The sequence below is a fragment of the Amycolatopsis sp. lyj-90 genome (genome assembly GCF_046549035.1).
GTDB lineage: Bacteria > Actinomycetota > Actinomycetes > Mycobacteriales > Pseudonocardiaceae > Amycolatopsis.
Map to the genome: position 1 here is coordinate 56380 of NZ_JAJPWP010000002.1, position 57230 is coordinate 113609.

A 57230-nucleotide genomic window follows, 5' to 3' on the forward strand; every position below is an offset into this window, starting at 1 on the left:
GCGCCCGGGTGGCCTCTGGGAAAGCTGGTCCGCGGCGAACAGCACGGACCTGCCGTTCCACAAGTGGTACTTCGACCTGCTGTGCTCGCACGTCCAGCGGGCCGTGCACGCGACAGCCGTCAGGCGCTGACCTTCTCGTCGTAGACGACGCGGGACGCGGCGATCGAGTCGCGGTGGCGCTCGGCCCAGCTCAGCAAGCCGCTCAGCGACGCGTACAGCTCCTTCGCCATCGCCGTGGCCTCGTACTCCACCTTCGGCGGCACTGTCGGGTACACGGTGCGGACGAGCAGGCCGTCGCGTTCGAGGTTCCGCAGGGTCAGCGTGAGCATCCGGCGGCTGATCCCCTCCACCGACCGCTCCAGTTCGGTGAACCGCACCGGACCGCGCGTGGCCTCCAGCAGGATGCCGATCGCCCACTTGCCGCTGATCCGGTTGATCACCTCGAGCACGGTGCACACCTCGAGTTTTTCCGGGTCGACCACCCTGGCCTGCGCGGTCACATCGGTGTTCCCCTGGGACATGGAAGTGCCTCCTTCCGGCAGGGAACAGAGTCACACAAGATGGGCGCTGTTACAAGTGATGCACCAAGGCATCACCTGGGGAAACTCCAAAGGATTCACCATGCCCAACCGCGCTCTCGCTCTCGCTGTGCTCTGCGCCGTCTCGCTGATGGTCGTCCTCGACGGCTCGATCGTCGCCGTCGCGCTGCCCGCGATCCAGAACGACCTCGGCTTCACCCCGTCCACCCTGGCCTGGGTGGTCAACGCCTACCTGATCGCCTTCGCCGGGCTGCTGCTGTTGTCCGGCAGGCTCGGCGACCTGATCGGCCGGAAGCGGGTCTTCCTTGCCGGGCTCGGCGTCTTCACTCTCGCGTCCTTGCTGTGCGGGATCGCGCAGGACCAGACGCAGCTCGTCGTGTTCCGCTTCCTGCAGGGCGCGGGCGGCGCGCTCGCGTCGGCCGTCGTGCTCGGCATGATCACCACCCTCTACCCGGAACCGCGGGCGCGGGCGAAGGCCATCGGCGTCTACAGCTTCACTCAGGCCGCGGGGGCGTCGCTCGGGCTCATCGCGGGCGGCATGCTCACCCAGCTGCTCGACTGGCACTGGACGTTCTTCGTCAACCTGCCGATCGGCGCCCTCGCCCTGGTGATGGCCGCCCGGCTGCTCGCGGACGACCGGGGGCCGGGGGCGCGCGGCGGCACCGACCTCGCCGGCGCCGCACTGGTCACCGGCGGGCTGATGCTGCTGGTCTACACGATCGTCAAGGCCGAGGAGTACACCTGGGCCGACACGCGCACACACGGGTTGCTAGCGGTGTCGCTGCTGCTGCTCGCCGGTTTCGTGCTCCGGCAGGCCAAAGCGCGGAACCCGTTGCTGCCGCTGAGGATCTTCCGCGGCCGGGCGGTGTCCGGAGCGAACGCGGCGATGGTCCTGATGGTCGCCGGGCTGTTCGGCTTCCAGTTCGTCACCGCGCTCTACCTGCAGCGGGTCCTCCTGCTCGACGCGCTGAGCACCGGGTTCGCCTTCCTGCCCGCCCCGGTCTCGATCGCGGTGATGTCGCTGGTCTTCGCCGAGCGGCTGAACCACCGCTTCGGCGCGCGAACGGTGCTCGTGACCGGGCTTTCGATGGTCGCGCTGGCGCTCGGTCTCCTCGCCATGGTCGAGGCGGACGGGAACTACGCGACGGACGTCCTGCCCGCGCTCGTCCTGATGGGCATCGGGTTCGGCGCGGCGATGCCCGCGCTGATGGGGCAGGCGATGTCCGGCGTCGTCCCGGCCGACGCCGGGGTCGCTTCCGGCCTGATCAACACGACCCAGCAGATCGGCGCGGCGATCGGTACCGCGGTGCTCGCGACCGCCGCCGCGTCCCGCACCGGCTCTCTGCTGACCGAAGGCGTCGCAGTGCCCGAAGCACTCGCTGGCGGTTACCGGACCGCGTACGCGTTGAGCGCGGGACTGCTCGCTCTCGCCGTCTTCGTCGCCGCCGTGGTCTTGCGTGACCGGAAGGCTCAGGAGGCGATCGTCGCGTAAGCCCATTCGGAGACTTCGCCGCCGAGCCGCACCTCGGCGGCGCCTCCGGGTTTCCAGACGCCGCTGCCGCCGAACGCGGCCATCCCGCCGGTCTTGCCGGAATACTGGGAAAGCACCACCCACATCCCGTGCCCGGCCGCGACGCCGACCTGGTCGAGAAGCCGCTGCTCCTGGCCCTCGCCGAAAAGCGCGCTGAGGACGTAGACCTCGGCGCCGGCTTCGGCGAGTTCCCTGGAGTGGTCCGGGTCGGCGGCGTCGAGACAGATCGCGAGGCCGAGTCGCCTGCCGCCGACGTCGACGATCACCTGGCGCTCACCGGCGTCGAACAGCTCTTCCTCGCTGTTGTGCAGGTTGCGTTTCGCGTACGTGGCAACGGTTTCGCCGTCCGGCCCGAGCACGAGGGAACTGATGTACCGGCGGCCGTCCTCCACGAGCGGAAGGCCGATGACTGCGTGCACATCACTGGCGCGGCAAGCTTCCCGAAGCGGTTCGAGGCGCGGGTCGTCCTGTGCCAGCCAGAGTCCCGGATCGGCGGCGAGCTCCTCGAACTCCAAGCCGGTCAGCGAAAGTTCGGGGAAGACACAGAGGTCCGCTTCCGCGATCCGGAGGAGCCTCGCGTGTTCGGCGATGTTCGCGGAAAGGTCCGCGGGGACGGTGAACGGCTGCACGGTGGCGACACGCATGGCCGGACTCTAACCCGAACCGGCCCCCAGATACCCCTGCAATCCGTGTTGCCCCCGTCGCATCATGAGCGCGTGGTTGATCCGGAAAATCGGCCTGGCGACCCGATCGAGCTTGCGCAGCAACGGTTTCCGCGCCTCGACCTCCTGCGTGATCTCCAGCCTGGTGCCGTTGTCCACCGGGGTCAGGGAACCGGCCAGCATCCCTTCCAGGTCGCCGCTGAGCAGGACCCGGACCCGGCCCTCGTGCTCGTCCTGCCGGTCGCGGTGCATCCGCACGGTCAACGCGTACGGCAGCCTGGACCGGCAGACGAGTTCGGCGGTGTCCTCGTCGACCTGGCTGACCGAACGGACGTCACGCCACCACAAGGGATACGCGGCCAGGTCGACGACGGCGTCGAAGACCGCCTTGGGCGAGGCGGGAAGCACCCACGTGTCGCGGAAGCGGTACCGACCGCCTCCGGGACCCGCGAGCGAACCCGTCATACCCGCGCCGACACCAGGTTCCGGCCGTCCATGGTCACGACGTCGACCGAGGCCACGTCGTCGGGAGCGACCAAAGCGGAACCGTCGATACCGGTGCCTTCCTTCTCGCCCTTCGCCGAGACCAGCCAGCTGCCCGCGTTGACGCGTTCACCGCTCTTGGTCACCACGACGAGCTGACACTTCTCGCCTTCCCGGACGCCTTCCGCCTTCGCGTGGAGCCGGACCCAGCCCGCCGCCGGGACGACCCGGACTGCCAGCTGCGTCCCCGTGTCGCGGTCGGTGGCCGCGAGATCGCGGGTGCCGGGCACCTGGGCGGTCGCCGTCGGCACCGGCAAGGCCACCGTCGACGGTTCGGGCGACGTCTGCCGTCCGACCAGCACGCCCGCGCCCAGCGCCACGACGACCAGCACGGCCGCACCGGCGACGGCGAGGAGCCGCCTCGGCTTGCGCTCCTGGGCACCTTCTTCGTCGCGGACCTGACGCAACGTGCGCTGCAGGAGCAGATCGCCCCCGTCGGGAGGTCCTTCGAGGAACGCTTCCGGCGGCACCTCGTCGAGGTGATACCGCAGCTCCCCCAGCTCACGCACCTCACGACGGCACGTGGGGCAGTTCGCCAGATGTGTTTCGAACGTGGCCGCTTCCGCCGGGGTCAGCCCGCCGAGGACGTAGGCGGCGAGCTGGCCCTGGTCGTGTCCCACCGCACTCATCGCGCTACCTCCTTCCCGGTTCCCGACATCACGGCTCTGAGCGCCCGTAACGCGTAATAAGATCTCGACTTAACGGTACCCGGGGCCACGCCCAGGGATCTCGCCGCTTCGGCCACCGTCCGGCCCCGGTAGTAGATCTCCACCAGGACCTCACGATGTTCCGTGGACAGGCCGTCCATCGCCCCGAGCACCGCCATGGAATCGACGACGCCCTGCGCGTGGTCCTTCGACACCGCGGGGGTCGGCATGCCGTCCTCGGGCTCCGCCACTTCCGGCGGCCGTGCCGCCCTGGCGCGGGCGCGGTCGGTGATGATGTTCCGGGCGACCGTGAGCAGCCAGCCCCGCACCGATCCCTTCGCGTCGTTCTCCAGGTCTTCGGCATGTTTCCAGGCCCGGACCAAGGTCTCCTGCACGACGTCCTCCGCGGCCGCGCGATCCCCGGTCAGCCTCGTCGCGTACGCCAGCAGGCTTCGCCCGTGTTCGGCGTACAAGTGCCGGACCAAGTCCTCGCCTTTGGCCTTTTTGGGCCGCCAGCCTCCGATCGCCACTCGTGTCCTCCCGACGGTCTTCTGGGTCGGCGAGGACAGTACTGCAACCCGCAGGGGCAGAGTGGATCGTTCGGCGCGCGCCGCGATCGAACTGTGCATCGGCACCGGCCTCTCCTCGGTTCTCCATGGCCGCCTCCTCTTGCCTCTCACACGGACGCCACGGCGATGCGGTTCAACCGGGTCTTGTCGATCACTCGAGGCGCTCGTATGCTGACGCCTCCGGACTCCGCCGCCGCCTGATTCCCGGGAGGGACGAGGCGTGCCAAGGAAACTCGCGGCCGTGCTGCTGGCGGTGGCCTTCGCGGCGGGATGCGCTGCGGAACCCGGTTTCACCGCGACGCTGACGGATCCGGTGAACGTCGACCTGAGCTGGCCCGACGACGATCCGGACGTCGCGGGCCGGATCGTCGAGTACACCACCGACCCGCACGGCGAGTACACGATCCTGCAGTTCGTGCCGCCGAGGCAGACCACCTACCGGCATCCGGACCTGATGCCGGAAACACGGTTCTACTACCGGATCCGGCCGTTCTACGGCGCCGCTTCGGAGGCTGTCACGGTTTCCGGGCCTTCGGCTTCCGGCTCGGGACCGGCGGTCTCGCTCCGCACCGGCGGCCAGGCGGCCGCTCCGGCGGCTTTCCGCGCGGAACCCGCCGCAGAGGAGATGGTGCGGTTCAGCTGGGCCGACCGCTCCAGCGACGAGGACGGTTTCCTCGTGGAGATCAAGAAACCCGGCGCTCCCGACTTCGTGCCGATCGAGATGTCGGATCCGGGGACGACGTCGGCCGGTCTCGCTTCGATGCCGGGCGAAGAAGGCGCCTCGTACCGGCTGCGCGCCTTCTACTACGGGCCCGCCTCGCCGGTTCTGGACCGGACCACGGGGAAGGGCTAGTTCCCGCTCCCGGATGCTATGAAAGGCCCGTTACTTGCAAATTTTGCAAGTAACGGGCCTTTCATAGCGCCTTACGCGACTCAGGCGAGAACGGTCTTCAGGAACTCGCCGGTGTAGCTTTCCTCCACCGAAGCGACATGCTCCGGGGTGCCCTCGGCGATGACCGTGCCACCACCGGAACCACCCTCGGGCCCCATGTCGATGACCCAGTCCGAGGTCTTGATGACGTCGAGGTTGTGCTCGATGACGATCACCGTGTTGCCCTTGTCCACCAGGCCGTTGATCACGCCGATCAGCTTGCTGATGTCCTCGAAGTGCAGACCGGTGGTCGGCTCGTCGAGGATGTAGACCGTCTTGCCGGTGGACCGCTTCTGCAGCTCGCTGGCGAGCTTGACGCGCTGCGCCTCACCGCCCGACAGCGTCGGCGCGGGCTGCCCGAGCCGGACGTAGCCGAGGCCGACGTCGACGAGGGTGGCCAGGTGCCGGTGGATCGCCTTGATCGGCTCGAAGAACTCGGCCGCCTCTTCGATCGGCATGTTCAGCACGTCGGAGACGGTCTTGCCCTTGTAGTGCACTTCCAGGGTCTCCCGGTTGTACCGGTCGCCCTTGCACACCTCACACGGGACGTAGACGTCCGGCAGGAAGTTCATCTCGATTTTGATCGTGCCGTCACCGGCGCAGGCCTCGCACCGGCCGCCCTTGACGTTGAAGGAGAACCGGCCCTGCTGGTAGCCGCGCACCTTCGCCTCGGTGGTCGCGGCGAACAGCTTGCGCACGTGGTCCCAGACGCCGGTGTACGTCGCCGGGTTGGACCGCGGGGTGCGGCCGATCGGCGACTGGTCGACGCGGACCAGTTTGTCGACGCCGGCGAGGCCGTTCACGCGCGTGTGCCGCCCCGGCACCTGGCGGGCGCCGTTGAGCTTGTTCGCCAGCACGGTCGCGAGGATGTCGTTGACCAGCGTCGATTTCCCGGAGCCCGAGACACCGGTGACCGACACGAGGCAGCCGAGCGGGAACGACACGTCGAGGCCGCGCAGGTTGTGCTCGCGGGCGCCGACGACGGTCAGCTGACGCTTCTTGTCGATCGGCCGCCGGATCGCCGGCACCTCGATCTTGCTGCGGCCCGAAAGGTACGCGCCGGTGATGGATTCCTTGTTCTTCAGGATCTTCTTGTACGGTCCACTGTGGACGATGTGGCCACCGTGCTCACCCGCGCCGGGGCCGATGTCGACCACCCAGTCGCTGGAGCGGATGGTGTCCTCGTCGTGCTCGACGACGATCAGCGTGTTGCCGAGGTCGCGCAGCCGGACCAGCGTCTCGATCAGCCGGTGGTTGTCCCGCTGGTGCAGCCCGATCGACGGCTCGTCCAGCACGTACAGGACGCCGACCAGACCGGAACCGATCTGCGTGGCGAGCCGGATGCGCTGCGCCTCGCCGCCGGACAACGTCCCGGAAGCGCGGTCGAGCGAGAGGTAGTTGAGCCCGACGTCGAGGAGGAAGCGCAGCCGCGCCTGGATCTCCTTGAGCACCGCCCCGGCGATCACCGTCTCGCGCTTGCCGAGTTCCAACTCGTCGAGGAACTGCGACGCCTCGGCGATCGAGAGCGCGCAGACCTCCGCGATCGACCGGTCACCCTGCGTCTTGTGCTCGAGGGTGACCGCGAGGATCTCCGGCTTGAGCCGCGTGCCCTGACAGGCCGGGCACGGCACCTCGCGCATGTAGCCCTCGTACCGCTCACGCATGTACTCGGATTCCGTCTGCTCCTGGCGCCTCTCGAGGAACGGGATGACACCCTCGAAGGCCGCGTAGTACGAACGCTGACGGCCGTAGCGGTTCTTGTAGCGGACGTGGACCTGCTCGTCGACGCCGTGGAGAACGGCTTTCTGGACCTTCGCCGTCAGCCTGCGCCACGGGGTGTCCATCCGGAAGCCGACGGTCTCCGCGAGCGACTCCAGCAGGCGGATGAAGTAGTCCGCGCTCTGGCCGCCCGCCCACGGCGCGATGGCGCCCTCGCCGAGCGACAGCTCGTCGTCCGGGACCACGAGTTCCGGGTCGACCTCCTTGCGGACGCCGATACCGGAGCACTCGGGGCAGGCGCCGTAGGGCGCGTTGAACGAGAACGACCGCGGCTCGAGGTCCTCGATCGCCAGCGGGTGGCCGTTGGGGCAAGCCAGGTTCTCGGAGAACCCGCGCACGCGATGCGGGTCGTTCTCCGGCAGGTCGACGAACTCCAGCTCGATCAGGCCGTCGGCCAGCCGGAGCGCCGTCTCGACCGAGTCGGTGAGCCGCTGCCGCGAGCTCGTCTTCACCGAGAGCCTGTCGATGATGACGGCGATCTGGTGCTTTTCCTGCTTCTTCAGTTTCGGCGGCTCGGTGAGCGGGTGGATCGTCCCGTCGACCACGACACGCGCGTAGCCCTGCTGCTGCAGGTTCTCGAAGAGGTCGAGGTACTCGCCCTTGCGCCCGCGCACGACCGGCGCGAGCACCTGGAAGCGGGTGCCCTCCTCCATGGCGAGCACCTGGTCGACGATCTGCTGCGGGGTCTGCTTGCTGATCGCCTCGCCGCACTTCGGGCAGTGCGCCTTGCCGGCGCGGGCGTAGAGCAGGCGCAGGTAGTCGTAGACCTCGGTGATGGTGCCGACGGTCGAACGCGGGTTGCGCGAGGTGGACTTCTGGTCGATCGACACTGCGGGCGAAAGGCCCTCGATGAAGTCGACGTCCGGCTTGTCCATCTGGCCGAGGAACTGGCGCGCGTACGCCGACAGCGACTCGACGTAACGACGCTGCCCCTCCGCGAAGATGGTGTCGAAGGCGAGGCTCGACTTTCCGGACCCGGACAGACCGGTGAACACGATCAGGCTGTCGCGGGGCAGGTCGAGATCCACACCGCGGAGGTTGTGCTCGCGGGCGCCGCGAACAACGAGGCGATCAGCCACGCCAGGGTCCCTTCAGGTTTCATTCTCAGCTGCGGTCGCCGGCCCGGTCGATAGCTGCACGGGCGGCCGCGTCCATGCTACGAGGCACCACCGACAGAAACCGGCTTCGAGTCCTTGACCTGCGGTTTTCCAGGCTTTTCGCGTCGATCCCGGCGAGCGGTGAGCCACCGGTGGACCGGCCGTTCCACGCCCGCGGTGATCGCCCAGCCCCCGAGTACGGCGGCGGCCAGCACGATCGGGAGACGCAGCCAGCCGGGGACGCCGACGTTCAGCAGGGCACGGGCCAGGATGTAACCGAGTTCCTGGTGCACCAGATAAAGACCATACGAGATGCCCGCGAGCCAGGTGACAGCCGGGGCGACCCGGGCGAGCCCGGGCAACCGCCAGTCCGGCCCCCGTGCCGCGAGACAGACGGCCAGCAGCATGATCGCGAAACCGGCGAGCGACGGCCAGCGCTCGGGATCGGTGGGCAGGGCCTGGTGGAACGGGAAGACCTGCAGGTCCTGCGCGGCACAGGCGGCGAGCAGGAAGAGCACGAGATGCCAGTGCGCCAGCCGTCCTTTCGCCCACAGCCAGATCGCGATCCCGATGGCGAAGACGTGGACGCGGTGCAGGCCCAGGCCGTAGAAGAAGGTCTCCACGAGCTTCGGAGTGGAAACCGGGTCGAACACGACGAACCGGAGGAAGAGCGGGACCAGGATCAGGGCCCAGAGCAGTCCGACGGTCGATCGGTGGGTGCGCCACCGGCGTGGCCACAGCAGGGCCGCGGCGGTGAACGCGATGAGCTGGACCGGAAGCGTCCAGTAGGCGCCGTCGAGGTAGTAGAAGAGTTCGTATCGCCAGCCCCACTCCTGGACCATGCCCAGGTTGGCGAGCAGATCGGAGCCGGTGGGGACGTACCAGGGGGACGGATCCGACGGCGGCCCCTGCGGGATCCCGAAGAGGAATCCGGTGAGACCGGGTGGGAACGGCAGGCCGCTGAACCGGATCGTCGCGTACCGGGCGACGACGTAGGTGACGGCCACCGCGACCAGGTACGCGGGCACCAGCCGCGCCACCCGGTTCCACAGCCACCGCCGAGGTTCACCCTTTCGAAGGCTCGCGCACACGAAGAAGGCGGAAATCACCAAAAGGATGGCGGCACCGAACTGTGCGGTGACCCTGAAGGGGTAACCCACCAGTTCCGGGTGAAGCAGAGCACCCTGATGGGTGACATGCCCGAGGATCACCGCGAAGACTGCGACAACGCGAAGGACGTCCCAGCTGATCTTGCGCGAAGCGCGCGGTGAGGCGTCGGGCACGGGCGTCCTGTGGTTCGGCTGGCAGGGCGACGCGAGCCTACGGGCCACGCCTGTGCGTCGCCTGTGCGGGTGGAACCGATTGCGGGGTAAGGACTACCGTGTGCGGTGTGAACATCGTCGAGACCTACACCGGGCACGTCGAGCCCGGCGGTGACGCCGCCCGTCGCACCTTGGACGCGCTGACCATCACGAAGCTGTCGGTCGGTCCGATGGACAACAACGCGTATCTGCTCGTCTGCCGCGCCGAGAACGAGGCGCTGCTGATCGACGCCGCGAACGACCCGGAACGGATCTCCGACCTCATCGGCCACGGACCAGACCGGCCCGCGCTGAAGACCGTCGTGACCACCCACCAGCACCAGGACCACTGGCAGGCCCTCGGCGCCGTCGCCGGCGCGAACGGCTCGAACACCGCCGCCCACCCGCTGGACGCCGAGCCGCTGCCGATCCCGCCGGACTTCCTCGTCGAACACGGCGACACGGTCAAGGTCGGGCAGATCACTCTCGAGGTGATCCACCTGCGCGGCCACACCCCGGGCTCGATCGCGCTGCTGTACCGCGACCCGGCCGGGCACCCGCACCTGTTCACCGGCGACTCGCTGTTCCCAGGCGGTCCTGGGCGGACAACAAGTCCGGAGGAGTTCGCCAGCCTGTTGGACGACCTGGAAGCACGCATCTTCGGCGAACTGCCGGACGAGACGTGGTTCTATCCGGGACACGGCGACGACTCCACGCTTGGCGAGGAGCGTCCGAAGATCTCGGAGTGGCGCGAACGCGGCTGGTGAGCTGACGACGTTCCCGAACGGGGCTGCCCTACCTAGTAGGCGGCCCCGTTTGCTGTTGGAGCAGCGAAAACGGGGCCTGGACGGACACTGGAGGTCCGCATGGCACCGAATACTGCCAGTCCCGGTGACGCTGAGGAACGCGTCCCCCACGACTTCACCCATATTCCGCACCAGTCGCTTGGCGCACTGGTAGAGCACTGGTCCGCCGCCCGTACGCGGACGTTCATGGCCAAGGACGGCGAAGCCGATCCCAAGGATTTGCTCACCGAACTCGCTTACGGTGCCCGGATCGCACAACAGATCACCGCGGGCCGATGGTGCGTAGTCGCCGAGTTGCTGCGAACAGGCGCGGTCGACTCCTGGGCGCAGGTCGGCACCATGATCGAGGTGACCGAAACCGAGGCTCGGGACGAGTTCCACGGTTGGGTTGCTGGTCAGGTCGCTCTTCGACTTCGGACCGGCACGATTGGTCTCACCGAGGCCGACGCGGCTGAGCTGTTCTCGTTGTCCTCGGCGGTGTCCTGGTGAGCATTGAGGTAATTCACTGGGCGCTCAACACCGCCCCGATTCCCCGCGAGCGCCGCGACGCGTCGAGCCTGGCCGCGGTTCTGGTCGGGTTGGCGAACCACGCCGATCCGGATGGCCGCAACGCGTTCCCTTCGCTGGCGAGGCTGGCGCGGTACACACGGCTGTCCGAGCGATCGGTTCGCTACGCCTTACGAGGGTTGCAGGATCTCGGCCTGATCCGCCCCTCTGACCCGAACATCGTGGCCGCGTACGTGAAACGTGCAGACCGGCGGCCCAACGGGTACGACCTCGCAATCGATCGGGCCGAAGTGCTTGTGGACAACTCGGTCGACGAGGGGCAGAGTCTGCCGCCCGCTGAGCGGCACGAGGGGCAAACTCGGTCGGCACGAGGGGCAAACAGCGACACAACGGGGGGCAATGCTTGCCCCCGAACCGTCCTTAACCGTCCTGGGAACCGTCCGGTGCGCGAGCGCGCGCCCGAGGCGCGCTCGCCAATCCCGCCGCCGTGCGGGCAGTGTGATGCCCGGCCCAGTGATCCGGTCTCGGCTCGCGTGGTGTGGCTGGATGCCGATCACGCTCGCTCGGTCCGTTGCCCGCGCTGTCACCCAGCTGCCGATGGCTCGGCGGGAGGTGCCCGATGACGGTGACCAACGGAAACCTGGTGGCCCAAATCCGGCAGGCGCTCGACACGGCGCGCGAGACCGGCCAGCCGTCGCCAGGGCGGCCGACGCTGGTGAAGTTGACAGGGGCGACAGATCACGCGGTCCGCAAGGTGCTGGCGGAGCTGGCGACCGAGAACGCCAATCTCGATAAGCCTGGCGGGCAACCGCCGAACGAGGGCGTCGGGTGGCCTGTCTCCGATCCCGGCGCCGCTGCCGACCGGCAAAGCGACTCTGGCCGGTCGCCCATGATCACCAGCCCTGGCGACAAGATGGCGCCAACCGCTGACCGGCCCGTCAGCGCTGGAGACGACGTGTCGACTCCGGCCGCGACGGGCGGCCGGCTCGTCGCATGGGCGGGGTTCGTGTTCGGCTCGGTGATGTCGATCGCGGCGAACGTGCTGCACGTCTGGCTGCCCGCTCCGCATGAGCCGCCTGGTTGGGTGCCGGGGATCGCGCCCCAGGTCGGGGCGGCCGTGTGGCCGGTCGGGCTGATGCTGGCAGTGGAGGCATTGTCCCGTATCCCGTGGCCCAAAGGGGTGTTGTGGGGCCTGGCCCGTTACGGCGGAGCCGGTGCCGTCGCGGTCGGCTCGGCGGTCATCTCCTACGGACATCTGCGAGGCCTCCTTCTGGCCTGGCAGTACGACCCTGTGGCAGCCGCTGTCGGCCCACTGGTGCTCGACGGCTTGATGGTGGTGTGCGGCTTCGCCCTGTTGGCGATGAGCCGCACCAGCACCGGCGAGAACGAGGGTGATCGCCGATGACCGTCGAGCAGACAGCAGTGGAGGCGCAGGTCGCTGGCGACGAGAAAACGCCAACAGTCGCCAGCGCTGGCGCCGTGGTGGAGGCCGGTCCTCTCTTGGAGGGCGAGTTGCTCACCGATGAGGAATACCGCCGGGCGCGGCCGCTGACAGCGTTGGCCATGTCGCGGCTACCCGCTCGATGGCACGACCGTAGCCACGTCACTCGACTACGCACGGAACTCGTCCGCCACGTAGTCCTCGCTCCGGTCCGGTATCCCGCCGCGGTGACCCGAGGGGTGCCGATCGCGGTACGCGCGTGGTGGTCATGGGTGTCAGTGAAGGACTTCTACGACGCAGCCAAGCAAGCACAGCAACTCGCGAACCGGTACGAAGAGATCCACCGCTTCCGGGTGCGACGCCGCTGGTGGACGCTCGCCACCACGGCAGGCGGAGGCGGCGGTCTCACGATCACGAGTCTGGTGGAGGGGCCAGTCGTCTGGTGGATCGCTGGCGCCGTCGTCACCGTCGGACTGGCGGTCACCGGACGCCGTAAGGACAAGTCCGGCCGGTCGGCGGTGATCCGGCCGCGCAGCATCGCGTGGGCAATGGACGGGAACAACCTCGTCACCGCCTTCCGCGAAGCCAAGCTCATCGGCAAGGACGAAGGACTCGCCTTCGTCCAGCTGCCGAAGCGCGACAGCGCCGGCTGGGCCGTCGTCGTGGACCTGCCCGCCAGTCGCAAAGCCAGCACCGCGATCGCGAAGCGCGAAGACCTCGCCTCCGCGTTGGCCGTCGACGAAGTCCAGCTCATCGCTGAGCGTGTCCGGGGTAAGGGCGGGCACGCGGGTCGGCTCTCGCTGTGGATCGCCGATGACGACCCGTACGAGGCGAAGCCGGTCGACTCTCCCCTGGGCGATGTCGAGAACTGGGACTTCTGGCAGCCCACCCCATTTGGCACGACCGCCCGCGGGCAGCTCGTGCACCTGCCTCTGGTGTGGACGTCGTTGCTGGTCGGCGCGATCCCGCGCATGGGCAAGACCTATGCGGCCCGGATCCCAGTCACGTCCGCTGCCTTGGACCCACACGTCCGGCTGATCGTGGCCGACGGGAAGGGCGGCAAGGACTGGAAGGCGTTCGAGCTGGTGGCCCACCGGTTCATCCCCAACGCCCGCGCCGAGTCGATCGTGCGGCTGATCGCCGTGCTCGAAGAGGTCGCGGCCGATGTCGAGAACAGGTTCGGACAGCTCGCCGAGATGGACGACGAACTCTGCCCGGAGTCGAAGGTCACCCCGGAAATCACACGCAACCCGATCTACGGCATGCCGCTGACGGTGATCGCCGTCGACGAAATCCAGAACTACTTGGAGGACGAAACCCCTCTCGACCTGGACCAGCCCAAGGGCAAGAAGCGCGGCCAGCGGGTCTTGGAGCTGCTGACATTCATCGCCAAGACCGGTCCCGCTGCCGGGTTTGTGCTGATCCTGGCCACGCAGAAGCCGGACTCGCAGGTCATCCCCGACAAGCTGCGTGGCCAGCTCGGCACCCGATTCGCACTCAAGGTCATGACCTACCAGGCCAGCGAGACCATCCTCGGCGCCGGAACATACAAGGCCGGAATGGACGCTTCCAAGCTGCTCAAGTCGCACCGAGGGGTCGGGCTCCTGCTCGGCGCGGACGGCGAAACCGACCTCGACGCCGGCGAGGCGCTCACCGTGCGAACCCATCTGCTGCACATCAAGACCATCCGGGCGGCCTGCCATCGTGGCCGTGCGTTGCGTGAGCTGGCCGGGACGTTGACTGGTGACGCGGTCGGCGAGCGGCAGATCCGGGAGCTCCCGGACGAGGTAGCGCAGCGCATCCAGCAGTCTGCGGCCGTCAACGTACCGTCCGTTTCGCCGGAGGACTCGGAGGATCCCGAGCTTCCTGAGGTGCTGGGCCTCCTGGTCGACGCCATCGATGACGCTGAGACTGGCCTGGTGGCGACAGCAGATCTTGCGGCTCGTATCAGCTGGGAGGCCAAACCACTGGGCGAAGCACTGCGCAGGCACGGTGTGCCACCACCAACGCCATCACGTCAGCGGATCAACGGGTCGCTCCATCCCGTGTCGGTCGTCGACTTGAGCACCATTCGCGCGGTGATCGGCAACATCGCCCGATGAGCGTCGGTTGGGTCCGCACAGCAATGTGCGGACCCAACCTGCCCGTTCGTGCGGACCTGAAGCACCGCCTTAGCGCGTTCAACCAGGCTCAATAGTCGGTCGTGCTAGCAGAGCTGACCTAAGCTGCCGAGCTCAAAAGGTCCGCACAGACCGTCTTACTGGCCGCCGAGTCCGTGAGTACACCTCAAAATGGTCACGTCGCTATGACTGCCAACAGACTCGATGTCAGACAGGTCGACCCGCACGACCACGTGCTGGTCGTAGAACAACAGACTCCAGTCACCGTTCTTGAGCTGGTCCGCCCGGTATTCCATATCCTGGAGGTTGGGAAGCTCCAGGCCCAACCTGACGAACTCGCTCACCAGAGCGTGCCCGCCGATCAGGATCGCGTCTTCCCGTGATAGTTCAGACCTTGCTGCTACTCGCACCCGTCGCGCCAACCACTTAAGGCCGTCCCAGGTGGCATTGCCTCCAACACCAAGTAGAAACGCAGCAACATCACCCCAGCTGTTTTGAATCCGAGGCCATTCGGGGTGCCGATTCCGCTCCTCCAGGTAGGCGAGCATGGCATCGGTATCTGTCCAGTCGTCGAGCGGAGCCCGTGCTGGTTTCTCAGCATTCGAGGGATCTGGATCGACCCAGCAGTCTGTAACCGGCAGGCCGTCGAGGCGGCGGCAGATCGCGCTGGCAACTCGAAGATCGTCAGCACCGCCAGCACAGCCTGAGGCATGCCGTCCGTCCTCGCCGACGCCGATTAACCAGAAACCTCGCGGCACTTCGACACCGAGCTCCGCAGCAGCGTGTCCCACGCGGTCCAAGTCCGTCCCCTGCTGCGCGAGCTCGGACTGACTGGTCTTCATGTCACTCATGGCGGCCAGTATCCGCCCTAGCCATGGCCGGATAGCGGCCTCGGCCAGCCAGGCAGGTCGACGCGGCCAGTTCCCGGGTTGACGGGGCTACGTACACGCAACACGATCGAGTGAATCCTCGGGGGCTTCAGTCAGCAGAACATCACAGGAAGCGGCCTAGGCCGAGCAGTAAGCACTCCCTGACCTGCAGAAACATACTTTTGAAACCAAAAACGCGCTAGGCGTAGACACACCTAGCGCGTTGCGGTACCTTTGAGAGCGGAACTCTCTTCCGAGAGCTCTAGTGACTCTACCGGTAGCTTCATGCTTGACAACTACGAAGTTACTCCCCAGACCTGGGGGTGTCAATGGCCAAACAGGACTGTTCCCTCGTTCGAGGGCCTGTTGACCTGGTGATATGGGACACGAGCCGCTTCGGACAACCGAAGGGCTTTCCTTGGCTTACGCACAGCGCGTGGTGTCGATCGGCGGACTTCAGTGGTTGGACTACGTCCAGGCTGGGCCACGTCGTGCCATGACGATGGTGACTACACAAAAGAAGACCTATCTCGACCCTGGCCCAGGTGCACCGGCCTACTACGGCCCCTTGCATGCTGGGTTTCGTCGTGCGCTGAACTCGGTGGATCCGGCTGCCGAGCTCGATCGGGTCGTTGGCCGCGCGGTCGCCTCAAACCTGGGTAAGGCGAAGGTATACCGACAGGCAGCTGACGGCTTCTTGCGGCTACTGCCGCGTGGGGCCACTGGCATCAAGGTCGCCGAGAGCGCCTGGTCAGAAGCGGAGCTGCAGGTGCGGATGCACCAAATGCTCGGTGTCCGCCTGCTCACCGGCGAGCAGCTTCTGGTGGCTCCGTATTGCAAAGAGCCTGTGCTCGACCAGGAGTCAGCAGACGTGTTGCTGTATCTGATGGAAAGTCAGGTGGAGCATATGTTGCCCGAAGCGACGCCGGTCGTGTTCGACACACGACGCGGCCGCCGTTTCAAGCTGCACCACCGAGCCAACCGCCGCCAGCTGGATGCCTTTGCGCGCGGGATGGCCGTTGGCTACGTCCGGCAATGGGAGCTCGCCGCGTAGCCCGCAGCTGACACCGTCGCTTCACCGGCCGGCCGGTCCCTGCCTCACAGTGGGACCTGCCGGGTTTCCACGCGCATTTCTCTTTCTCAGTCACGTTTCCGTTCTCGTAGACGAGCGGGTTCGTGATCGCGTTCCCCTTGCGTACTCTTGGAGACCCGCACATATGGCTAAGCACACCGTCCACGCCTACACCAGATCCGATGGCACTCGCGTTCGCTCCCACTCTCGCAAGAACCCTGTCCGCAAGAGCTCGCCTAACAGCAGCCCACCCAGCATCGGTGTGATTGCGCTGGTTGTGGCGGTTCTGTGCGGGATCGGCGGTATCAGCAAGTTCGCCTCAGAGGGGGCAGAGGAGCCAGTGGGCAACAGCTCGCCCGCCTGGATGAGCGGTGGGCTGACCTACACTCTGGTCGATTCTTCAAACGCCATGCCCTGCAGCGCACACGCCTACGGCGCCGTACTCGACTTCCTGGCTAGCCAACCTTGCAATGCGTTGAACAGGGCGCTTTTCGAAGCGTCCGACGATGGCGGGCACCAGATGTTGGTGGCGGTGTCTTGGACCGATATGCCCACCGTCGAGACTGCGGTCCAGCTACAGCAAAAGATCGACAGGTCAGGGAACGGCAACATCACCGAGCTGTCGAAGGAGAGCAACAAGTATCCGGGCGTGCCGTTCACCGGTAAGCACTACGCCTCGACCGTAAATGACCGCACCACCGTCGTAGCTCAAGCCGAACCCCTGCTGAAGGCACCATCGGCTGACTTGCTCAAGAACACCGCGAAGCTCGCGCTGAGCGCTGCGCGACCGTAAGGCTGGACAAGATCTCAGCAGTGCGTGAAGTCAGGAAGGGGGCTCGCCACCGGTGGCGAGCCCCCTTCCTGATGCCGGTAGCCGTGTCTACCCGCGTTGGCTCCGGCAGGAGAGGTCACTCCGAAGGCAGCTTAGTCACGAGCCCAACCCAGCGGGGACGGACACCACCAGACGACTGTGGCGTTTGTCCACGATGTGCGCGGAGTCAAGCTCCTCATCAGGAGTGTCGGCCGGGTACGCGGTAATGACAGGGTCCGTCGCCCGCGCGGAACCCCAGGCACGGATCTGGTCGGACAGCCGCTCAGCCAGATCGGCCCCAGCAGGCCCGTGGCCGATCGCGCCCAGCTCCGACCGCCGCCCACCGGCGTCGTCAAGACGGCGGAAGGTGAAGTACGCCAGCGAGTCCTTTTCGACAAGGGCAGGGCTACGAGACGGGATGGCGGGAGTCGCGAGTCCGGCCTCGACAGCGGCCGGATCGGCTGCGATGCGGCAAGTTCCCGGCTCAGTGCCGGTCATCCGCAGCCAGACTCCGTCGAACGGCTCGGTGTTGCCGACGGTCACCCCAGACCACACCGCGATCTTCGGAGTGGTGAGGATCCCGTGGAGCCGATCGAGGGTGATGTCCTGGTCGCCGTCCCAATAGAGGGTGACCAAGCCGTCGGGGTCGAGGTGGCCGGATAGTTCGCTGTCCTGGCCGATCATTGGGACGAAGCCACACAGCTGGACCGAGTCCGACCGGAGTCGGTCGCCTTCCTGGACGAACGCGACGCTGCGCGTCTGCCCTCGCCAGCGCAGCGGCACTACCAGGCGGCCACTGGGCGCGAGCTGGCTCCACCAGGCCGGCGGGAGATCGAACGCGCCGACGGTCAGGATGATGCGGTCGTAGGGGGCGCGCTCCTGTGCTCCGAGCGAGCCGTCGCGTGTGATGACCCGTACTTCAGGGAAGCCGTTGGCGTCCAACGCTTCCCGCGCACCGGAGGTCACCTCGTCGTCGATATCGACGGTAGTGACCTCTCCCCTTGGCCCGGCCAGTCGAGCCAAGAGGGCGGCGTTGTAGCCGGTTCCGGCGCCGATCTCCAGGACACGGTTGCCTGGTTGGACGTCGAGTTGGTCAAGCTGCATCGCGACCACGGTGGGCACGGACGCGCAGCTGAGTGCGGAGCCGTCCTCGGCGCGTTTGGTGATGACCGCCTTATTGGCGTAGGCGTCTTCGGCGGTGGCGGCGGGCACGAAACGATGGCGCGGAATCTCGCTCAAAGCTTCTTCGACGGCCTGATTGCGGGCGTGACCGGCCTGTTTGACATGGGCGACCATGGACGCGCGCAGCGCCTCGGGCGAGGTGCCGGTGGTGGTGTTGTTCATCGTGTCCTTCCATGCGGGCGGTGCGGATGGTATCCGGTGCGGTCAGGGACTTTCGGGAGTTCGGCGGGTGTCAGGCCTCCAATAGCAGGCAGGCATCCCATCGAGTGATAGGCGCGGCGTTCGTGGCCAGTTGCACCAGCTGTATCCCGGTCCGGCCTTCGAGCAGTCCGTTCCCCACGAGTGGTCCGTGCTGGTGTAGGTGGTCGATCAGACGGGCTTCGAGACCAGGCAGTAGCTGAGCGAGGCCGCCGCCCGGCGAGGCATCAGCGGCGACCCGCCTGGTGGTGTGGATCAATCCAGCCCAGCCGTGACAGACCGACGCATCCCTTAGCAAGGTGAGCTGATGCTCATCGCGAAGGCATCCAGTGAGTGCGTCTTCGGCAGTCTGCTGACGTCGGGTGTCGGCCAAGGCCAGCGCGGCGAGCTGCTGAGCGCGGACAAGGCCCGGAGTGCCGTAACACCATGACGGCCGCTGCGGGCCGGATTGGCGAACTGTCGCGGTGCGCCATTCCACGCGGGAGATGACGCCCGGCCACCACACACGGCCATCGCTGCCATGACGCCACTCGTCCAGCCACGCGGTAATCCGCTCGATGGCCTCGACCTGACCCGGCACGGTGATGCCACGTCTCAACGCTGTCGCGAGCAGTGCCAGCGGTCCGCTGATGCCGTGGGCAATCCCCAGATTCGCGTGCCCTCCCCGCCACGCGTTCGTGGTCTGGCCGCGGGGGCCGGTATGGCACCACCAGCCAGGAAGCAGGTCGCCGTCATGGCGCACGGAATCGGTCAACCGCACGAGGTAGCCGAGGACCTGCACCAGCAGCATGCTGTGACCGTGGCGGCGCAGCAGCCCGGCACCGATGCCGGTCAATCCACTGATCAGATCGAATTCGCGGAGCACAGGTAGTTCGGCCCGACCTATCCGTTCATGGGCCTTGGCCAACCGTGTCTGGGCGAGTACGGCGATATGCTCGTCAAAGTTGCGCAGCGCAGCGCCATAGCCAGGATGATCAGCCGCATGCAACGCGAATCCGACGGCCGGAACTCCGCGGTAGAGACCGGCCGCGTCGGGGCGTGCGGTCACGGGGCCGCTGGTCATCGCAGCGGACCATTGGCGGGCGAGTTCTTCAGATCCAATCCCGGTGCGAGCGTTTTCCCAGTGCAGCAGCGCGATGCCGGGCGCACCGTCTGCCAGCGACTGGCTCCATCCTGGTGCGGGCTCCACTGCTGGCGGGATCGTCGCTTCGAAGACGGTCATTGGCTGTTGTCCTGGTAGCGGGCGTGCCAGGCTAATGCGGCGTGGCGGGCCAGACGGCGGCAGACGTTCTCGCCGTCGCGGTCGATGCCGATTGCCCGGTTGTGATGCATGTGGAGCAGCGCTTCCAGCACCGCATCGGTGTCGGCAGCGGGATCGAGTCGCGCACGATAGGTCGCCAGGGCGGCGGCGCGGGCTCGCCAAGGCTCGCCGACGTGGTCAGCCCAGCCTGGCACGCCTTCCAGTCCGCCGGTCCGGGCGAGCCCGATCACTTCGTTAAGTACGGCCCGATCGACAGCGGCAGATTCCGGTGCGGGGTGGTTGCGTAGCCAGTTCATTGCCGCAGCACGAGTGCCGAGGAACCCTGCGGTGGTGTCCACCATGCCCAGTGCAACGAACCCTGCCGACCCGGCGATCCCGGTGGACAGGTGACGGAGCTGAGCCGCAACGACGGCGGAGTCTGCGGCGAACACTGCCTCGGCCGCGTCCATCGCCGTGCCGTGGCCGTACCGGCCGGTTTCCGGCAGGTACGTACCGATGGTCAGTTGCCGGACGGCGCCGTCGCGGCGCAGCCCAGCCGCCCAGTCGCCGAGCGCAGCCAGGATTCGCGCGTAGGACGCGCTGTCCGGCGTGCGCAGCCGGAGGCGGAGGTGATCCGTCTCGTTCGGGCTGCGGTAGCGCACGAACCAGAACTCCGGTGACGGGTCGAGCTCATCGAGCAATTGGGGAAGCTGATCGGCGATGATCTCGTCGATCCGTTCGGGGTGAGTGAAAACGCTGGCATGCAGCCACTTGGCGCCGTCGGAACCCGGCAGCTGCCCGTGGACGCTGTTAGTTACTACCGGGCTCCCGGCGACGCGCGGGGATGGTGCCGGCGGTCGAGTGGTGAACAGCGGTACGGCGATCTCATGGACATGACCGTCCGTCCAGCCGAGGGCGGCCTCGTCGGGTGTCTCGCCAAGGACTGCGTGACCGTGACGGGTCAGGTGAGCGTGCAGGATCGCTCGATGCGCGGCCTCGGCTAGATCGAGTGGCAGAGACCGGTCTGCGTCGCGCAGTTCCACTATGGACGGACACTGCCATCGGTCTGCCCAGGCCGACAGCGCCGCGGTCCATGCGCGGTCGTTGCATCCTGCAGCCGGGAGATCGGTGGCATCGAGGCACCAGCGCGCCGAGCACAGGATCGCGCGGCGGTAGCGCACGCGCGGCAGGAACGGCAGTCTCTGCGCGGCCGGGCCCCAGTCGAACTGGTGCCAGGTGGCACCCAGGGCGCGGGAGAGGTGGGCGAGAAACCGGGCCAGCGGTGGTGGTTGCTTCTCCAATGCGAGTGCGTGCACTACCTGCGGTTCAAGCACCTGCGCTCGGGAGAGGCTGACCAGATGCAATCCGCTGCGGGTTGCGGTGACCGCCAGATCGTCCAGCTCGATGACAGCACCTTCGGCACCAGGCTGGCCGGCCATGAGCGCTAAGCCGCGATGTTCGCCAAGGGGTAGTAGGTTTGGCAGGTACTGCGGGACGCGGCAGACGTTCTCGCCGTTCGGGTAGACCGGCGGGAACGACAGCTGCACCGGCACTCCCCCTTCGACCGTCGTGGGCAGGTCCGCGAACACCCGTTCCAGCCCGGCGTCGGGCGCGAGCGTGGTGAACCGGGAGGTGAACGTGCCTGCCGACCGTCCCGGCGCCACAGTGACCGTGAAGTCACCGCGGTTCAGCCGTTCGACGCTGCCGCACTGGATGCGGCCGGCGAGCTCCACGTGTGGCGGGAGGTTTCGCTCGATGGCCGGGTCGCCGACGGTCAGCGAGCTGATCGTGTCCTCTGTCAGGACGATCTCGCCGCTGCGATCGGCCAGAGCTGTGAACGCCAGCGCGAGCAAGATCTCGTCCCGCTCCGAAACACCCGCACGCGAAGCGGGCAGAACACTGCCGGGATAGCCGTTGGGCAGTCCCACCCCGCTGTCGGGGTCGACCACGTCGGCTAAGGGCACCAGGGTGCCAGTTCCGTAGCGTTCGCAGAACGCCACGTAGAAGTCCCGCCAGTGGGCGTGCCCGGTCGGCTGCCGAGTCAGGCGTATCAGCGCCGTCGCGGCCCACTCCATTTCCCGGACCACCGTCCCAGGCAGCACCACGTCAACGTCCAGCCGCAGATCTAGTGCCAGCGGGGTTCGCCCGGCTGCCGACAGCGTCCGCATCCGCCTGGTCAGCACGTCCCGCAGACGGCGCTGCTCCGCGCGGCCGATGCCGGGCCGGTTGTGGCGACGCAAAGCCGCCACGATGGCCTCTAGCGCCGCGAGCGTCGTCGCGGCCGCTGCGACGGTGTCCACGCCAGCGGCGTGCAACCGGGCGATCACGTACGCCAGCGGATCGGTGACGGTACAGGGGGCTCGCAGGCTTGTGACCAGGAATCCCTTTTTGACAAGGGATGTGAGCATGGCGCTAATGGTTCCTGACGCCACGCTCGGAAAGCTCTCGGCGAGCGCGGCGGCCAAGTCGGCGAAGCAGATCGGCGAAACAGCGACGGCCCGAACCGCACGCACCGCGCTGGTGTGTCGGACGCTCACTCGATTCGGGCCGTGCGGTACTTCCAGGCGCTGGCCTCGGACGGTGACCAGGTTGGAGAACACCACCTGCAGCCGCTCCAGCAAATCCGGGTCCGATTCCAAGCGGTCTACGACATCGGCAACCCACTGCGTATCGGCGCGGGCGACGGGGTGATGCTCACTGCCCCACCGTGACTTCGCGGCCGATCCGATCGACGCTGGGGCGACCCCGGCGAACAGCCCGAACGGGGTGTGACGGCCGAAGGCGCGCACGAGATATCGCATGGTCGCGACGATCGCTCGGCGTACTTGCTTCGCAGATATCGCGGCGTCGCCAAGCACGGTCTCGATGCGCCGGGCGAGACCAGAGCTGGCGATGCTGATGGCGTCGGCGACCTCGGGTCGTGCCCACGCCGTAGCCAACCAGGCGCGAGACGCCTCGATGTCGTCGAGGTCGGGCCACGTCTCGGGGCTTGAGCTCACGGGAGCGGCCGCCGCGCGGAGCAACGCGGCGCCACGATGGCGGAAGAGCGGGGCAGGCATTAGTCCTCCAGCACAGCCGTCGGGGTGGGGCCGAGCAACAAAGCGCTGCCCGGCCCCGCTGTCACCGTTCAGGTCATGCGTTGCTGGCGCACGACGACGCACAGGTGGGGTCACACCCGTCATCGGTGCCACAAGGTGCGGCCACGCCGGGGTCGACGTCGGTGAGGATGGTGAAATCCAGGTCGAACTCCGCGTCGATAGCGGCGGCCGGGACTGCTGTGGCGGTCATGAATTACTCCTAAGTGGACAGTTGTTACGAAGGATTGATGCAGAAGACGGTTGAGCTGGTCAGGCTGATCGATGCACGACACGGCGGGGATCGACCTCGCACATCGCTACCAGCCGTACCAACGTGTGCGCGCAACGTCTCCTCCTCTCCCGCAGGTGAACGGTCATCGGCACGGGCTCGGTGAGTTCTAGGAAGCGGTGAGCAGATGGCGGTGCGCGATGTTCCATACCGAGCAGGGATGGCGCCGAAGGCGCAGCCACCCCGAGCACTGTTTGCAGCGGCCTCGCTCGTCGGTTGAGTGCTCAGTCAGCAGCGCGCGGAACGCATAGGTCAGCCGGACGATCTCTGTGTCCGCGAGCGCAGCCTTGCTGTGCTGGTCACTCTCACCAGCGAGCCGGTCGAGATAATCGAGCCGATCGAACACGGCATCCCGCAGTGCGGCAGTCAGCACTTCGTCCATGGTCACGTTCCTCACTCGAAAGCCGGACCGGACGGCCACACAGGCGAGACCGGCCGCGCGGACGACGGCCAGAGGCGGGGATGCAGCTCCAGGGGGACGACGTCGCCGACCCGCAGCCGGGCGGTGTGTACGCGGGAGGCCGCGTCGTCGAAGACCGCGCACGGCCAGAACCGGCCCGCACACGTCGGGCAGTAGTCCGGCTCACCAGGATCGGGCAGGTGCCTGGTCAGATCATTGATGGCTTCGGCGGCTCGTCCTGTCGGGCTGCTCGCCGCGATCAGGATGACCTCCATCGGCCGGATTACTGCCTCCGCCACTGGTTACACCGTCCCGTCCGGGCCCGTGGCGTCTGCAACGCGGGAAGCCGACGACGCCCGAGCCGCAGATCCGTGACCAGGTCGTCGTAGGCGGCGCCTAACTCGCCGAGCTGCGCCGAGGCGAGCCGAACTCGTGGATCACTCGCGCCGACGCGGGAATCGGCGAGTGCCTGACCGCGCATCCAGACCGTCGCCATCCGCTCGATCAGTTGCCCGAGCGATTCGGTGTGCAGAACCCCTGCCCGGCCTTCAGCGAACTCGATTGCGGCCCACCGATCGATGCGCTCGATGAGGACGGCGCAGGCAGCGTCCCGCGCACATACAGTCCGGGCCGCGGCCGCCACCACGGGATCATCGGCCCGAGGATCGCCGACGATGGCGTCGACGCCGACGCGCAGCCGGTGCTCGATGGCCAGCGCTGCCGCCACGACCAGCACAGGATGGAGGTCGTCGTCAGGAGAGGCGGTGAACGCGCGGACCACCGCCGCGGCGCGCGGCAGTTGTGGGCCGACCGCCGACGCGGTCATCGGAGCAGGGATCAGGATAGTCACGAGGCCAACCCATTCGGCCGGTCAAGAACTGGCACAGGACGTCCGGACATCTCCCACCAAGTGAAGTGGACAGCGATGCGGTCCCATAGGCCCGAGGCACCGATTTCCGCACAGTGCATCCGGATGCGGTGGCTGCCGTCGTCCCAGCAGGCCAAGATCCGCACACCAGTCCGGGCCGGAACGTCAAGGAAGAGATGCTCGTCGATGCGGCGTTGCAGAGTGCAGCGCTGGTACTCCACAGTCGGAAGAGCAGCCTGCACGATCGCGGCGGCGGCCTGATGCTCGATGCCTGGCACGACCACGGCTGGCACTAGCCGGGTTGTCTGAAGCGCAGCGATCAAGTCGGCACGCCGCTCTTCGCGGCTGCCTACTTGCACTGACGCATCGACGAGGTCGGACAAGGTCGTCTTCAAAGAGACCGAGGTCGTGGCCATCAAGCGAACGCTCCTTCGCAAGTGAGCGGCGGTTACCTGACCTGACGGGGAAGCAACGCCAGGACCAGCCTCAGGCAGGAGAACCGGCAGGACAGCCCTACAGCAGGGAACGCTGAAGCACCGCCGCACGGAGAAGGCGCGCGCCCCCGGTACCGTGTCAACAATCGGAGTGACGCGGGTCATGATGACGACAGTACATCTGACGATCGTCAAAATGGATACTCCGATCGTGTGCGCTCGCGCATGCGAAACTTCGACAAGCGCGAGGGCGCTACCGGCAAGAGAGGAGCAGTGCGTGGCCACGAGTAGCCCGACTGCGCTGAGGTGGTGGTTCGCCGTCGCGATGCGGCGCCTGCGCGAAGCAGCCGGCATCAGCCGCGAGGCCGCCGCCCGAGAAATCCAGGGCAGCGTCTCGGCGATCGCGCACATCGAGAACGGTCGATCGCTGCCGAAACCCCTGGAGTTGAAGAGCCTGCTGGCGCTCTACGGCGTCGCCGAGCAGAACGAGAAGTTCCAGAGCCTGCGAGAGCGCGCCCGGAAGGGCAAGGACTGGTTCATCGGCTTCGACCAGAACGAGGTTCCCGCCGACTTCGGCCTGTTCCTCGGCATGGAATCCTCCGCCAGCCAGCTCGAAAGCTGGGACGCCCAGGTCATCCCGGGCCTGCTGCAAACCCGCGCCTACGCCGAGGCGATTATCCGCGGCAGCGACGCCGAACTACCTGACGACGAGGTTGCCAGCCGCGTAGAGCTGCGCATGGCACGTCAGCGCATGGTCTTCGAGGAAGGCGAACGCCCACTCGTCTGGCGGGTGATCGCCAGACCGGCGCTGGACTGGCTCGTCGGCGGAGTCGAGGTCATGCGCGAGCAGCTGGAACACCTGGCCGTCCTCGCCGCACGACCCGGGATCAAATTGCAGGTACTCCCCACGTCGGTCGGCGCGCACACTGGTGTCGAAGGAACCTTCACTATCCTGTCCGCGCCGCCGGAACTCGAGGATTACCACGGCTGCGTGTACGTGGAGACACTGGTCGAGCCCTACTACTACGAGGAGTTGAGGAAGATCAGGGCCTATCGCAATGCCTTGGCCGAACTCCGGGTCAAGGCCAGCAAGCCGGAGACGACACCGGCGCTGTTCCGCCAGCTAGCAAAGGAACTGTGAGCACGATGAACAACGAGGACGCCGTTGCCGCCCTCGCCACCGCGACCAACTGGCACAAGGCCTCTTACAGCAAGGAGAACGGCGGCTGCGTCGAGGTAGGGTCGATCCCCGGAGCAGTCGGGGTCCGTGACACCAAACTCGGCGCCGCAAGCCCGATCCTGGCGTTCGACCCCGCCGAGTGGGAGGCGTTCATCCGGGGCGTCAAGGACGGCGAGTTCGACATCTGACCAGCACCAACTGACGGCGTGAGACTGTCCTGGTCGTCTGACGCGACCGGGGCAATCTCCGTTTGACGGGGTTCCCGCACTGACGCCAACTCGGCGAGCAGGCACGTCATCCGCTCGGTTCCGGTCATAGCTGAGCCACCCTCGCCACTTCAAGGGCGGGTGCCTTTTAGCACATTCGTTGCGGATCCTTACCACGATTGTTGCGTTGTTTCGACTTCACCGCAACCTCCCCTCGCGGCTGGGCGCGGGCACGGCTGGCCACAACACCGGATCGATTCGTTATTGGTTCACTGCGAATGTGCTACCTGGGCCTGTTCGCCGTCTTCTGCAGCAAGCGCGAGGATGTACGAGCTCGATTGAGCCGCAGCTGTAGCAGTGCTTGGTTCCGCACAGTCTCGGTCCGGGGCCTAATGATGCGCAGCAACACACCGGGCGATCAACGCGTTGGTAGATATCGGACATCGTCTGTAGGCCACAACGTCGTCTCCCGCAGCGGTGTGGTCAGCCCGACTGTGCAACAGGACCCCGCCAGCTGCAACTCTGGCAGATGTGTCGTGCTCGCAGTGCTGCTCTTACGTCGATGGCTGTTCCTGTTGATTTAGCCGTTCGATGGGCATCTACGCCGATGGCACCCCAGAAGATGGTCCATGTGGTGTAACGATCGTCCAGGACGGAAGACTATTGGGAGTAACTAGCTCTGGGCCGTTGGCCTGCAAGCGAGAACAAACAGGGGGCGACATGGGCATCGCGACGTCAAGGGTGTGGGCCAGGCCTCTGGTAATTGAAGGCAACGCTGTTCGTCAGCTGCTCGTCGAGAAGGACCTGCTGGAAGTCGTCGAAGATGCCGGCAACCTGCGGGTCGTGGGCAAGTTCGGCGTGCGTCCCGCAACGCGTCTTGGCCACAGTGCAGACGATGGGCCGCTCACCGCTGTGGTACCCGCAGTGCATGGCACCCACAGCAGGGTGCAGTGGAACGGTTCCAATGCTCTCGCAGCGCCGGCTGAAGTCCTTCGGTCATGCGTGGGCGCGATCGGCTTCCGGGAACCGGGGGAACGCGGCAGCTTGCGGCGGCCGCAGGTTGGTGCGCTGCACTCCGTGATCGGGTACTGGTCATCCGGGTTAACCGAACCCGGGATCGTGGTGATGCCGACCGGGACGGGCAAGACCGAGACGATGCTGGCCTTGTTCGTGGCGACCCGCCCGGACCGCCTGCTGGTCATCGTTCCCACCAGCGCGCTTCGGGATCAAATCGCCGACAAATTCATCACGCTCGGGATCCTGCAGAAGGAGGGGATTGTCGCGCCCACGGCGCTGCGACCGTGCGTTGCAAAGCTCGAACACGGGATCGAGGACCCAGCCGCCGCGTCCCAGCTAGCCGCTGCCGCCAACGTGGTCGTGGCGACCCCCCAGGTACTTGGAAAGTTCTCCGTTAACGCACGAGAGGCGTTCCTGGCCGCATTCTCAGACCTGATCGTCGACGAGGCGCACCACGCTCCAGCGCCGAGTTGGACAGCGATCATCGACGCGTTCGCTGGACAACGGGTGCTGCTGTTCACCGCTACCCCGTTCCGAGAGGACGGCAAATCGCTGCCCGGCAAAATGATCTATCGATTCCCTCTCCGGGAAGCACAAAAGGACGGCTACTTCACACCTATCGACTACAAGACCGTTGTCAGCCTGGAGGACACCGACGCGGTACTGGCAGAGGTCGCGATCACGCGGTTGCGCGCTGATCTAGAGCGAGGTTATGACCACGTCATCATGGCCCGTGCCGCCAGCGTCACCCGAGCTAAGTCGATCCTCAAGATCTATCAGGCGAAGGCACCTGATCTGGCACCTGCGCTGATCTACGACAAGTTGGCCAAGTCAAAGCGCGACGCTGTGATCACGGCACTGAAGACCAGTGAGTGCCGGGTGGTGGTGTGCGTCGACATGCTGGGTGAAGGATTCGATCTGCCCACTCTCAAGATCGCAGCTTTGCACGATGCCAAGAAGAGTCTAAGTCCGATGATCCAGTTTATCGGGCGGTTTACCCGCGCAGCCTCGACCACGAATGCGCGCATCGGCACCGCGGCCGCGTTCGTGCGCAACGACCCGGGCACCGCACTGTCGCCACTGCGAGATCTGCTGCGCGAGGACGCCGACTGGAATCTTCTCCTTCGCGACATCACCGAGCGTGCCACCGAGGCCGCGGAGGAGATCACCACCTTCGACACCTCGTTCAGTGGCGGCCCGGACGACGTCAGCACTCCGTCGCTGGAGCCGAAGATGAGTGCCATTGCGCATCGCGCGCCCATCTCAGCGTGGGATCCTGAGAGGGCCTTGGACTTCTACGGGCCAGACCAGGTGCTTGACGGCAGGATCGCAGTTGGGGTGGATGGCACGCTGGCCTGGTTCGTCGTCGAGCACCGCGGCGAAGTGCCGTGGGGAGACATCCAAACCCTCGACGAATGCACCTACGAACTCATCGTCATGTACTTCGCCCAGCGCAAGCGGCTGCTCTACATTCACAGTTCAGACAACAATGGCGACTACGCCGACCTGGCCGAGGCCGTCCTCGGCGAAGGCGCCACCGCGATCACCGGGCCCGTGGTCTTCCGCGTGCTGGCCAATCTCGACCGTCTCACACCCTCGAACATCGGCCTGCTCGACGCGCGAGACCACTTCAACCGTTACACCATGTATGTCGGCAGCGATGTCCTCGAAGCGCTCGCAGAGCACGACAAACAGGGCAAGACTCAGACTCATATCGCGACCTCCGGCTTCAACCAGGGAGAGAAGGTCACCATCAGTGCCGCGCTGTCCGGACGGTTTTGGTCCATGACCACCGCGCCCAACCTCCGCGCGTGGAAACAATGGTGCGACACCCAGGGCGAAAAGCTGCTCAACGACGACATAGACCTCGTGAAGATCTTCAACGGCTTGATCGTGCCGAAAGAGGTACAGGAGCGACCCGAACACGTGCTGTTGGCCGCCGAGTGGGCGTGGGAATTCTTTGCCGGGAACGGCACGACCCTAACCATTGCCGTCGGCGAAAAGGGTTATCTCGTCACGGACGTCGAGTTCGTCGTTGACGATCACGGCACTACAGGACCGTTCGAGCTGACCTTGACCACACCTGCTTGGAAGATCTCTTACCAAGCCAAATTCACCAGCCATGGACTGCACTACGCTCCATTGGGCGATGACGCCCTCGTCTCAAATAGGCGCACCACCGTGCCTTTGCAATCATGGATCAACAAGAACAAGCCCAACCTCTTCCTGGCCGGCGACCGCCTACTGCTACCCGACGACCGCCTCCTCGAACCACAACTCGACCTCGCGCCCTTCCCCACTGACTGTATGGTCACACCTGACTGGAAGGACGTTGACCTCAAGGTCGAGTCACAAGGGAAGGACCGCCGCGTCGACTCCATCCAGGCCTACATGTCGAACCTGCTGCGCACCTCGATCACCTTCGACGTCATGGTTGACGACGATCGCGCGAACGAAGCCGCCGACCTCGTCGGGCTGCGCATCGCCGGGGACGAGCTTCAAGTGGTCCTCGTACACTGCAAGTTCTCCAGCGAGAGCAAAGTCGGCGCACGACTCAAAGATCTGTACGAGGTCTGCGGGCAGGCAGTCCGCGGAGCTAAGTGGCGTCAGCAAGGCGCGCTACCACTGCTACGACACCTGGAACGTCGCGCGAAGGCGTATCACTCCCGTACAGGAGTATCTCCGTTCGAGACTGGTGACATGACGCAGCTGCACAAGATCATGGGAATCGGGCCCCAACTCCGCCCCCGATTCCAGACCATCATCGCCCAGCCAGGCTTCTCCCGACGACAAGCCACCGCCGAACACCTGCGCGTCATCGCAGGTGCAGAGAGCTACGTCCGCGCCGTCACCGGCGGATCCTTCGACTTCTACTGCCAGGAGTAACCTAGTGCCGATCCAAGAATAGCCGTGAGGACCGGAGACTTGCGCGAAGTAGTTCTACCTGGAAAGAAGACGACTATATACCATCACAGGGCCACGAATGAGATCGTTGAGCCGACCAGCTATCCGCTCTGGCAAAGTTTCACCGTACACGCCAGGAAGGCGTCCGGCAGCCTCAGAGATGACCTCTTCGTCATCAAAGTGAGCATGACAGTCAAACTTCGCATTACGAACGCAGCCACCCCCATCAAAGGATGCCAAAACGAAAGACACATCCCCTCTGAAGACAGAAAAATCAAAAGATGTATGCCCGCCGAAAGATGCCCCATCGAAATGAACGCCGCCTGCAAACTCTACTCGATCAAAATATGCGATATCATCGAAGGATACGCACGCAAATGACGTGCTTAGAGTAAAGTTCGCCTCAGCGAATCCCGCGACCCCATAGAATTTCGCCTTCCAGAAGCTGGAACTACCGAAACTTGTCGCAGTAAATCCGGCAACACCACCAAACTCAGCCTCTTCGTAGAAGACAGCACCATTAAAGGTCGCTTCGCCGAACGTGGAGACACCACCGAAATACGCCTTATCAAAACTGGCAACACCGGAGAAATTGCATTCCTTGAAGTTTGCATTCTTTGCAAACTTTGTTTCATTGAACGCGACCTCCCCCTCGAAAGATGCACCCGAGAAGTTAACATCCTCGGTGAAGGTCGCCTCGTCAAAGGAGGCGGCATCAATGAACGTCGCTTGCTTAAAGTTGGCGACCCCTACACGAGCGCCACGCAGTGTAAAGTCCGTCAGCTGAGCGCCTGCCAGATCGATGTTGACAGCACCCCAGTATGACTCACGATCGGGCAACAAGTGAGCCACGAGTAAGCGTTGAGCGGCGAGGTGGACCTCACGCTCTTCGATCTGCGCGCGATGCTGCTCGTATCGATCACCATCCGGGTCAGCCAACGGCGGTGGACCTGGGTTTCGGAAGGACATGCGAAGGTACGCGCAGAGGACGTTGACGATGGTTTGACGTTGACTCTCGTTGTTCTGAGCCAATCGTTCAAGTGCGTAAAGCCCTGCATGCCGAAGTTGCACTTTCTCAGAGCCGAACTGCTCAACCGCTTTCAGATAGAGCTCAATGATTCGACGTTCTGTAACATCGAACCGGGCGTCCTCGGCGACTCGCTCCTGATGCGCCTGCATGGCGGCGGCAACTGCCTGTTGATGCGCGAGAACCTCATATTGGTGGTCGAGAGTTCGTTCCCGGTTATCCAGATCGGCCTCCGTGGAGCGTTGGCGGCGCCACGCGAGATAGAGCGCGAGTACGCCACCACCTGCCGCGCCGATACTCAAACCGACCTTCGCAGCGTCCAAGCGCGCTTTTACCAAGTCTGGTCCGTTCAATCCAGCGGTGGCTAGCCACCAGAGGGCGATCACGGCGCCGGCTGTCAGCGCTATGATCACGGCGGACACAACCCATATCGCTGCACTCGTCAGTCCGTTAAGCGGTTTCACTCGGACCGGAGGGCTGGTCGTAGTTGCAGGCCGTGGATCATCGGTCATGGCCTAATCTTCGCCGAGACTGACGCGAATGCTGCAGCGACAGGCCGTGCGTGCCGACCTTCACGGAGTAGTCGCCAATCCGACACTCAGCTAGATGATCACCTCAGCAGAGCTGCAGAAGCAACCAAAGACAACCGCAGAACGCTCGACACCGACCAATGACCTGCGATGGCGTGAACGGCCCAACTATCGAGAACGACCTGGTGATACCGCAGCCGGGGCAGGGTTGTGAGCAGTTGCACGGCGTAGACGTTTGGTTTCTCTCAGAGCTGGTTCATTTGCTGAGCGCGCATCCACAACCGTGTTGTTGGCCTTTCGTCCGACCTCGGCTTCGACAGCGGGATGACCATCCAGTTCGTTCCATGCGTCGGCGATCTGCCTCCGAGCCACTGTCCGAACGTGATGCTGCTCGGCGAAATGGTCCAACGCCTTGAGGATTCCGTAGAGCAGCAGTACGACGGCGGCCAGCATCAGCGGGGCGGGGGTGTTGCACTTGGCCGCCACCCGAGCAGCTTCGAGGAGCATCGGTGCAACGACACTCGGCTGCCGATGGCCGCGTGCACGTTGGGCGGCACGAGTGAGTTGGTCGTGTACGCGGTGCAGTTGTGCCGGCGGGCTTTCGAAACGGATCAGCACCGCGGTGAGGTCCGCGGTGTGTTCGACGGCCTGGTGCCAGCGAGCGGGTTCGGTGGACTCGGCGAGGTCCTGGTGCAGCTCGGTCTCCGCGTTGGCGAGGCCCTTGCGAAGGGATTGCCAGTGGTTGTGGTGAGCGCCGTTGGCAAACCTGGTCGTGGGTATCTCGCCGGTCCACACAGGTACGGCGAAGCGGTCCCAGGATGCGGGCGGGTTATCCCAGCGAGCGCGGAGCCGAGGCAGGGACAGGTCGCGGCGCAGGCTGGACCCGGCCAGCCAGAACACCTCAGAGCCCCCTCCTCGATCGAGGGCGACTTTGTAGCCCGTGACCTGGCCGCCGGAAATGTGCGGCGCGAACAACACTCTCTCGTCGTCGACCCTCGCCTGGTCTAGCAGGGCGAGGAACTCGAGTTCGTTGCCTGCTTCGGCCACGGCGTCGCTGACTGCTTGGGTGAGCAGCTCCCGGTCGGTGGTGCCTTCTGTCGTGGCGCGTTTGAGTTCGGGGCGGGAGGTGGCTTTGCGGCCTTCGCCAGCGGGCGCGGTGCGTGTGATGTCGAGGCGCTCCTCGACGGCATTGCACCAAGTGCGCCATCTGGGCCAGTCGCGGTAGGTGTTGGCGATCCGGCCATCGCCGCGGACGAGGTTGACGACCAGATGTACGTGATCGTTGCCTTCGGTCGAGAGTCCATGGTGGACCGCGACCCAACGGCATCCGCCCCTCCCGTCAGAATCCGGGCCGAAGCCCATGTGAGCGACCGCTTCCTCAGCCAGCTCGCGCCAGAGGGCGTCGCCGAAGAAACCGTCCGCTGCGTTGCTGTCGGCGGGCGGAACGGACAGTGCGACGTGGTACACGTGACCGCCGTCCACTTCGACCTCATGTCCGGTCATCGCCGCGTCGATGTCCCGGCCGAGTTTGGCCAGCCCGCCGTGCTGCCCGATCTGCTCGGCGAACACGCCATCGGCCAGCCATTCCGGATCCCACGACGCAACCAGATGCGGATGGGTGTGTTCGTTCGCCTTGCCGGGGCCGAACAGGTAGCGAAGCAACCCTCCCGTGTTCGTCCCACGCTTGCCCTTCGCCGGGGCTTTGGCGATCACGTCCGCGGCCGGCGCTCGGGATCGGACGGATCGATCGCATCCAGGATCTCTTCGTACCGCTGCACCGCCGCGCGGAGGTAGCTAAGCGCGCCGGCCAGTCCGGGGTCCAGTTCACCAGTCGCGTTGGCCACGGTGGCGATCTGGTTGAGGTTGACCCCGATCCGGATCAGCCGTGTCTCCACCACATCGAGTCGTTCAGCCCACCACCGTTGCTGCCGCAGGCTCCACTGCCCGGCCTCATCCCGCAGCCCCGACTCGATCAGATACCGCGGCACGCTCAACCCGGCGGCCTCGGCGCGCTTCTCCAGCCGCTGATAGGTGGGCTCGATAGTTCGGCAGTTGATCCGCTTCTGCGACCCGCCCTGCACTCGCCGCTGCCGTCGCTGAGCACGATCCGTCATGACGCATTCCCCCTGAAGCGTCAGCGTGGACCGCCCCCACGGCCCACTCCTGATCGCGACCCTACGTGACGGAAATCGGTGACGCTACGTGGTGTGCGGCCGGAGGCTGCACACCACGTAGCGTCTGGTCAGGACACCGTCAGGTGCCCTGACCTCTAACTTGCTGCGTGTGCCAACGGGGGCCGACAGCCACGTGTTCGTGCCTGGACACAGCGTCTAGACGGCCACCCACGAGCATTTCAGCCACCTACGCAGTGTCGCCCGCGCTGTCGAAGGGAGCACCAAGGGAGTGAAGAGAGCGGGAGCCATCCGCGCTGCTCCCTTCGCCCGCTTCGGTGCTCCCTTCGCGCACGATGGGCGCCTGGGACCACACCCAACCACCGCTGAACTCGGCCTTACCCGAACGGACTTTCGCCTTGCTCTTGGCACGTTTAAGAGTGTCCCTACTGAACCCAGCCCTAGCGCCATTGGCGAAAACGTCGGTCGCAGGAACCTCTCCATCGTGATCAGCCAAGTGCGCCAGTAGCCACCTGACGGCCTCGTTCCGATCGTCGTCCCCGCCCTGCGGAGCGCGTTGCAATAGCTCGCGCACCGACGTCGAGGTCTCGCCGAGCCAAACGAGACCGCCGACCCGGGCCGTACTTCCATCGTCAGAGTCGACCAGGACCTCCTCCGTGCGGAACGCCAAGGACGGGGTATCAGCGACCGAGCGGACATTGGACTTGATCAACGACAAGGTCACTGTGCCAGCGTCCTCGTCTGAGGCGCAGGCCAGAGCTTGGCGTACGACCTGGCCGTAGGCTCCGGCCCCTCCGATCGCGTCCACAGGGTCGATACCGAAGGTCGACTTCTTGAAGTGCCCCACCCCGAGGACCGAGGTCGAGGTCCCGTGCGCCAAAGACTTAAGCCGTTCCAGTTGCGGACGGATGGAGGAGTTGTCGTTGAGCTGCCCCACCAGGGACGAGTTCAGGGCATCGAGAACGAGCAGCGCTGGGTCCCACATCTCGATCTTTGCCCGGACCGCGTCCAGATCGACGTTGATCAGCAACGGCGAGCCGTCCTTGCCCGCTCCGTGAACGATGTCGATCAGGTGCAAGTAGTCCACGTCTCCACCAGCCGCGATGAACCTGGCCTTGAACGTCGATTCCGAGTCTTCGGTAATCGAGTAGAGGACATGGCGAGGTTCGCCCTTGCTGTCCCCGTCGAGCTTCCCGACCGTGAGTTTCGCCGCCACGTTGACGGCGAGGGTGCTCTTGCCGATCCCAGGCTTGCCGACCAGCAACGCGACCTCACCGAACGGCAGGTAGTCAGTCCACAAGTAGCGAGTGGGCAGAATCTTGACCTCCCGCAGCGACCGGGTCCGCAACTGACGAACCATAGGCACAGTCGCAGCTTCCGGCTGAGACGAGCCATCGGTCGTGACCGGCTTGTCTAACGGTTTCTCAGCCGGACGAATACCAGAGATGCGTGTCCCCTCATCGGCGGACTCAGGCAAGGATCCCGGCATGTCGCTGCCGCTGTCGTACTCTCGAGTCACCACGTTTCCCCTTCGCTCCACGAGTTCTGGCGGCGTGCACTGGAACCATCCACGTCATGACCGGCGACGATCGCTGAGATCCGGACCCGTTGGCGTTCAGAGAACCTCGGGGCTCGCTGCGCGATCTGCTCGGCGTACTGGTCAAGAGTGGTTTCGAGCGGCAAGACTCGGGATGTGCACGTCGACGTCCGGCGTCCCGAGTTAGAGCTCTTGCATGGTTGCTTGCGTCCCATTACGCACCCCGCGTCGTTCGACGCGCCGCGGCGAACGTTTCAAGGTCGGCCGCGGAGATCCGCATGAGCCGTCCTATCCGGACGTACGGAAGCAGGCCAGCCTTCATAGCTCTCCGGATGGTGACCTCGGAGACCGATAGGTGTGCAGCCGCTTCCCGCGCAGCGACGTAGGCGGGTATAGATATCTTGTCTGCCACGATGTGGCCCTTCCAGAACAGGAAGAGCCGCGAACGAGCTAAGCGAGTAGAGCGCTCCCCCATGGCGCGCGCAGCCCGACGCGGCCCTCGCTGCGGTTGGCGGCGAGGGATGCGTCGCGTCCGGGCGCGCGTGTAACCCGCGGTTGGGCGAGAACCAAACGGCCTGGCGGCCGTGTCACGCGCACTGGTGCAGGAGCAGACAGAAGGCGAGCTGCTGCGCTCCCCGTGGTCAGACGGAGGGCGACCAGCAGGAACAACATGAGCAAGGACAGCGACGTCGGGAACTTTCGCTGCGCAGTGAGAGCCAGAATCGCGAGGAACCTCACCAGCAGTAAGACAGTCTCGGCGTCAACGCTGGTCGCCTGCTTCTCGGCGCTACTCGTGTGGACACCTGCGGCAAGCAACCCCGGCAGGTCCTTCATCGTCGCTCGACGCAGGCGCTCTGACGACGTCCCTAGCAGGTCCTCGTGCGAGGTGAACGGGAGCGCTTCGACCGCGTCCAGCAGCTTTCGACGCCGGCCATGGTTGCCTGCAAGTCGGTCGACTGCGTCGTCTGCGAACTTGACGACGGCTTCGAATCCTCCGAGCAGCCCGCGGGGCAAGCGCTCTTTGAACTCGTCCTGTTCACGTTCCGTCAGCGGTTCGAGAGCAGCGTTGATCGCTCGCGTCGACTGTCGTATCTCGTGGACGCTGTAACCGCTGCGCTGACTGGCCGGAACTATCAGGTCGTCCGGCGACAGCTTCCCTTCGCGCCGCCTAGAAATTCGTGCCCCCATATGACCACTGTAGACAGATCGGAGGTAGCCGTCGAGCGACATGACCGTTCTGGCGTGCTCAGGAGTCAGCCACGTTGCCGTCACGGAAAGTGATCTGCACAGATTCAGGCTTGAAGCCGGGACCGCCTCGGGCGCCGTAGACCAGCTCCAGTTCGAAGCCCATCGCCGCGAGCAGTGCCCGTCGCTGCGCTGGTTCGAGAGCGTTCCATCGCTCCTCGATGTTGGGTCCGACCAGCTCCGCGACAAGCGTCGCCGGGACCCCGATCATCATCTTCTGAGCGTCCTTCTCCAGCTCCACAAGCCGCGCACGGTGCCGCGCAGTCGACCTATGGAACTGCTCTCGCGTGATCAAGTCGGCGTCATGGTCGTCAGCGAGCTGGAGCAGCTTGCCCTCGACGACTCTGATCTCTTCGCGCGCCTGCGCTGCGACGGAGTCGTCTCGACGAAACAGATCGCGTGCGTCCGGTCGCGACAGTCGCTTGATCACCACCCGCTCGACCAGGTCGTCCACCCAAGCCTGGCGCCGCCCGGTGCACCCGTTGTCCTGGCACACGTACGTCGGGTGGCCTCGCTTCCGAACGACCCGAAGTTTCCCCTTGCATTTGCCGCACCGGGCGATGTCCGACGCAAACGTCAGGTAGTGCTGGCGCGCTCCGCTCCTGCTGGTCCTACGGGAGGGGTCACCCAGGAAGGTACGCAGTTCGATCTGCTGTTCCTCGGACACGATCGCCGGCCACTCCGCTGGAAGCAGTTGCTCGTCCTCACGATCCCGGTGGTGCACTCTCCTACCGCAGTTCGCCCATCGCATCGCGATCGAGCGCACCGACGAGCTACTCCACGTGTCGGGCCGCCCAGGCCGCGGTTCACGTCCCGCCGCGAGTCGCGGCGGAGCAACCTTCCGGTCGTTCAAGTCGGCTGCGATCCTCGACAAGCTCTCCTTCGCCAAAGCGCGCTCGACTATCTCCTTTACGATTTCGGCACGCTCGGCGTGCAACACGTCCTTGAAGCCGATCCGCCTGCCGCCGCGTCCGAAGTCGTTGATCCGCTCCCACCCGTAGAGCACGTGTCCAGAGGCTTGACCAGCCTGCGCACGCTCCAGAGCCGCTGACGCCACCCGCTCGCTCTTCAGTTCGGACTCCAGCGTGTCGGACTCGCCGAGCTGCGCGGCGAACGAGCGGCCCATCGGCGTCGTCAAGTCGAGGTCGGTTCCCTTGATCAACGTGATGGCCACTTCTCGATGCGACAGCAGCTCGATCGCCTCCGCGCGCTCGCGGCGGTTCCGCCATAGTCTCGCCAGCTGGTAGGCGACGATCCGATCGATCTTGTCCAGCTCAGCAGCTTCGAGCATCGCCTGGTACTTGGGTCGATACGCACCGTGCAGCGCCGAGATGTCGTTATCGGCGTACTCCGCCACAACGGTCCAGCCACGCGCCTTGACCAGCTCGTTCGCCTCACGGAGCTGCCGCTCGACGCCCTTCTCAAGGCCGAGGACGTCTTCCGAGATCCGCGCGTAAATCGCAACTCGTTCCCCCATGACGTCAAAGACTACGACATGTTCACCTCTAATGCGATACGCTGTTCCCGGGTGGGGTCGGCAAGACGAACTCGCCGGAGGAGTTCACGACGTTGGTCGACGATGTGTCTTCGCGGATCTTCGACGAGCTGCCGGATGAGACGTGGTTCTACCCGGGGCACGGGGATGACTCGACGCTGGGTGAGCAGCGGCCGCACGTGGCGGAGTGGCGCGAACGCGGCTGGTGAGCTGACGACGTTCCTGAACGGGGCTGCCTGGCGAACAGGCAGCCCAACTACCCTGAGCGATCACTCGACGCTGGTTTTACTGACCCCTCGGCCAATGAAAAGCGATCCCGTACTCCTCCCGCGGACGACAGGGTCCCTGAAAAGTGTGCTCGACGATGCTTCGCCGGATCTCGAGCAGACGCCGATCACCGGCGGGCGGGCGGACCTGGCGTTCGCACTCGGACTGTTCCGCGTACCACCAGCAGGCCTCGGGGACGCAGTCGTCGAAGGTAATGCTGACGCTCAGGCCTCCAGTCACCTTTCCTTCGCCGTCCATCTCACGCGGTGCGATTCCGTGATGGTCGACATCGACGTTGATCCAATACCGCTCCTCGTCGAGGTCCTCATCGCAGGCGAGGGAAATGAACTCGTGACGCTCGCCTTCGCGCAGCGGTTTCGGGAAGCGCAGATCCACGGTCAGCGGATCCCCTGGTTGTGCCCCTAGCCGGGTCTCGGCACGGCAACCGAAGATCCCTTTGACAGGCGTGGACGCCAGCGCCCCGGCCCACCCGGTCCGAGCCCGCGCCGTGTAACCGTCGACACCGTTCTCACAGGCTACGAGGTTCCTCACCGTCAGCCGGCGATATGCGGTCCTGTGCCGCATTTCCACGGCCACCAGCTGACGTTCCAGGAAAACGGGCTGTATCCCGTCCGAGGGCGTCCGGGGCCCGGACACCGGAGGTCCCGAAAAGGAGTTCCGAGCGATTTGCACGTAAGTCCGCCATGCTTCACCGTCGCGCGCGAGCACTTCAAACTTCCTTGCCAGGCAAGGAGAAAGCTTGTCACTCACCGCGCGCCGCCAGGCGTGGTGCATGGGCGTCGTCGTGGTCGGCGGCGGAACTTCGAACACGCCTGGAAGGTTTCTCAACTGTCCGAAACGGTCGTCGAGGGTCGGCTCCCACGCCACCCCACCGAGCCGGAACGCGGCGTTCAGAATGTCGCGGCCCGTCGATTCCCAGGTCGGCCCTATCCGGCTGATCTCGTCGAGGATCAATCCCCAGACCGCGAGCGCCCGTACCTCCGGAGTCGCCGTGGTCATCGACTCCGTCGGCCGGACAAGCGCGCCGAGGGCGGCGGCCGACTCGCTCGCCGGGTCTTCGATCGCGTAGCGCAGGAACCCGAGCGGCCCGCCGTCCTTGCGGATCGCGAGCCAGCGCAGAGCGACTTCGACCGCGGCCACCGAACAGGAAAACCGCTCCCACTCCACCTGGATCGTCAAGACGCCCTCCACTGTTCGTGGCGATGATCGACAATGCGCGGCGCGGCAGGACGACGGCCGGATGATCGGAGAGCCGCCCTCGACAAGAAACTCCTCCTGACCGTGAAAGATCAGAGTCGGCGAGGTCCGCCGGCCGTCGCACCCCTTGGTGTACTAGTACACCATCCGCGACGGATTCGACAAGGGCGAGTTCCACTCCGAGACTCGATGCCATCGCGTCCGCCAGAAACCATCTCCCCGCTGATTTCGAGATCACTCGACGACAATTCCGCGATCAGTAACGATAGCGCGAAGAATACAACCCCCGCCTCACCACGGACGTCTTTCCGGAACCAACTCTCCGGCAGGAGGTCACCGCCATGACCATCTCTCTCCGGCGCGCGCTCGGGGCGCTCGCCGCCACCTCGCTCATGCTGACCGGCGCCATCGCGGCAGTCGCACCGGCTTCCGTAGCGGCACAGGCGATCCCCACGATGACGGGGATCCGCACCGGCCAGAACCCCGGCTTCGACCGGATCGTGCTGGACCTGACCGCGGGTCCGGCGCCGACCGTCCGGTACGACCTCGTCGACGAGTTGATCGCCGACGGCTCGGGCGAGATCGTCTGGCTGACCGGCGAGTACTTCATCGCCGTCACCGCCACTCCGGCGGCCGCGCACAACGACGCGGGCAACCCGACTTATCCCGGCCCGCAGAAGTTCCGGACCCGCGATCTGCGCAACGTCATGGCGGTCGCGGTCACCGGCGACTACGAAGCCACCTTGTCCATCGGACTCGGCGTCCGGTCGAGAACAGCGGTCAGCGTGTTCACCCTGTCCTCACCGAACCGTGTCGTCATCGACGTCCGCCATTGATCACGAGCGGGAATCCGTGAAGGCTTTTCGGCCGCCGGATGACTTCGGTGATCAAAATCCTTTTCGGATTCCCGCGGTGAAAATCCCGAACTGCCCCAAGAGGCGAATTTTCGGAAAAACAGGTATCTGCGGTTCGGTATCGCGTTCCTTCCTTCCGTCAGCATCACGCCGCTGCGAAGGAGAACCTCATGCCGACCCCACGCAATCCCGACACCCCTTCCTTGGGCCCGGGCGGAGACAATCTCGAAGCGGGCCCGAGCAGTTCGGGACTCGGAAGCTTCTCGAACGGCGAAATCGGCGAGCTGGTGACCCAGGCCGCCGAAACCATGGCCGCGTCCGGTGAGGACGCCGAACGCAATTACCAGCGGAGCCTCGACCGGCTTCGCGAGCGTGCGGACGAGGTCGTCCCGGCACTCGGCGAGCAGTACGGCGCCCTGTCCGAGGATCAGTACCTCGAGCGCTGGGGCCTGGTCCAGCTGCTCACCGACCTGCGGCACGCGACAGCCGTCCCGGTACTGGAAAACGTGCTGCGCCAGCCGATCCCGCCGGAGCGTTCCGAGGACCCGGCACACGGGTTCAGCACCGTCGGCGAAGAGGTGATCATCCGTACCACCGCCGTGGAAGCGTTGGCACGACTGGCATCCGCCGGAGACGACGCGGCGAAGGAACTGCTGCTGCGGCAGACCCGGCACGAGGTGTTCACGGTGCGGCGCGCGGCGGTCCAGGCCATCGCCGAGACCGGTGACACCGACCTCACCACCCAGGTGCGCGAGGCGCTCGGCGGCACCGAAGACGAGCGTCTGCTGGGCATCCGGCGGGTCGACGTCCGCGCCGTTCCGCAGGCCGTCGGCGGCCGGTACGTGAAGGACACGCGGACCGACGACGTGCCCCCGCCGGAGCCCCCGCGCTCCTGAACCGAACGAAATTCCTTCTACAGACAGGTGATCTCCGATGGCCACTTGCAGCTACACCGTGCCGGACAAGAATGTGACCGGGGACAATTTCTACGGTGCTTCGATCTGCAATCAGACCTACATCGACTATTTCTGGAACACCTACGGCTTCGCCGGCAACAAGGACTACTGGGACGAAGGCTTCGGCTGGGAAGACGCGTGCAACACCGACAAGCCGCTGGCGCGGACGTTCAACGCGTGCTACCTGCTGACCTATTCGGCGCAGGATTACGAGAACGACGCCTATTCCGGCGCGATGCTGAACTGGGCGCGCCGCTACGTCCGCGACAACTGCGACGACCTCCGCTCGCTTTGCGGTGACGGCAGCGCCATCGCCACGTCGTTCAAAGGAGTGTTCGTCGACGACCGGATCGAGTTGTACCTGGGATTCTGGTACTCCAAGGACGTTCCCGGCCGCGCCGAGACGTTGATCCACGAGTCACGGCACCAGGGCGGGAAGCCGCACAACGCGAACTTCCCGGCGGGTTCGGTGTTCGGCGCCGGCAAGAGCGGCGCCGACTCGACCTGGGGCTACGAGGGCGCGTGGATGTACGGCGCCCTCTACCTGTGGTGGTTCTTCGCCCAAGGCGCCCGCACGACGTCGGCGCTGCGTGAACGAGCCCGTCAGCGGGGCAATCTCGTGATCGACAACGCCTTCGCCACCCACCCCGGTTTCAACATCTGAACGGGGCTGATCGGACTCCGGGCGGGCGCCCGCCCGGAGTCCGGGCCGGGAACGAGATCCGCTAGCGTTTCTTCCACGAGCCCCTGATCGGGCTCGTTACTGGGAGGAATACTTCGGAATGCGTTCATTACGAAGGTCTGTCTTTGCTGCCCTCTTGGCGGTCACCACACTCGTGGGCGCCGCCCTGCCCGCCACCGCGGCGGAGGACCACAAGGCGGTGAACCTGCCGCTGACGGGATTCACCGACATCCTGGTCGATCCCGGCCGCGGGCACGTTTTCGTCAGCAACCGCGCGGACAACGCCGTGGTGGTCACCGACCTCTCCGGCACCTTGATCCGCAGGCTCGACAACCAGCCCGGAGCCTCGGGCCTCGCGCTCAGCGCCGACGGCGGCACGCTGTTCGTCGCGCTTTCCCGCGGTGGCGCGATTTCGGCGATCGACACGCTCACCCTCGCGGAGACCGCCCGGCACCGGGTCGGCGACGGCACGCTCTGCCCGAAAGAACTGGCCGTCTCCGGTAACAAGATCTACTTCGGGTACGCCTGCCACACAGGAGACGCCAACTTCGGCAGCGCGACCGTCGGCTCCACGTTCGGCGATGTCCGCCTGGACCTCCTGGGTCCCGACGAGTACGGCGCCCCGCTGCTGGCCACGTCACCGGGACGCCCGGACCTGATCGCGACGGCCGTCACGGGTGTTTCGCCGTCCACGGCCCGGATCTTCCGTGACACCGGCACCGGTCCGGTCGAGCAGGCCTCCGGCTGGGTCGGCGACTACGTGAAGGACATCGAGCTGTCCAACGACGGTGCGTACTTCCACTCCGTGGGTTCCGGTTCTCCCTACGACGTGCGGGTCTACACGACGGAAGGCCTGGTGCCGCAGGCCGGTTACGAGACCGACGCCTACCCGAACTCCGTCGCGGTCAGCCGGGACGCGAACGTCCTGGCAGGCGGGGTCGACATCGCGTTCGGCCCGGCCGTGTACATCTTCCGCGACGGGAACCACACCCCGAGCCGCCAGTACGACTTCACCCGGCTGGCGACGGACAAGACACAGCTCGCTCCCGGAGGTCTCGCTTGGGGCCCCGGCGGTGAGCACCTCTACGCGGTGACGATCGACAGCTTCACCGCGGGAGCCACGCTGAACATCCTGCGCGGCTGACTCCGTCTCTGATCCGAAGGCCCCCTCACCCTTGTGGCGAGGGGGCCTTCGCTCGTTAAACCTCGGATGACTGAGCCGCTGTCCCGCTCAGCGGGTCTTGACCACTCGGATATCTGCCGCAATCATCGGATCTCTCGGCAACCACGCCCGGATGAGAGCGGATGGTCATGAGAGTTCGAGCGCAACGCACCGCCTGGCTCGCCTTGGTCCTCGCCCTGCTGGCCGGCCTGCTCACCACGACGACGGCGAGCGCGGAGGTGCACCATCCCCGCCAGCAGTGGCTGCGCGAGGCGACCGCGGGCCTCTTCCTCCACTGGGGCATGTTCACCGCACCACGCCAGACCGACTGCGCCGCTTGGGAACGCGCCGTCACCGACGGCGGCTGGAGCGCCGACTACTGGGTGGACGAAGCCCGCAAACTCGGCGCCTCCTACATCGTGCTCGCCACCTTCCACAGCAGGCTGGGTTACGCGCGGCCGTGGCCGTCGAAGATCCCGGGCAGCTGCGCCACGCGCCGCGACCTCCTCGGCGAACTCGTCGAAGCGGGCAACGCCAAGGGCGTCCGGACGATCCTGTACATGACCGACGATCCCCAGTGGCACAAGGAAACCGGTGTCGAGTCGCTGGATTCCGCCGCGTACTCCGCCCACAAGGGCAAGCAGGTCGACCTGACCACACGGCCCGGGTTCGGCGAGTACAGCTACGACCTCTTCCACGAGGTCATGGACCGCTACTCGGACCTCGCCGGGTTCTGGATCGACAACGACAACGACTACTGGGAGAAGAACAAGCTCTACGAACAGATCCGCGAGAAACGGCCCTCCTGGTTGCTGAGCAACAACAACGAGGACACGTCGATCATGGACACCGTCAGCAACGAGCAGAAGACCGGCATCACCCCGCCGTACGACTACCCGCAGGCCGCGTTCACCCCGATGCCGCGGCTCACCGAGGCCGACTACAAACTGCCGACCAACGGCGCCTGGTGGTACGACGGCACCGATCAGGCCGTCGACTTCCGGCTGTCCACCGGGCGCTACATCGCCAACGCCGGTTCGTCGATGAAGTCACTGATGGCCGAAACCCCGATGGTGAACGGGAAGTTCCCGCCACAGCAGGAGGCGTACAACAACTTCATGGCGAGCTGGGTGCCGCCGATCAAGTCCTCGCTCCAGGGCAAAGAGGGCGGCGGCTACCTGTACGGCGGGATGCAGCCCGGATTCTGGAACGACGGCGCGCACGGCGTCATCACCGTCGAGCCCGGCGCCCGGACGCAGTACCTCCACGTGGTCACCCGGCCGCGCACCGACCTGCTGCGCTTGCGCGACAACGGATACAAGGTGACCAAGGTGTCCGACCTGCGCACGGGTAAAGCGCTGCGGTTCAGCCAATCCGCCGGTTATCTGACCCTTGTGGACATCAAGGACTGGGACACCTACGACACGGTGTTCAAGGTGGAAACGGCCGGGCAACAGTACTTCCACGACTCTCGCACGATCAAGGCGACCGCTTCGTCCTCGCGTGCGGGGCATCCGGCATCGAACCTGGTCGACGGGAACTTCGAGAACTACTGGGACGCCGACGGCAGGCAACCGGTCTCCCTGACCTTGGACCTCGGCAAGCGGCGACCGGCGACCTCACTCGCGGTGAACCAGCGCGAGATGTCGCCGACGCACGCGCGGGAATCGTTCGGCAGGCCGGAGGATTCGTCCCGGATCAAGGACTATCGCGTCTACGTCAGTGATGACGGCAAGCACTGGGGCGAGCCGATCCGCACCGGCGCGATGCCGAGCGCCCGCGGCGTGCAGTTCATCGATCTCGGCGAACGGCAGACCCGGTTCATCAAACTCGAGGTACTGAACACCTGGTCAGGGCCGGAGGCGAAGCCCTTCTACCGGCAATTGGCCATCGACGAGATCAAGGTGGCGTACGGCCACCCGAACTCGGTCTTCGGCGCGCAGGTCCCGCTGGAGGCCGAAGCCTTCCGCAACGACAACGACGGCCGTGCCCGGCTGGGCTGGTGCTCCTCCTGCTCCGGCTCGTTCCAGGTCACCGGGCTCGGCGGCGGTCCGCGCAACTCGGTCACCTACCCGGGAGTGACGGTCGCGGAAGCCGGGAGTCACCGGCTGCAGCTCGACACCACGAGCGGGTCCGCGACGTCGGTCGCGGTGAGCGTCAACGGCGGTGCTCCCGTCGAGACCGCGATCGGCGCCGGCACACCGGGCGTCGTGACCTCGACGGCGATCCCCGTTTCGCTGAAGGCCGGTGCCAACACCCTCAAGATCTTCAGCGACGCCGCCTCGGGACCGGGCCTCGACCGGATCGCGATCGCTCCCCTGCCGCCCCCGTCCTACACGCCGAAAACGACCCTGACCGTCGAACCCGGCGGTGTCCAATGGCTTTCGACGGGGCGCCAATCCCTGCGGGTGACCGCGAAGCTGCGACTCGACGCCGACGACACGATCAACGGAGTCACCCTGGCTCCGGTCGTCCCGGCGGGCTGGACGGTGCAGGGCACTCCCGCCGCCGCGGCGTCCATGCGAGTCGGGAACGAACTCGAAGCCTCGTGGACGCTGGTCTCCCCCGAAGGCGTCACCGCGGCGGACATCCCGGTCACGGCGTCGTTCGACCTGCTCGGACGGGCGAAATCGGTGAGCAAGCCGGTGCGCGTGAGCCCGCTGCCCGCGGACCGCGTCTTCATGCGGGAGGCCGAGGACTCGGCGAACGACGTCGGCAGCGCGGGCGTCACGAACTGCGGGGTGTGCTCGGGCGGCCAGAAGGTCCGCAACATCGGCGGTGACCCGGACTCGTCCGTGGTGTTCGAGAACGTCACCGTGCCCGAGACGAGGCGCTACACCCTCTATATCGACTTCACCGTGAACGGACCGCGGTCGTACTTCGTCACGGTGAACGGCGGCGCGCCGGTCGAGGTGAAGGTCGACGGCGCGGGCAACAACACCCAGCTCACGACGTCGTTGCCGGTCGAACTGCGAGCGGGGGCGAACACGATCGAGCTGGCCAACGACCACGCGTCCGCCCCGGATCTCGATCGGTTGTCACTGGGGTGAGGTACCGGCTTGACCCTCTCCCCGGGAGAGGGTTCAGGCTGGTCCCATGACGACCTTGATGCCGATCGGCGTGTTCGCGCACGCCACCCGGCTGTCGGTCCGCGCGTTGCGGAACTACGACCGGCTCGGGCTGCTGGTACCCGCTCGGATCGACCCCGGCAGCGGATACCGCCGGTACTCGCTCGAACAGTTCGCCGCCGCGAGCCTGATCCGGCGGCTGCGGGAACTGGAGGTGCCGCTGGCGGAGATCGCCGAGATCCTCGCCGCGGGCACCCCGGACGACGTGAAGGCCGCGATCAAGCGGCATCACGACCGGGTGGCGGCGCGGGCCGCGGAACTCGCGGCGATCAGCGGCGAACTCGACTCCGTCCTCGCCGAGCCGACACGGTGGCTGCACGTCTACGAGCGTGTGCGCGCCCCGCAGCCGATCGCCCGCCTGCGCATCCGGACCCCGCTGAGCGGCCTTGCCGAACTGGTCGGTCCCGCGTACGCGCGGCTGTTCGCGGCGGTCGACGCACAAGGCGTCACCCTGTCCGGGCCGCCCGGGACCCGTTACCTCACCGAAGATCCCGACGAGTTGACCGTCGAACTGTTCGTCCCGGTGGACGGGCCCGTGCGAGACGACGGAGAGATCGATTCCGCCGAGCTTCCGGGTGGCCTGCTCGCGGCGACGATCCACGAAGGTGCCTACGACGATGTCGAAACGGCCTACCGCTCGCTGGGCCGCTGGATCGCCGAACGCGACCGCGTCCCGGCCGGGCCCGCCGAGGAGTTGTACCTGGTGGCGCCCGGACCGTCGGTCGCGCCCGAGTCCTACCGCACCGAGATCGCCTGGCCGGTGACCGCGTGATCCTCGACGGCATCGAGACCACGGGCGGCGAGCACTGCGAGACCAGCACTCTCGACGTCCTCCTGCGGCACGCCGGGATCGAGCTGTCCGAGCCGATGCTGTTCGGACTCGGCGAAGGTCTGGGCTTCATCTATTGGGACGGGAAGAACCTGCCGTTCCCTTTCCTCGGCGGGCGCAGCAAACCCGCCGAGATCACGGGGAAACTGGCCGGGCATCTTGGACTGACCCTGCGTGTCAAGGAGACCACGTCGGCGCGCACGGCTTGGCGGAACGTGACCGAGCAGCTCGACGCCGGTGTCCCGGTCGGCTTGCAGCTCGACTCGTACCATCTCGAGTACTTCACGTCGAAAGTCCACTTTGGAGGGCACTTCGCCGCGTTGTACGGCTACGACGAGGAACGTGCCTTCCTGGTCGACACCGCACAGCAGGGTGGTGCCGTGTCGACGTCCTTGGCCAGCCTGGAGCTCGCTCGCGGCGAGAAGGGCCCCATGACGGCGAAGAACCGCTCGTTCACCATCACCGCGGATGCGCCTCCCAAACCGCTTGCCGACGTCGTCCGCACGGCCGTGCGGGCCAACGCGGCGGAGTTCCTGAACCCGCCCATCGCCAACCTCGGATATCGCGGGATCGGCAAGGCCGCCGTCCAGGTGAGGAAATGGCTGGACCGCAGCAGCGATCCGGCCCGCGACCTCCCGCAGGCCGCCGTCCTGATGGAACGGGCGGGGACCGGCGGCGCGCTCTTCCGCCGGATCTACCGCGACTTTCTCGAAGAATGCGCGGCACACGTCGACGACGCCGGCCTCCGGGTGGCCGGCGAGAAGTACCGCGAGGTCACTCCACTGTGGACCGAGGTCGCGCGATTGTGCACGCTGGCCGGGGAAACCGGCGATACCCGGCACCTGACCGACGCCTCCGCCGTCCTGTCCGAACTGGCCCAGCGCGAACAGGAGGCGATGACGGCGCTCGCGACGGTTCAGCCCAGCCGCTCGTAAGGCAGCTTCTCCCCCGCTTCCACCGCGAACGACAGTTCGTTGCCCGCCGGCGGCAGGGGGCAGGTCGCGAAGTCGGTGAACGCGCACGGCAGGTTCAGCGCGCGGGTGAAGTCGAGGACGACGGCCCCGTCCTCGGCGGGAGCGGGCACCTCGAGCGACCGGTTGGCCGCGTAAGTGGTCACTCCGCTCGTGGCGTCGGTGAACAGGATGAGCAGGCCGTCCTTCTTGCCGTTGAACGCGGTGAGCGTGTGCTCCACGCCGTCGTGTTCGAAGCGCACGATGCCCGGGGAGACATAGACGTGGCTGAGTCCTTCGACGACCGCGCCGACCGTGGTCGGCCGCGGCTCGTCGAAGGGCTCGAAGGTGCCGGACAGCACCCACGCCGCGTCGGGCTCGTACGCCGGGACGCCGCGGAAAGCGTTCAGCACCGGAGCTTTCGGGTCGTGCGCGCGGATCAGGTACCCGCCGCGGCGCGCGACCTCGATCTCGATGTCCCCGGCGACGACCCGGGTGGTCGCACCGCTGTTGACCAGCTCGAAGCGGCGGACGCCGGTGACCCGCTCGCCGTCGTACGAGAGGTCCGCGCCCTGCGGGTCGAGGTAAGCCGCGTCGGCGTCCTGCCACCACACGCCGGGCAGCCCCTCGTACGCGCGGGGCTTGTCCTCGAGCCAGTCGAGCGAGACCAGGGCGAGCCAGCCGAGCGGGTCGGCGAGATCGCGCTCGCGCTGGGCCTTCCAGTCTCGCCAGTCCTGCGTGAACGTCTCCAGGCTTGTGGTCATCGCCGATCCCTTCCGTGACCTTGCTCGTTCTCCCAGGTCAACAGCCGGTCGGCGGAGTTATTTCCCGTCCCGGCATGTGGGCGGACCCTAGTGGACGAACAGGAGAAGCCGTTAGCGCAGCTAAACTTCGCCGACCTCGCCTCGATGCCATCATGACCTGGTCACGGCTGATCGATTCGTACAGGACCGAACGTGATACTCAGGTCCAACAGCCAGATCGAAGCACCGACCACCGCAGCGCAGCCGACGAGGAGAAACAAAAAACGAGCCGTCGACCCCCAACCGCTGATGATGTGCATCAAAGCAGCAACGATGTTATAATTTCCGATTCTTTCAGTCCTGCGATTGCGTCGTTTCGACGGTACGGCTCTCGATCTTTTTCCCACTTATCGATCTCCTTGACAGCTACTCAAAGGCTGGGTTCAACCCTCCCGATTCCTGTCGAGTCTGCTTGAATCCGCGACTCGAATGCAAGTCCCGATGTGTACACATCGGGAGCAGCCCTTACGAGCACCGTCGTGCTAGCTTCGCGCCATGTTTGAGGTGGGAGAGCCGCTCATCGAGTCGGAGATCGGCGTGCGTGAGGCGCGCATCAAGCTGAAAGAACTGACGGAAGATGTAGAGCTGAGGAACCGCGTGGTTCACTTGACTCGGCGAGGCAAGCGAATCGGGGCGATTGTCAGTTCGGACGTCGCCGAAGGGATCGTCGCCATCCGCGGGGTGGAAGGACCGGTAGTTCCTGGCGACTTGCCAGCGGCGATCAGACTGGTGGAGAGCTTGCTTGCCGGCGACACCGATGATTCACCGTCATTGGAGTCCACCGAGGACAACAGACACGCGTTGGTCGGCGCCTGCCTGTCCCTCGTCGATATCATGCTGCCTGGGCGGGCGCTCTACCACGGCAAGCTGCCCCTCATCGACTCAGATGGCAGCAAGGAAATAAAATTTGTTGCAGACCTGCTTGTACGCAAGTTGTTCAAGCGCTTTAACGTCGACGCAGTAGCGTGCGAGTTCCCGCTTGTCGCAGGTGCACTCTGGGCAGCCCAGGCCCAGGAGTCCGCAGTAGAGTACCGCTTGCAGATTCCCGTCGGGATATCGTCGGCAGAGTCGGTCATCTGGGTCTTTGCCCTATGGGAACTGTGCCAGCTCATCAACGCGATCCATGGCGAGGGTGTCGCTGAAGAGCTGATGTACAACACAGAAGAATTCCTTCGAGACGAGGCCAGTAGCACGAACTTCGACTAGAGCCCTGCTAGCGAGCTTCGCGCCCCCCCAAGAGGCATAGCCTTCGGTGGTGCCTTCCTCGACGGAGACCATCTCGGCGATCGGCGCGAAGAAGGCCTTGATCCCCGGCAGGTTCGCACCCTTCTCGCGCGACGCGGCGAAGTCCTCGGAGGACCGCCACCACACGACGTCGAGCCAGGTCTCGTCGTCGACCCGGATCAGCTGGGCGTCGAGGAAGCCCTCCCTGTCGGCCCGGAAGTCGGCGACCATCGCGGGGCGGGCCTGGAGCAGTTCGTCCGCGCGGTCGGCCGGGACCTTGAAGCGGGTCAGTTCCACTGTCGTCATGTTGCCGATGTTAGGCGACCTGCTTCGCTGCTGTGGCAGTTAGTCGGCTAAATGCATTAATGACGTTCGATGTCGCTTTGGGTAGCGACACTGTCCTGCTGGAATCACCCGTCAGTGGTGAATGTGCAGGATACGTTGTTGCTTAAAATTACGAACACCTGTTCGATAGGTTTGCGGTATTATGGAGAAGTGTCCGAGACCTTTGTTCCCGAGTTGCCACAGGAGTTGTGGCGCGCCGGCAAGCTGGAGCTCGCCCATGGCGTGCATCAGTTCTTGCAGGTGATGCGGGTCGCCTCCGCGGGGTTGGGGCGGTATTTGGCGGAGATTGATTCTCGTGGCGCGAAAGACTTATACGGTTATGGGACGACGTTGGCGTGGTTCGCCGATGTCGCGGGACTGAGCCAGGGGGAAGCGCGGCCGTATGTGAAGCGCGCAATCGATCTGAACCCCACACGTGCCCTGGACGGCACAGAGATCCCGGCTTTCGCGCCCGCCACCGCTGCAGCAGCGGCGGAGGGTGCGATCGGCGAGGAACGGATCAAGCAGATCGTGGAGATCCTGCGGAAAATCCCCGCCGAGGTATCGGTGGAGGATCGGGAGCACGCGGAGACAACCCTCGCCGACCTCGCCCGAAAGGCCGGACCCCAGCAGGTGTCGGACCTCGGGGACCAACTGCTGGGCTGGCTCGACCCCGACGGCAAAGAACCCAAAGACCCCGAACCCGCCCAACCCCGCCGCGAGCTGACCCTGGAACGCCGCAAAGACGGCTACTGGAAACTGAACGGCCTCCTCGACGACGAGGCCGGGGCCCGGACCGCCGCGGCACTCGAGGCTTACGCCAAGCCTCGCCCGATGGACGAGTTCGGCCAAGCCGACCTGCGCACGAAGGCCGAACGTCAAGGTGACGCCTGGGCCGAGCTGCTGGACTTGGCGATCGCGTGCCCGGACCAGCCCGGGACCAGCGGCTACCGCACCCTGATCCACGTCACCATCGGCCTCGAGGAGTTGAAGTCCGGTCTGGGTACGGCGTGTGTCGATTTTGTCGGGACGATGACGGCCCGCGAAGCCAGGATGGCGGCCTGTGACTGCCTGATGCTCCCCGTCGTGATGAACGCGGCCGGTGAGCCCCTGGACGTGGGACGGCTGAGACGGTTCGTCACCCCAGGGCAACGCCGCGCCTTGAACATCCGTGACGGGGGCTGCGCGTTCCCGGGCTGTCATCGCAAACCGAAGAACTGCCACGCCCACCACATCCACCACTGGGCAGACGGCGGCCCCACCGACCTCCGCAACCTCGTGCTGCTCTGCGGCTTCCACCATCGGCTGATCCACCACGGCGACTGGGAAGTCCAGATGGCAGCTGACGGGTTACCGGAGTTCATCCCGCCGCAGTATCTGGATCCGTTACGAAAACCCCGGCGCAACTGCACTGTGTGACCCGAGGAGCCCGCCAGCCACACCGGCGACGGGCCCCTCGGCATGCCCGGAACTGTTCAGTACCGGCGGAAACCCGAAGATCGACTGCGCCATTCGGGCGTATTCACCCAGAAGTCCTCGGTCCCTTCTCAGCGTCCGGAGCAAGATCGGCCGTTCCGGACTTGGGAGGGGACGGAATGCCTCATGGTGAATCAGCCACGTGGACCGGACGGTCGCTGGGTCAAATACAAGTACGGCGCGGGCGCGATGGTCGCGGCGGGAGTGGTCTTGGCCGCTACGAGCGGGATAGGTGGCGGCACCGCCGCCTCCCTGGATTCCGCCGCCGGCCAAGCCCTCAAAGGCAAATCCTCCAGCAAGAAGTCCGCCCAAAAGGGCCGCCATTCCGAAGCATGGCAGCGCTTGGGCTGGCGTCAGCTCAAGAGAACCGCGAAACGGGAACTGAAGTGCGGACCCCATTCCTTCGGTGAAGCCCAGCGATTCTTCCTGCGTCACCCCTGCGTCGATCTCGATCGCCTGATCGTCACCATCGACGACGGATCCGGAAACACCATCGCCGTGTCCGTCGCGTGGGTGAAGATGCCGAAGGCGAGCGAAGCGAGCGAGCTGAAACGGCTCATCGACAAGGACGGCACCGGCAATGTCGCGCTCCTCGGCGAGAAGGAGCACGGAGGCCGGTTCACCGGCGAGAACTACGACTCTCGGCTGCGCAAGAAGCTGGTCGTGATCGCCGAGTCCGCGCCCGCGGCGGGACGGCCGAGCAAAGCGACGCTGGAGACCGCCGTCGAGATCGCCGTCGAATTCCCCGCCCCTTGACCCTGCCCTCAACGGAACGGAACGCACTTTGAGCAGGAGCGAACACTCCAGAAGGCGACTCGAAGCCCAAGCGAGGCAGCTTCTCGAAAGAACCTTCACCAACCTCGATTCGCTGCACCGCAACGTCCTCACCGCGCTGCTCAGCCGGACCGGCGCGGGCTGGCGGCTGCTGGTCAAAGCCGTGCTGCCGTCGGACGACGACCGGAGCGCAGACGCGTTCCTGATCGGGCGCACGGGCGTCCTCGCTCTCCTGATCGCCGACAAGGGCCCGGACGACGAGACCGCGCACCAGGTCTTGCGCCACGCGAAGGAGCGCTTCGCCGGAATCCCCGGACCGCAGGGCCGGTCCCTGGCCGAAAGCGCGATCCACCTCGTGGTGATCGGCCCGGGTGCGGGCAAGCCCCGCCAGGACGGCGTCTACTGGTCGCTGACCGAGGCCAGCCTCGACCGTATCTTCCGGCGCGACGCGCTCCACCTCGACCGGCGGCTGGTCGCCCTCATCGCCGACCAGGCGGAACGACGCCTGCGCGCCTACCGTCCGCTGGCCGTCGAGCAGCCGGATCGCGCACCGGACTCCGCGGGGCTGCTGGACGCGGCCGAGCTGATCGAAGACCAGCTCGGCGCGGCGCAGCGACGGCCGTTCGACTCCTGGCTCACCTTCCTGCATCCGCAGCAGAACGCCATCGTCAAACGCGACTACTCGGGTCCCGCGCGGATCAGCGGGCCGGCGGGGACCGGCAAGACGGTCGTCGCCCTGCACCGGCTCAGGCATCTGGCCCGGCTCAGCACCGGACCGCTGTTGTTCACCACGTACGTGCACTCGTTGCCGCCGGTGATCAAGACGGCCTTCGACCGGCTGGCCCCGGAGCTGGAGGAGCGCGCCGAGTTCACGAACCTGCACGCCTGGGTCCGCCGGTTCCTCGCCGGCCGGGAAGTCCGGGTGAACGTGGACCGGACCCAGATCGAGAACGCGTTCAGCTTCGCGTGGATCGCCTTCCGTGAAAGGCTCGAGCCGATCGAACCGCACCCCGATTACTGGCGCACGGAGCTGGACAGGGTGATCAAGGGCCGCGGGATCACGACGTTCGACGGCTACCTCGCGATCGTCCGCCGGGGCCGGATCCTGCCCCTCAACGCGAACCAGAAGGAACTCGTCTGGGGCCTGTACGAGCACTACCAGCGCAGGCTCGCGGACAACGGCGCGCACGACCACAACGACCTGATCGAACTGGGCCGCGCCGAACTCCTGCGGCGACCGCTCGAAACGCCGTACGCGGCGGTCGTCGTCGACGAGGTCCAGGACATCCCGTTGACCGGGCTGCGGCTGTTGCGCGAACTGGCGGGCGACGGTCCGAACAAGCTCCTGCTGGTGGGCGACGGACAGCAGCAGGTCTATCCCGGTGGCTGGCGGCTGTCCGACGCCGGGATCCCGATCCAGGGCCGTGGCGAGATCCTGAAGGTCAACTACCGCAACCGTGCCGAGGTGCTGGGCTTCGCACAGCGCTTCGACGCGACGAACCGGGTGGACGACCTCGACGGCGCGGACGGGGTCGCCCTGCGCGCGGCCGAATCGGCCAGCGCGGGCGGTACCACCGACACGTGGCGCGGCACCTCGCGCGAGCTTCCCGTCGCGCTGGTCGACGCCGTCCGCGGGTTGCCGGTCCGCCGCGATCATTCGGCGCTGATCGTCTTCCAGCACAAAGATCTTGTCCGGTGCAACGAAATCCTGCGGGCGGCGGGGATCCCCACGCTGGCGCTGGAGAACTACACCGGCGAAGCCGACGGCAAGCTCAAGGTCGGCACCGTGCACCGGGCCAAGGGGCTCGACTTCGAGGCCGTGCTGGTGCTGGAGAACACCCGCGAGAACGTGACCGGGCCGCAGGCCGAGGAGGAACGCCGCGAGCTCCGCGGCAGGCAGCATCTGGTCGCGGCGACCCGTGCCCGCGACTTCCTCTGGTGGGGCGTGCTCGACGACAAGGAGTCCACCGAATAATTTTTTTGTCTTGACAACTCGAACCTTCGGACGGTTAGCTGGGCGCACACCGACCGAAGGGATCAAGTCATGGCCAAGTTCGCGAACGTCGACGACTACATCGCCGCCCTGCCCGAGAACCTGCGCGAGGTCGCCATCGCGCTGCGTCCGATCGTCAACGCCGCCCTGCCGGGCTCCATCGAGGCGATGTACCACGCCTCCCCGACCTGGAGCGCGGGCGAAGCCGCGGGGAAGAACCTCGTCTGCCTGATGAAGGCGTACTCGTCGTACGTCACTTTCGCCCTTTGGAAGGGACAACTCGTCGACGACCCGTCCGGCAGGCTCGAGGCGAGCGCGCGGGAGATGGCGCACGTCAAGCTGCGCTCGGCCGACGACATCGACGCCGAACTGTTCACCGGCTGGCTCGATCAGGCACGAGACCTCGAAAGCGCCGCCGCCCCGCGATGACACAATCGCGGACGTGCCCGCGATCACCAACGAATCCCGTTGCCCGTGCGGCCTCGGCGAGCCCTATGGGGCCTGCTGCGGCCGCTTCCACCGGGGAACCGCGACAGCGCCGACAGCCGAACTCCTGATGCGGTCGCGGTTCAGCGCGTTCGCCGTCGGCGACACGGACTACCTCACGAAGACCTGGCATCCGAAGACCCGTCCCGCCGATCTCGAGCTCGACCCGGGACAGCGCTGGACGTTCCTGGAGATCCTCGGCAAGACCGGCGGCGGCCTGCTCGAGGCCGAGGGCACCGTGGAGTTCCGGGCCCACTACCGGCAGGATCGCCGTCCCGGCAGCATGCACGAGAACAGCGCCTTCGTCCGCGTCGACGGACAGTGGAGCTACGTGGCACCCGTCAGCTGACCGCTGACGAACCCGGCGCAAGGGTCTGTTCCCCGCGCGAAGTGGCGGCTACTATCTCCCCCAACATTGTTAGGGAACTTTCTTAACGATTTCCGCCCAGGTCCGCCGCCGTGTGCCCAAGGAGGCGCGCTCGTGAGTTTTCGGCAGAAGAGAACCCGGATCCCGTTACTGGCCTTGACCGTCACCGCGCTGGCCGCCGCGGTCTGCGGGGTGACCACCGCTCCCGCCGCCACCGGCGCCGAAGTGGCCGTACCGCTGTCCGTCGGCGCCGCCGCGGGCAACGCCACCCCGATCCCCGGCTTCGTGATCCAGTCCTCGGCACAGGTCAGCGATGACTCGGCGGTGTCGAAGCCGGGCTTCCCGACCTCCGGCTGGTACCCGGTGTCGTCGCGGTCGACGGTCTACGCCGGGCTGCTGCAGAACGGCAAGTACGCCGACCCCTTCTATTCCACGAACATGAAGAACGTCCCGGCGGCGCAGTTCTCCGTGCCGTGGTGGTACCGCACCGACCTGAACGTCGAAGACACGTCGTCGCGCACCTATCTCGACTTCAGCGGCGTGCTCTCGAAGGCCGACGTCTGGGTCAACGGCACCAAGATCGCGACGAAGGACCAGGTCAACGGCGCCTACACCCGCCACGACCTGGACATCACCGCGCACGTCCGCGCGGGCGTCAACAGCGTCGCGTTCAAGGTCTACCCCAACGACCCCAACAACGACCTCTCGATGGGCTGGATCGACTGGGCGCAGACCCCGCCGGACCAGAACATGGGCATCGTGCGTGACGTCCTCGTCCGCCGCAGCGGACCGGTCGCGCTGCGCAGCGCGCACGTGGTCCAGAAGCTGAACTCCGCGCTCGACCACGCGGACCTCACGGTCAAGGCCGACGTCCGCAACGACTCGGCGAACGCGGTGCAGGCCACCGTTGCCGGCACGGTCGCGGGCAAGCCGGTCAGCCAGACCGTCTCGCTGGCCGCCAAGGAGCGCAAGACCGTCACCTTCGGCGTGGTCGGCCTCGACGACCCGAACCTCTGGTGGCCCGCCGGGATGGGCGGCCAGCACCGGTACTCCCTCGACCTGACGGCGAGTGTCGGCGGCGCGCCGTCGGACACCTCGAAGTCGAAGTTCGGTGTCCGCGACGTCAAGGCGCCGTTGAACTCCAGCGGCGGACGGCAGTACAGCGTCAACGGCAAGCCGCTGCTGATCAGGGGCGGCGGCTACACGCCGGACCTGTTCCTGCGCTGGAACGAGACCGCGGCGGCCGACAAGCTCAAGTACGTGCTGAACCTCGGGCTCAACACGGTCCGGCTGGAAGGCCACATCGAGCCGGACGAATTCTTCGATCTGGCCGACGACCTCGGCGTGCTGACCATGCCCGGCTGGGAATGCTGCGACAAATGGGAAGGCCACGTCAACGGCGAGGAGAAGGGCGAGCCCTGGGTCGAATCGGACTACCCGATCGCCAAGGCTTCGATGTTCTCCGAAGCCGAGCGCCTGCGTGACCACCCGAGCGTCGTCTCCTTCCACATCGGCAGCGACTTCGCGCCGGACAAGCGGATCGAGCAGGGC

The 57230-nt window shown here is 66.1% G+C and carries 53 protein-coding genes and 1 pseudogene (2 of these 54 only partly in view); 28 read left to right on the plus strand and 26 right to left on the minus strand.

Annotated features, from left to right (window positions below):
- On the plus strand, positions 1-130 hold the 3' portion of the coding sequence (locus ACLJPX_RS06075; RefSeq protein WP_410599134.1) for a DUF6000 family protein. Its footprint begins 452 nt before the window's first position; 130 of the gene's 582 nt are visible here — the last part of the coding sequence; its start codon lies off the left edge, out of view; the stop codon is at positions 128-130.
- Here ACLJPX_RS06075 and ACLJPX_RS06080 read toward each other — a convergent pair.
- Positions 120-521, minus strand: a complete 402-nt coding sequence (locus ACLJPX_RS06080; protein WP_007028064.1) for a winged helix-turn-helix transcriptional regulator — start codon at positions 519-521, stop codon at positions 120-122. The genes ACLJPX_RS06075 and ACLJPX_RS06080 overlap by 11 nt on opposite strands.
- A gap of 100 nt (positions 522-621) precedes the next feature.
- On the opposite strand from ACLJPX_RS06080, the gene ACLJPX_RS06085 reads away from it, so the two are divergent.
- Positions 622-2031, plus strand: coding sequence for an MFS transporter (locus ACLJPX_RS06085; protein ID WP_410599135.1), 1410 nt, complete (start codon positions 622-624; stop codon positions 2029-2031).
- On the opposite strand, the gene ACLJPX_RS06090 is transcribed toward ACLJPX_RS06085, so the two are convergent.
- From ACLJPX_RS06090 to ACLJPX_RS06105, 4 genes are read right to left on the minus strand one after another with little or no spacing between them, the layout of a single operon-like run.
- Positions 2010-2714, minus strand: coding sequence for a carbon-nitrogen hydrolase family protein (locus ACLJPX_RS06090; RefSeq protein WP_410599136.1), 705 nt, complete (start codon positions 2712-2714; stop codon positions 2010-2012). The two genes, ACLJPX_RS06085 and ACLJPX_RS06090, sit on opposite strands and share 22 nt — an antisense overlap.
- 9 nt (positions 2715-2723) lie before the next feature.
- Positions 2724-3197 carry an SRPBCC family protein gene (locus ACLJPX_RS06095; protein WP_410599137.1) on the minus strand — a complete coding sequence of 158 codons (474 nt, stop codon included), beginning with the start codon at positions 3195-3197 and terminating at the stop codon, positions 2724-2726.
- Positions 3194-3904: an anti-sigma factor family protein gene (locus ACLJPX_RS06100; RefSeq protein ID WP_101608791.1), complete on the minus strand. Its 711-nt coding sequence runs from the start codon at positions 3902-3904 to the stop codon at positions 3194-3196. Before ACLJPX_RS06100 ends, ACLJPX_RS06095 begins: the two co-directional genes overlap by 4 nt.
- Entirely contained in the window at positions 3901-4452 is a 552-nt protein-coding gene (locus tag ACLJPX_RS06105) for a sigma-70 family RNA polymerase sigma factor (protein ID WP_410600015.1), read from the minus strand. Before ACLJPX_RS06105 ends, ACLJPX_RS06100 begins: the two co-directional genes overlap by 4 nt.
- A 259-nt stretch (positions 4453-4711) precedes the next feature.
- On the opposite strand from ACLJPX_RS06105, the gene ACLJPX_RS06110 reads away from it, so the two are divergent.
- The gene (locus ACLJPX_RS06110; RefSeq protein WP_410599138.1) at positions 4712-5344 is read left to right on the plus strand and encodes a fibronectin type III domain-containing protein; all 633 of its coding nucleotides are present in this window, start codon (positions 4712-4714) and stop codon (positions 5342-5344) included.
- 80 nt (positions 5345-5424) lie between these two features.
- On the opposite strand, the gene uvrA is transcribed toward ACLJPX_RS06110, so the two are convergent.
- A complete protein-coding gene (gene uvrA / locus ACLJPX_RS06115; protein WP_410599139.1) occupies positions 5425-8280 on the minus strand; it encodes an excinuclease ABC subunit UvrA in 2856 nt (951 codons plus the stop codon).
- 77 nt (positions 8281-8357) lie between these two features.
- Complete coding sequence (locus ACLJPX_RS06120; RefSeq protein WP_410599140.1) at positions 8358-9581, minus strand: acyltransferase family protein; 1224 nt, start codon at positions 9579-9581, stop codon at positions 8358-8360.
- A gap of 107 nt (positions 9582-9688) precedes the next feature.
- Between ACLJPX_RS06120 and ACLJPX_RS06125 the strand changes: the two genes are divergently transcribed.
- The 5 genes from ACLJPX_RS06125 (at position 9689) to ACLJPX_RS06145 (ending at position 14455) form a co-directional block, all read left to right on the plus strand.
- Complete coding sequence (locus ACLJPX_RS06125; RefSeq protein ID WP_410599141.1) at positions 9689-10366, plus strand: MBL fold metallo-hydrolase; 678 nt, start codon at positions 9689-9691, stop codon at positions 10364-10366.
- Between the two features lie 99 nt (positions 10367-10465).
- A complete protein-coding gene (locus ACLJPX_RS06130; RefSeq protein ID WP_410599142.1) occupies positions 10466-10894 on the plus strand; it encodes a hypothetical protein in 429 nt (142 codons plus the stop codon).
- A complete protein-coding gene (locus ACLJPX_RS06135; RefSeq protein ID WP_410599143.1) occupies positions 10891-11535 on the plus strand; it encodes a helix-turn-helix domain-containing protein in 645 nt (214 codons plus the stop codon). The genes ACLJPX_RS06130 and ACLJPX_RS06135 overlap by 4 nt, the downstream gene beginning before the upstream one ends.
- Positions 11532-12317 (plus strand): DUF2637 domain-containing protein, encoded by a 786-nt coding sequence (locus ACLJPX_RS06140; RefSeq protein ID WP_410599144.1) that lies wholly within the window; start codon positions 11532-11534, stop codon positions 12315-12317. Before ACLJPX_RS06135 ends, ACLJPX_RS06140 begins: the two co-directional genes overlap by 4 nt.
- Positions 12318-12625: 308 nt before the next feature.
- Positions 12626-14455, plus strand: a complete 1830-nt coding sequence (locus ACLJPX_RS06145) for a cell division protein FtsK (RefSeq protein ID WP_410599145.1) — start codon at positions 12626-12628, stop codon at positions 14453-14455.
- A 155-nt stretch (positions 14456-14610) separates the two neighbouring features.
- Here ACLJPX_RS06145 and ACLJPX_RS06150 read toward each other — a convergent pair whose 3' ends face one another.
- Entirely contained in the window at positions 14611-15324 is a 714-nt protein-coding gene (locus ACLJPX_RS06150; RefSeq protein WP_410599146.1) for a hypothetical protein, read from the minus strand.
- Positions 15325-15778: 454 nt separating this feature from the next.
- Between ACLJPX_RS06150 and ACLJPX_RS06155 the strand changes: the two genes are divergently transcribed.
- Positions 15779-16396 (plus strand): hypothetical protein, encoded by a 618-nt coding sequence (locus ACLJPX_RS06155; RefSeq protein WP_410599147.1) that lies wholly within the window; start codon positions 15779-15781, stop codon positions 16394-16396.
- Between the two features lie 280 nt (positions 16397-16676).
- Complete coding sequence (locus ACLJPX_RS06160) at positions 16677-17207, plus strand: hypothetical protein (RefSeq protein WP_410599148.1); 531 nt, start codon at positions 16677-16679, stop codon at positions 17205-17207.
- Between the two features lie 135 nt (positions 17208-17342).
- Here ACLJPX_RS06160 and fxlM read toward each other — a convergent pair whose 3' ends face one another.
- The 8 genes from fxlM to ACLJPX_RS06200 all read right to left on the minus strand — a co-directional run bounded on the left by fxlM (position 17343) and on the right by ACLJPX_RS06200 (position 24895).
- Positions 17343-18569 carry a methyltransferase, FxLD system gene (gene fxlM / locus ACLJPX_RS06165; protein WP_410599149.1) on the minus strand — a complete coding sequence of 409 codons (1227 nt, stop codon included), beginning with the start codon at positions 18567-18569 and terminating at the stop codon, positions 17343-17345.
- Positions 18570-18639: 70 nt separating this feature from the next.
- Positions 18640-19827: a lanthionine synthetase C family protein gene (locus ACLJPX_RS06170; protein ID WP_410599150.1), complete on the minus strand. Its 1188-nt coding sequence runs from the start codon at positions 19825-19827 to the stop codon at positions 18640-18642.
- Positions 19824-22904, minus strand: a complete 3081-nt coding sequence (locus ACLJPX_RS06175; RefSeq protein ID WP_410599151.1) for a lantibiotic dehydratase — start codon at positions 22902-22904, stop codon at positions 19824-19826. The genes ACLJPX_RS06170 and ACLJPX_RS06175 overlap by 4 nt, the downstream gene beginning before the upstream one ends.
- Before the next feature lie 73 nt (positions 22905-22977).
- Positions 22978-23133: an FxLD family lanthipeptide gene (locus ACLJPX_RS06180; RefSeq protein WP_192741629.1), complete on the minus strand. Its 156-nt coding sequence runs from the start codon at positions 23131-23133 to the stop codon at positions 22978-22980.
- Positions 23134-23320: 187 nt separating this feature from the next.
- Positions 23321-23593 carry a hypothetical protein gene (locus ACLJPX_RS06185; protein WP_410599152.1) on the minus strand — a complete coding sequence of 91 codons (273 nt, stop codon included), beginning with the start codon at positions 23591-23593 and terminating at the stop codon, positions 23321-23323.
- Between the two features lie 11 nt (positions 23594-23604).
- Entirely contained in the window at positions 23605-23910 is a 306-nt protein-coding gene (locus ACLJPX_RS06190) for a hypothetical protein (protein WP_410599153.1), read from the minus strand.
- Positions 23895-24461 (minus strand): DUF4254 domain-containing protein, encoded by a 567-nt coding sequence (locus tag ACLJPX_RS06195; RefSeq protein ID WP_410599154.1) that lies wholly within the window; start codon positions 24459-24461, stop codon positions 23895-23897. The genes ACLJPX_RS06190 and ACLJPX_RS06195 overlap by 16 nt, the downstream gene beginning before the upstream one ends.
- Entirely contained in the window at positions 24458-24895 is a 438-nt protein-coding gene (locus ACLJPX_RS06200) for a hypothetical protein (RefSeq protein ID WP_410599155.1), read from the minus strand. The genes ACLJPX_RS06195 and ACLJPX_RS06200 overlap by 4 nt, the downstream gene beginning before the upstream one ends.
- 295 nt (positions 24896-25190) lie before the next feature.
- Between ACLJPX_RS06200 and ACLJPX_RS06205 the strand changes: the two genes are divergently transcribed.
- The 3 genes from ACLJPX_RS06205 to ACLJPX_RS06215 all read left to right on the plus strand — a co-directional run bounded on the left by ACLJPX_RS06205 (position 25191) and on the right by ACLJPX_RS06215 (position 30202).
- Positions 25191-26054, plus strand: coding sequence for a helix-turn-helix domain-containing protein (locus ACLJPX_RS06205; RefSeq protein ID WP_410599156.1), 864 nt, complete (start codon positions 25191-25193; stop codon positions 26052-26054).
- Between the two features lie 5 nt (positions 26055-26059).
- Complete coding sequence (locus tag ACLJPX_RS06210) at positions 26060-26281, plus strand: DUF397 domain-containing protein (RefSeq protein ID WP_410599157.1); 222 nt, start codon at positions 26060-26062, stop codon at positions 26279-26281.
- 738 nt (positions 26282-27019) lie between these two features.
- Entirely contained in the window at positions 27020-30202 is a 3183-nt protein-coding gene (locus ACLJPX_RS06215; RefSeq protein WP_410599158.1) for a DEAD/DEAH box helicase, read from the plus strand.
- Between the two features lie 54 nt (positions 30203-30256).
- Here the strand turns inward: ACLJPX_RS06215 and ACLJPX_RS06220 are convergent, their stop codons facing one another.
- The 7 genes from ACLJPX_RS06220 to ACLJPX_RS06250 form a co-directional block, all read right to left on the minus strand.
- Positions 30257-31669, minus strand: coding sequence for a pentapeptide repeat-containing protein (locus ACLJPX_RS06220; RefSeq protein ID WP_410599159.1), 1413 nt, complete (start codon positions 31667-31669; stop codon positions 30257-30259).
- 276 nt (positions 31670-31945) lie between these two features.
- On the minus strand, positions 31946-33490 hold the full coding sequence (locus ACLJPX_RS06225; protein ID WP_410599160.1) for a relaxase/mobilization nuclease domain-containing protein: 1545 nt from the start codon (positions 33488-33490) through the stop codon (positions 31946-31948).
- On the minus strand, positions 33487-33891 hold the full coding sequence (locus ACLJPX_RS06230) for a MobC family plasmid mobilization relaxosome protein (RefSeq protein WP_410599161.1): 405 nt from the start codon (positions 33889-33891) through the stop codon (positions 33487-33489). The genes ACLJPX_RS06225 and ACLJPX_RS06230 overlap by 4 nt, the downstream gene beginning before the upstream one ends.
- A gap of 247 nt (positions 33892-34138) precedes the next feature.
- Positions 34139-35431, minus strand: coding sequence for an AAA family ATPase (locus tag ACLJPX_RS06235; RefSeq protein ID WP_410599162.1), 1293 nt, complete (start codon positions 35429-35431; stop codon positions 34139-34141).
- A gap of 229 nt (positions 35432-35660) precedes the next feature.
- On the minus strand, positions 35661-35921 hold the full coding sequence (locus ACLJPX_RS06240; protein ID WP_410599163.1) for a helix-turn-helix domain-containing protein: 261 nt from the start codon (positions 35919-35921) through the stop codon (positions 35661-35663).
- Positions 35897-36634, minus strand: coding sequence for a hypothetical protein (locus tag ACLJPX_RS06245; protein ID WP_410599164.1), 738 nt, complete (start codon positions 36632-36634; stop codon positions 35897-35899). The genes ACLJPX_RS06240 and ACLJPX_RS06245 overlap by 25 nt, the downstream gene beginning before the upstream one ends.
- Before the next feature lie 58 nt (positions 36635-36692).
- Entirely contained in the window at positions 36693-38168 is a 1476-nt protein-coding gene (locus ACLJPX_RS06250; protein WP_410599165.1) for a recombinase family protein, read from the minus strand.
- A gap of 35 nt (positions 38169-38203) precedes the next feature.
- Between ACLJPX_RS06250 and ACLJPX_RS06255 the strand changes: the two are divergent.
- A pseudogene (locus ACLJPX_RS06255) lies at positions 38204-38395 on the plus strand (MBL fold metallo-hydrolase); the annotation flags it as partial.
- A gap of 76 nt (positions 38396-38471) precedes the next feature.
- Here ACLJPX_RS06255 and ACLJPX_RS06260 read toward each other — a convergent pair.
- Positions 38472-39614 (minus strand): hypothetical protein, encoded by a 1143-nt coding sequence (locus ACLJPX_RS06260; protein ID WP_410599166.1) that lies wholly within the window; start codon positions 39612-39614, stop codon positions 38472-38474.
- Between the two features lie 398 nt (positions 39615-40012).
- On the opposite strand from ACLJPX_RS06260, the gene ACLJPX_RS06265 reads away from it, so the two are divergent.
- From ACLJPX_RS06265 to ACLJPX_RS06295, 7 genes are all read left to right on the plus strand, one after another.
- Entirely contained in the window at positions 40013-40507 is a 495-nt protein-coding gene (locus ACLJPX_RS06265; RefSeq protein ID WP_410599167.1) for a hypothetical protein, read from the plus strand.
- 188 nt (positions 40508-40695) lie between these two features.
- Positions 40696-41421, plus strand: coding sequence for a HEAT repeat domain-containing protein (locus tag ACLJPX_RS06270; protein WP_410599168.1), 726 nt, complete (start codon positions 40696-40698; stop codon positions 41419-41421).
- A gap of 37 nt (positions 41422-41458) precedes the next feature.
- Positions 41459-42145, plus strand: coding sequence for a hypothetical protein (locus tag ACLJPX_RS06275; protein ID WP_410599169.1), 687 nt, complete (start codon positions 41459-41461; stop codon positions 42143-42145).
- A gap of 154 nt (positions 42146-42299) precedes the next feature.
- Positions 42300-43307 carry a YncE family protein gene (locus tag ACLJPX_RS06280; RefSeq protein WP_410599170.1) on the plus strand — a complete coding sequence of 336 codons (1008 nt, stop codon included), beginning with the start codon at positions 42300-42302 and terminating at the stop codon, positions 43305-43307.
- Positions 43308-43468: 161 nt separating this feature from the next.
- Complete coding sequence (locus ACLJPX_RS06285; protein WP_410599171.1) at positions 43469-46375, plus strand: alpha-L-fucosidase; 2907 nt, start codon at positions 43469-43471, stop codon at positions 46373-46375.
- Positions 46376-46421: 46 nt separating this feature from the next.
- Positions 46422-47225, plus strand: coding sequence for a MerR family transcriptional regulator (locus ACLJPX_RS06290; RefSeq protein ID WP_410599172.1), 804 nt, complete (start codon positions 46422-46424; stop codon positions 47223-47225).
- Positions 47222-48217: a BtrH N-terminal domain-containing protein gene (locus ACLJPX_RS06295; protein ID WP_410599173.1), complete on the plus strand. Its 996-nt coding sequence runs from the start codon at positions 47222-47224 to the stop codon at positions 48215-48217. Before ACLJPX_RS06290 ends, ACLJPX_RS06295 begins: the two co-directional genes overlap by 4 nt.
- Here ACLJPX_RS06295 and ACLJPX_RS06300 read toward each other — a convergent pair.
- Positions 48199-48996, minus strand: coding sequence for a DUF1684 domain-containing protein (locus ACLJPX_RS06300; RefSeq protein WP_410599174.1), 798 nt, complete (start codon positions 48994-48996; stop codon positions 48199-48201). The genes ACLJPX_RS06295 and ACLJPX_RS06300 overlap by 19 nt on opposite strands.
- 534 nt (positions 48997-49530) lie before the next feature.
- Between ACLJPX_RS06300 and ACLJPX_RS06305 the strand changes: the two genes are divergently transcribed.
- Complete coding sequence (locus tag ACLJPX_RS06305) at positions 49531-50241, plus strand: hypothetical protein (RefSeq protein WP_410599175.1); 711 nt, start codon at positions 49531-49533, stop codon at positions 50239-50241.
- On the opposite strand, the gene ACLJPX_RS06310 is transcribed toward ACLJPX_RS06305, so the two are convergent.
- Positions 50125-50556 carry an antibiotic biosynthesis monooxygenase gene (locus ACLJPX_RS06310; protein WP_410599176.1) on the minus strand — a complete coding sequence of 144 codons (432 nt, stop codon included), beginning with the start codon at positions 50554-50556 and terminating at the stop codon, positions 50125-50127. The two genes, ACLJPX_RS06305 and ACLJPX_RS06310, sit on opposite strands and share 117 nt — an antisense overlap.
- Before the next feature lie 198 nt (positions 50557-50754).
- On the opposite strand from ACLJPX_RS06310, the gene ACLJPX_RS06315 reads away from it, so the two are divergent.
- From ACLJPX_RS06315 to ACLJPX_RS06340, 6 genes are all read left to right on the plus strand, one after another.
- Positions 50755-52002, plus strand: coding sequence for a DUF222 domain-containing protein (locus ACLJPX_RS06315; RefSeq protein WP_410599177.1), 1248 nt, complete (start codon positions 50755-50757; stop codon positions 52000-52002).
- Positions 52003-52185: 183 nt separating this feature from the next.
- Entirely contained in the window at positions 52186-52815 is a 630-nt protein-coding gene (locus ACLJPX_RS06320; protein WP_410599178.1) for a hypothetical protein, read from the plus strand.
- 28 nt (positions 52816-52843) lie between these two features.
- Positions 52844-54808 carry a UvrD-helicase domain-containing protein gene (locus ACLJPX_RS06325; protein ID WP_410599179.1) on the plus strand — a complete coding sequence of 655 codons (1965 nt, stop codon included), beginning with the start codon at positions 52844-52846 and terminating at the stop codon, positions 54806-54808.
- Positions 54809-54877: 69 nt separating this feature from the next.
- Complete coding sequence (locus ACLJPX_RS06330) at positions 54878-55255, plus strand: DUF1801 domain-containing protein (protein ID WP_410599180.1); 378 nt, start codon at positions 54878-54880, stop codon at positions 55253-55255.
- 13 nt (positions 55256-55268) lie between these two features.
- Positions 55269-55661 carry a YchJ family protein gene (locus ACLJPX_RS06335; RefSeq protein ID WP_410599181.1) on the plus strand — a complete coding sequence of 131 codons (393 nt, stop codon included), beginning with the start codon at positions 55269-55271 and terminating at the stop codon, positions 55659-55661.
- A gap of 132 nt (positions 55662-55793) precedes the next feature.
- Positions 55794-57230: the beginning of a glycosyl hydrolase 2 galactose-binding domain-containing protein gene (locus tag ACLJPX_RS06340; protein ID WP_410599182.1), read on the plus strand. The gene runs 1662 nt beyond the window's last position; only the first 1437 of its 3099 coding nucleotides appear in the window; it begins with the start codon at positions 55794-55796; its stop codon lies off the right edge, out of view.

Excerpts from the sequence above, each read along its gene's own strand:
- ACLJPX_RS06080 (WP_007028064.1), bottom strand. The coding sequence starts at position 521 with ATGTCCCAGGGGAACACCGATGTGACCGCGCAGGCCAGGGTGGTCGAC.
- ACLJPX_RS06085 (WP_410599135.1), top strand. The coding sequence starts at position 622 with ATGCCCAACCGCGCTCTCGCTCTCGCTGTGCTCTGCGCCGTCTCGCTG.
- ACLJPX_RS06090 (WP_410599136.1), bottom strand. The coding sequence starts at position 2,714 with ATGCGTGTCGCCACCGTGCAGCCGTTCACCGTCCCCGCGGACCTTTCC.
- ACLJPX_RS06095 (WP_410599137.1), bottom strand. The coding sequence starts at position 3,197 with ATGACGGGTTCGCTCGCGGGTCCCGGAGGCGGTCGGTACCGCTTCCGC.
- ACLJPX_RS06100 (WP_101608791.1), bottom strand. The coding sequence starts at position 3,904 with ATGAGTGCGGTGGGACACGACCAGGGCCAGCTCGCCGCCTACGTCCTC.
- ACLJPX_RS06130 (WP_410599142.1), top strand. The coding sequence starts at position 10,466 with ATGGCACCGAATACTGCCAGTCCCGGTGACGCTGAGGAACGCGTCCCC.
- ACLJPX_RS06140 (WP_410599144.1), top strand. The coding sequence starts at position 11,532 with ATGACGGTGACCAACGGAAACCTGGTGGCCCAAATCCGGCAGGCGCTC.
- ACLJPX_RS06150 (WP_410599146.1), bottom strand. The coding sequence starts at position 15,324 with ATGAGTGACATGAAGACCAGTCAGTCCGAGCTCGCGCAGCAGGGGACG.
- fxlM (WP_410599149.1), bottom strand. The coding sequence starts at position 18,569 with ATGAACAACACCACCACCGGCACCTCGCCCGAGGCGCTGCGCGCGTCC.
- ACLJPX_RS06170 (WP_410599150.1), bottom strand. The coding sequence starts at position 19,827 with ATGACCGTCTTCGAAGCGACGATCCCGCCAGCAGTGGAGCCCGCACCA.
- ACLJPX_RS06175 (WP_410599151.1), bottom strand. The coding sequence starts at position 22,904 with ATGCCTGCCCCGCTCTTCCGCCATCGTGGCGCCGCGTTGCTCCGCGCG.
- ACLJPX_RS06180 (WP_192741629.1), bottom strand. The coding sequence starts at position 23,133 with ATGACCGCCACAGCAGTCCCGGCCGCCGCTATCGACGCGGAGTTCGAC.
- ACLJPX_RS06185 (WP_410599152.1), bottom strand. The coding sequence starts at position 23,593 with ATGGACGAAGTGCTGACTGCCGCACTGCGGGATGCCGTGTTCGATCGG.
- ACLJPX_RS06200 (WP_410599155.1), bottom strand. The coding sequence starts at position 24,895 with ATGGCCACGACCTCGGTCTCTTTGAAGACGACCTTGTCCGACCTCGTC.
- ACLJPX_RS06210 (WP_410599157.1), top strand. The coding sequence starts at position 26,060 with ATGAACAACGAGGACGCCGTTGCCGCCCTCGCCACCGCGACCAACTGG.
- ACLJPX_RS06215 (WP_410599158.1), top strand. The coding sequence starts at position 27,020 with ATGGGCATCGCGACGTCAAGGGTGTGGGCCAGGCCTCTGGTAATTGAA.
- ACLJPX_RS06230 (WP_410599161.1), bottom strand. The coding sequence starts at position 33,891 with ATGACGGATCGTGCTCAGCGACGGCAGCGGCGAGTGCAGGGCGGGTCG.
- ACLJPX_RS06240 (WP_410599163.1), bottom strand. The coding sequence starts at position 35,921 with ATGGGGGAGCGCTCTACTCGCTTAGCTCGTTCGCGGCTCTTCCTGTTC.
- ACLJPX_RS06245 (WP_410599164.1), bottom strand. The coding sequence starts at position 36,634 with ATGGGGGCACGAATTTCTAGGCGGCGCGAAGGGAAGCTGTCGCCGGAC.
- ACLJPX_RS06250 (WP_410599165.1), bottom strand. The coding sequence starts at position 38,168 with ATGGGGGAACGAGTTGCGATTTACGCGCGGATCTCGGAAGACGTCCTC.
- ACLJPX_RS06265 (WP_410599167.1), top strand. The coding sequence starts at position 40,013 with ATGACCATCTCTCTCCGGCGCGCGCTCGGGGCGCTCGCCGCCACCTCG.
- ACLJPX_RS06270 (WP_410599168.1), top strand. The coding sequence starts at position 40,696 with ATGCCGACCCCACGCAATCCCGACACCCCTTCCTTGGGCCCGGGCGGA.
- ACLJPX_RS06275 (WP_410599169.1), top strand. The coding sequence starts at position 41,459 with ATGGCCACTTGCAGCTACACCGTGCCGGACAAGAATGTGACCGGGGAC.
- ACLJPX_RS06285 (WP_410599171.1), top strand. The coding sequence starts at position 43,469 with ATGGTCATGAGAGTTCGAGCGCAACGCACCGCCTGGCTCGCCTTGGTC.
- ACLJPX_RS06290 (WP_410599172.1), top strand. The coding sequence starts at position 46,422 with ATGACGACCTTGATGCCGATCGGCGTGTTCGCGCACGCCACCCGGCTG.
- ACLJPX_RS06300 (WP_410599174.1), bottom strand. The coding sequence starts at position 48,996 with ATGACCACAAGCCTGGAGACGTTCACGCAGGACTGGCGAGACTGGAAG.
- ACLJPX_RS06305 (WP_410599175.1), top strand. The coding sequence starts at position 49,531 with ATGTTTGAGGTGGGAGAGCCGCTCATCGAGTCGGAGATCGGCGTGCGT.
- ACLJPX_RS06320 (WP_410599178.1), top strand. The coding sequence starts at position 52,186 with ATGGTGAATCAGCCACGTGGACCGGACGGTCGCTGGGTCAAATACAAG.
- ACLJPX_RS06330 (WP_410599180.1), top strand. The coding sequence starts at position 54,878 with ATGGCCAAGTTCGCGAACGTCGACGACTACATCGCCGCCCTGCCCGAG.